Origin of the sequence: Aquimarina sp. TRL1, assembly GCF_013365535.1 — a bacterium.
GTDB lineage: Bacteria > Bacteroidota > Bacteroidia > Flavobacteriales > Flavobacteriaceae > Aquimarina > Aquimarina hainanensis.
This window is the reverse complement of sequence record NZ_CP053590.1, coordinates 4,651,829-4,709,499: the sequence shown is the minus strand read 5'-3', so window position 1 is coordinate 4,709,499 and position 57,671 is coordinate 4,651,829. Positions and strand designations below refer to the sequence as shown.

The 57,671-nt window shown below is 33.9% G+C and carries 56 protein-coding genes and 1 pseudogene (2 of these 57 running past the window's edge); 40 read left to right on the top strand and 17 right to left on the bottom strand.

Annotated features, from left to right (window positions below; all coding sequences use genetic code 11):
- The 5 genes from HN014_RS19430 to HN014_RS19410 form a co-directional block, all read left to right on the top strand.
- Window positions 1-592, top strand: the 3' end of a protein-coding gene (locus HN014_RS19430; RefSeq protein WP_176030498.1) for a (Fe-S)-binding protein. The gene continues 752 nt to the left of window position 1, outside the view; only the last 592 of its 1,344 coding nucleotides appear in the window; the start codon falls outside the window, past its left edge; its stop codon occupies window positions 590-592.
- 78 nt (window positions 593-670) lie between these two features.
- The gene (locus HN014_RS19425; RefSeq protein WP_176030497.1) at window positions 671-1,117 is read left to right on the top strand and encodes a phosphoheptose isomerase; all 447 of its coding nucleotides are present in this window, start codon (window positions 671-673) and stop codon (window positions 1,115-1,117) included.
- A gap of 66 nt (window positions 1,118-1,183) precedes the next feature.
- Complete coding sequence (locus tag HN014_RS19420) at window positions 1,184-1,975, top strand: (Fe-S)-binding protein (RefSeq protein ID WP_176030496.1); 792 nt, start codon at window positions 1,184-1,186, stop codon at window positions 1,973-1,975.
- A 108-nt stretch (window positions 1,976-2,083) separates the two neighbouring features.
- On the top strand, window positions 2,084-2,569 hold the full coding sequence (locus HN014_RS19415; RefSeq protein ID WP_176030495.1) for an ABC transporter ATPase: 486 nt from the start codon (window positions 2,084-2,086) through the stop codon (window positions 2,567-2,569).
- A gap of 15 nt (window positions 2,570-2,584) precedes the next feature.
- Window positions 2,585-5,500: a glycoside hydrolase family 3 N-terminal domain-containing protein gene (locus HN014_RS19410; protein WP_254884150.1), complete on the top strand. Its 2,916-nt coding sequence runs from the start codon at window positions 2,585-2,587 to the stop codon at window positions 5,498-5,500.
- A 59-nt stretch (window positions 5,501-5,559) separates the two neighbouring features.
- Here the strand turns inward: HN014_RS19410 and HN014_RS19405 are convergent, their stop codons facing one another.
- Together HN014_RS19405 and HN014_RS19400 are read right to left on the bottom strand one after the other, a co-directional pair.
- On the bottom strand, window positions 5,560-6,393 hold the full coding sequence (locus tag HN014_RS19405; protein WP_176030494.1) for a hypothetical protein: 834 nt from the start codon (window positions 6,391-6,393) through the stop codon (window positions 5,560-5,562).
- A 140-nt stretch (window positions 6,394-6,533) separates the two neighbouring features.
- Window positions 6,534-9,644 carry a CHAT domain-containing tetratricopeptide repeat protein gene (locus tag HN014_RS19400; protein ID WP_176030493.1) on the bottom strand — a complete coding sequence of 1,037 codons (3,111 nt, stop codon included), beginning with the start codon at window positions 9,642-9,644 and terminating at the stop codon, window positions 6,534-6,536.
- 156 nt (window positions 9,645-9,800) lie between these two features.
- Here HN014_RS19400 and HN014_RS19395 point away from each other — a divergent pair, with 156 nt between their 5' ends.
- Both HN014_RS19395 and HN014_RS19390 read left to right on the top strand, forming a co-directional pair.
- Window positions 9,801-10,385 carry an RNA polymerase sigma factor gene (locus tag HN014_RS19395; RefSeq protein WP_176030492.1) on the top strand — a complete coding sequence of 195 codons (585 nt, stop codon included), beginning with the start codon at window positions 9,801-9,803 and terminating at the stop codon, window positions 10,383-10,385.
- Between the two features lie 6 nt (window positions 10,386-10,391).
- On the top strand, window positions 10,392-11,138 hold the full coding sequence (locus HN014_RS19390) for a tol-pal system YbgF family protein (RefSeq protein WP_176030491.1): 747 nt from the start codon (window positions 10,392-10,394) through the stop codon (window positions 11,136-11,138).
- A 327-nt stretch (window positions 11,139-11,465) separates the two neighbouring features.
- On the opposite strand, the gene HN014_RS19385 is transcribed toward HN014_RS19390, so the two are convergent.
- Genes HN014_RS19385 through HN014_RS19375 form a run of 3 tightly spaced genes read right to left on the bottom strand, consistent with a single transcriptional unit; the run spans window position 11,466 to window position 13,460 of the window.
- Window positions 11,466-12,008, bottom strand: coding sequence for an RsmD family RNA methyltransferase (locus HN014_RS19385; RefSeq protein WP_176030490.1), 543 nt, complete (start codon window positions 12,006-12,008; stop codon window positions 11,466-11,468).
- Between the two features lie 2 nt (window positions 12,009-12,010).
- The gene (locus HN014_RS19380) at window positions 12,011-12,835 is read right to left on the bottom strand and encodes a DUF3822 family protein (protein ID WP_176030489.1); all 825 of its coding nucleotides are present in this window, start codon (window positions 12,833-12,835) and stop codon (window positions 12,011-12,013) included.
- Window positions 12,816-13,460: a hypothetical protein gene (locus tag HN014_RS19375; RefSeq protein ID WP_176030488.1), complete on the bottom strand. Its 645-nt coding sequence runs from the start codon at window positions 13,458-13,460 to the stop codon at window positions 12,816-12,818. Before HN014_RS19375 ends, HN014_RS19380 begins: the two co-directional genes overlap by 20 nt.
- A 138-nt stretch (window positions 13,461-13,598) precedes the next feature.
- On the opposite strand from HN014_RS19375, the gene HN014_RS19370 reads away from it, so the two are divergent.
- From HN014_RS19370 to HN014_RS19355, 5 genes and pseudogenes are all read left to right on the top strand, one after another.
- The gene (locus HN014_RS19370) at window positions 13,599-15,026 is read left to right on the top strand and encodes an ATP-dependent RecD-like DNA helicase (RefSeq protein WP_176030487.1); all 1,428 of its coding nucleotides are present in this window, start codon (window positions 13,599-13,601) and stop codon (window positions 15,024-15,026) included.
- A gap of 12 nt (window positions 15,027-15,038) precedes the next feature.
- Window positions 15,039-15,608, top strand: coding sequence for a DUF4126 domain-containing protein (locus HN014_RS19365; RefSeq protein ID WP_176030486.1), 570 nt, complete (start codon window positions 15,039-15,041; stop codon window positions 15,606-15,608).
- A 74-nt stretch (window positions 15,609-15,682) separates the two neighbouring features.
- Window positions 15,683-16,390: pseudogene (gene kdsB / locus HN014_RS22680) on the top strand (3-deoxy-manno-octulosonate cytidylyltransferase); the annotation flags it as partial.
- An 84-nt stretch (window positions 16,391-16,474) separates the two neighbouring features.
- Window positions 16,475-17,536 carry an iron-containing alcohol dehydrogenase family protein gene (locus HN014_RS22675; RefSeq protein ID WP_254884149.1) on the top strand — a complete coding sequence of 354 codons (1,062 nt, stop codon included), beginning with the start codon at window positions 16,475-16,477 and terminating at the stop codon, window positions 17,534-17,536.
- 29 nt (window positions 17,537-17,565) lie between these two features.
- Entirely contained in the window at window positions 17,566-18,120 is a 555-nt protein-coding gene (locus tag HN014_RS19355; RefSeq protein ID WP_176030485.1) for a 1-acyl-sn-glycerol-3-phosphate acyltransferase, read from the top strand.
- Here the strand turns inward: HN014_RS19355 and HN014_RS19350 are convergent.
- Window positions 18,107-18,607 carry a hypothetical protein gene (locus HN014_RS19350; protein WP_254884043.1) on the bottom strand — a complete coding sequence of 167 codons (501 nt, stop codon included), beginning with the start codon at window positions 18,605-18,607 and terminating at the stop codon, window positions 18,107-18,109. The two genes, HN014_RS19355 and HN014_RS19350, sit on opposite strands and share 14 nt — an antisense overlap.
- 712 nt (window positions 18,608-19,319) lie before the next feature.
- Between HN014_RS19350 and HN014_RS19345 the strand changes: the two genes are divergently transcribed.
- The 7 genes from HN014_RS19345 (at window position 19,320) to HN014_RS19315 (ending at window position 27,184) form a co-directional block, all read left to right on the top strand.
- Complete coding sequence (locus HN014_RS19345; RefSeq protein ID WP_176030484.1) at window positions 19,320-19,865, top strand: DUF4440 domain-containing protein; 546 nt, start codon at window positions 19,320-19,322, stop codon at window positions 19,863-19,865.
- 406 nt (window positions 19,866-20,271) lie between these two features.
- Window positions 20,272-21,543, top strand: a complete 1,272-nt coding sequence (gene lysA / locus HN014_RS19340) for a diaminopimelate decarboxylase (protein ID WP_176030483.1) — start codon at window positions 20,272-20,274, stop codon at window positions 21,541-21,543.
- Between the two features lie 117 nt (window positions 21,544-21,660).
- Window positions 21,661-21,924, top strand: coding sequence for an acyl carrier protein (locus tag HN014_RS19335; RefSeq protein ID WP_176030482.1), 264 nt, complete (start codon window positions 21,661-21,663; stop codon window positions 21,922-21,924).
- Window positions 21,925-22,224: 300 nt separating this feature from the next.
- The gene (locus HN014_RS19330) at window positions 22,225-23,799 is read left to right on the top strand and encodes a class I adenylate-forming enzyme family protein (protein WP_176030481.1); all 1,575 of its coding nucleotides are present in this window, start codon (window positions 22,225-22,227) and stop codon (window positions 23,797-23,799) included.
- 2 nt (window positions 23,800-23,801) lie between these two features.
- Window positions 23,802-24,698: an alpha/beta hydrolase gene (locus HN014_RS19325; RefSeq protein WP_176030480.1), complete on the top strand. Its 897-nt coding sequence runs from the start codon at window positions 23,802-23,804 to the stop codon at window positions 24,696-24,698.
- A 3-nt stretch (window positions 24,699-24,701) separates the two neighbouring features.
- Window positions 24,702-25,424 (top strand): DUF6733 family protein, encoded by a 723-nt coding sequence (locus HN014_RS19320; protein ID WP_176030479.1) that lies wholly within the window; start codon window positions 24,702-24,704, stop codon window positions 25,422-25,424.
- Window positions 25,425-25,714: 290 nt separating this feature from the next.
- Window positions 25,715-27,184, top strand: a complete 1,470-nt coding sequence (locus HN014_RS19315; protein WP_217704348.1) for a CoA-acylating methylmalonate-semialdehyde dehydrogenase — start codon at window positions 25,715-25,717, stop codon at window positions 27,182-27,184.
- Between the two features lie 330 nt (window positions 27,185-27,514).
- Here the strand turns inward: HN014_RS19315 and HN014_RS19310 are convergent, their stop codons facing one another.
- The 8 genes from HN014_RS19310 to rlmH form a co-directional block, all read right to left on the bottom strand.
- Complete coding sequence (locus HN014_RS19310; RefSeq protein WP_176030478.1) at window positions 27,515-27,772, bottom strand: hypothetical protein; 258 nt, start codon at window positions 27,770-27,772, stop codon at window positions 27,515-27,517.
- Between the two features lie 311 nt (window positions 27,773-28,083).
- Entirely contained in the window at window positions 28,084-28,755 is a 672-nt protein-coding gene (locus HN014_RS19305; protein WP_176030477.1) for an acyloxyacyl hydrolase, read from the bottom strand.
- Window positions 28,756-29,571: 816 nt separating this feature from the next.
- Window positions 29,572-30,294 carry a YebC/PmpR family DNA-binding transcriptional regulator gene (locus HN014_RS19300; RefSeq protein WP_176030476.1) on the bottom strand — a complete coding sequence of 241 codons (723 nt, stop codon included), beginning with the start codon at window positions 30,292-30,294 and terminating at the stop codon, window positions 29,572-29,574.
- A 72-nt stretch (window positions 30,295-30,366) separates the two neighbouring features.
- Complete coding sequence (locus HN014_RS19295; RefSeq protein ID WP_176031170.1) at window positions 30,367-30,657, bottom strand: 4a-hydroxytetrahydrobiopterin dehydratase; 291 nt, start codon at window positions 30,655-30,657, stop codon at window positions 30,367-30,369.
- A 42-nt stretch (window positions 30,658-30,699) separates the two neighbouring features.
- Window positions 30,700-31,656, bottom strand: a complete 957-nt coding sequence (locus HN014_RS19290; RefSeq protein WP_176030475.1) for a septum formation inhibitor Maf — start codon at window positions 31,654-31,656, stop codon at window positions 30,700-30,702.
- Between the two features lie 39 nt (window positions 31,657-31,695).
- Window positions 31,696-32,283, bottom strand: a complete 588-nt coding sequence (locus tag HN014_RS19285; RefSeq protein ID WP_176030474.1) for a Maf-like protein — start codon at window positions 32,281-32,283, stop codon at window positions 31,696-31,698.
- A 6-nt stretch (window positions 32,284-32,289) separates the two neighbouring features.
- Entirely contained in the window at window positions 32,290-33,183 is an 894-nt protein-coding gene (locus HN014_RS19280) for a geranylgeranylglycerol-phosphate geranylgeranyltransferase (protein ID WP_176030473.1), read from the bottom strand.
- Window positions 33,184-33,314: 131 nt separating this feature from the next.
- Window positions 33,315-33,788: a 23S rRNA (pseudouridine(1915)-N(3))-methyltransferase RlmH gene (gene rlmH, locus HN014_RS19275; protein ID WP_176030472.1), complete on the bottom strand. Its 474-nt coding sequence runs from the start codon at window positions 33,786-33,788 to the stop codon at window positions 33,315-33,317.
- Between the two features lie 51 nt (window positions 33,789-33,839).
- On the opposite strand from rlmH, the gene nadC reads away from it, so the two are divergent.
- The 5 genes from nadC to HN014_RS19250 all read left to right on the top strand — a co-directional run bounded on the left by nadC (window position 33,840) and on the right by HN014_RS19250 (window position 37,714).
- The gene (gene nadC / locus HN014_RS19270) at window positions 33,840-34,697 is read left to right on the top strand and encodes a carboxylating nicotinate-nucleotide diphosphorylase (protein WP_176030471.1); all 858 of its coding nucleotides are present in this window, start codon (window positions 33,840-33,842) and stop codon (window positions 34,695-34,697) included.
- A 4-nt stretch (window positions 34,698-34,701) separates the two neighbouring features.
- Window positions 34,702-35,625 (top strand): YihY/virulence factor BrkB family protein, encoded by a 924-nt coding sequence (locus HN014_RS19265; protein WP_176030470.1) that lies wholly within the window; start codon window positions 34,702-34,704, stop codon window positions 35,623-35,625.
- Between the two features lie 27 nt (window positions 35,626-35,652).
- Window positions 35,653-36,213 (top strand): chalcone isomerase family protein, encoded by a 561-nt coding sequence (locus tag HN014_RS19260; RefSeq protein WP_176030469.1) that lies wholly within the window; start codon window positions 35,653-35,655, stop codon window positions 36,211-36,213.
- A 140-nt stretch (window positions 36,214-36,353) separates the two neighbouring features.
- Window positions 36,354-36,914, top strand: a complete 561-nt coding sequence (locus HN014_RS19255; protein ID WP_176030468.1) for a chalcone isomerase family protein — start codon at window positions 36,354-36,356, stop codon at window positions 36,912-36,914.
- Between the two features lie 230 nt (window positions 36,915-37,144).
- Window positions 37,145-37,714, top strand: a complete 570-nt coding sequence (locus HN014_RS19250; RefSeq protein WP_176030467.1) for a chalcone isomerase family protein — start codon at window positions 37,145-37,147, stop codon at window positions 37,712-37,714.
- A gap of 97 nt (window positions 37,715-37,811) precedes the next feature.
- Here the strand turns inward: HN014_RS19250 and HN014_RS19245 are convergent, their stop codons facing one another.
- A complete protein-coding gene (locus tag HN014_RS19245) occupies window positions 37,812-39,341 on the bottom strand; it encodes a DUF3472 domain-containing protein (RefSeq protein WP_176030466.1) in 1,530 nt (509 codons plus the stop codon).
- 259 nt (window positions 39,342-39,600) lie between these two features.
- Here HN014_RS19245 and priA point away from each other — a divergent pair, with 259 nt between their 5' ends.
- A complete protein-coding gene (gene priA, locus HN014_RS19240) occupies window positions 39,601-42,054 on the top strand; it encodes a primosomal protein N' (RefSeq protein ID WP_176030465.1) in 2,454 nt (817 codons plus the stop codon).
- Between the two features lie 18 nt (window positions 42,055-42,072).
- Here the strand turns inward: priA and HN014_RS19235 are convergent, their stop codons facing one another.
- Complete coding sequence (locus HN014_RS19235; protein WP_176030464.1) at window positions 42,073-42,792, bottom strand: LytTR family DNA-binding domain-containing protein; 720 nt, start codon at window positions 42,790-42,792, stop codon at window positions 42,073-42,075.
- A 171-nt stretch (window positions 42,793-42,963) separates the two neighbouring features.
- Between HN014_RS19235 and rpsF the strand changes: the two genes are divergently transcribed.
- From rpsF to HN014_RS19210, 5 genes are all read left to right on the top strand, one after another.
- Window positions 42,964-43,302 (top strand): 30S ribosomal protein S6, encoded by a 339-nt coding sequence (gene rpsF / locus HN014_RS19230; RefSeq protein ID WP_176030463.1) that lies wholly within the window; start codon window positions 42,964-42,966, stop codon window positions 43,300-43,302.
- On the top strand, window positions 43,302-43,601 hold the full coding sequence (gene rpsR / locus HN014_RS19225; protein ID WP_176031169.1) for a 30S ribosomal protein S18: 300 nt from the start codon (window positions 43,302-43,304) through the stop codon (window positions 43,599-43,601). Before rpsF ends, rpsR begins: the two co-directional genes overlap by 1 nt.
- Window positions 43,602-43,617: 16 nt before the next feature.
- Window positions 43,618-44,067: a 50S ribosomal protein L9 gene (rplI, locus tag HN014_RS19220; RefSeq protein ID WP_176030462.1), complete on the top strand. Its 450-nt coding sequence runs from the start codon at window positions 43,618-43,620 to the stop codon at window positions 44,065-44,067.
- A gap of 112 nt (window positions 44,068-44,179) precedes the next feature.
- Window positions 44,180-47,395 carry a carboxypeptidase regulatory-like domain-containing protein gene (locus tag HN014_RS19215; RefSeq protein WP_176030461.1) on the top strand — a complete coding sequence of 1,072 codons (3,216 nt, stop codon included), beginning with the start codon at window positions 44,180-44,182 and terminating at the stop codon, window positions 47,393-47,395.
- Window positions 47,396-47,482: 87 nt separating this feature from the next.
- On the top strand, window positions 47,483-47,962 hold the full coding sequence (locus HN014_RS19210) for a DUF6495 family protein (protein WP_176031168.1): 480 nt from the start codon (window positions 47,483-47,485) through the stop codon (window positions 47,960-47,962).
- A gap of 10 nt (window positions 47,963-47,972) precedes the next feature.
- Here the strand turns inward: HN014_RS19210 and HN014_RS19205 are convergent, their stop codons facing one another.
- Window positions 47,973-49,208, bottom strand: coding sequence for an ABC transporter permease (locus tag HN014_RS19205; protein WP_176030460.1), 1,236 nt, complete (start codon window positions 49,206-49,208; stop codon window positions 47,973-47,975).
- Window positions 49,209-49,362: 154 nt separating this feature from the next.
- On the opposite strand from HN014_RS19205, the gene hisS reads away from it, so the two are divergent.
- From hisS to HN014_RS19150, 10 genes are all read left to right on the top strand, one after another.
- Complete coding sequence (hisS, locus tag HN014_RS19200; RefSeq protein WP_176030459.1) at window positions 49,363-50,742, top strand: histidine--tRNA ligase; 1,380 nt, start codon at window positions 49,363-49,365, stop codon at window positions 50,740-50,742.
- A gap of 97 nt (window positions 50,743-50,839) precedes the next feature.
- Window positions 50,840-51,322, top strand: a complete 483-nt coding sequence (locus HN014_RS19195) for a hypothetical protein (protein WP_176030458.1) — start codon at window positions 50,840-50,842, stop codon at window positions 51,320-51,322.
- 263 nt (window positions 51,323-51,585) lie between these two features.
- Window positions 51,586-53,490 (top strand): sensor histidine kinase, encoded by a 1,905-nt coding sequence (locus HN014_RS19190; protein ID WP_176030457.1) that lies wholly within the window; start codon window positions 51,586-51,588, stop codon window positions 53,488-53,490.
- Window positions 53,491-53,589: 99 nt separating this feature from the next.
- Window positions 53,590-54,219: a hypothetical protein gene (locus HN014_RS19185; RefSeq protein WP_176030456.1), complete on the top strand. Its 630-nt coding sequence runs from the start codon at window positions 53,590-53,592 to the stop codon at window positions 54,217-54,219.
- A gap of 398 nt (window positions 54,220-54,617) precedes the next feature.
- On the top strand, window positions 54,618-55,478 hold the full coding sequence (locus HN014_RS19180) for an AraC family transcriptional regulator (RefSeq protein ID WP_176030455.1): 861 nt from the start codon (window positions 54,618-54,620) through the stop codon (window positions 55,476-55,478).
- Between the two features lie 251 nt (window positions 55,479-55,729).
- On the top strand, window positions 55,730-56,218 hold the full coding sequence (locus HN014_RS19175; protein ID WP_176030454.1) for a peroxiredoxin: 489 nt from the start codon (window positions 55,730-55,732) through the stop codon (window positions 56,216-56,218).
- Complete coding sequence (locus HN014_RS22670; RefSeq protein ID WP_254884042.1) at window positions 56,215-56,730, top strand: N-acetyltransferase; 516 nt, start codon at window positions 56,215-56,217, stop codon at window positions 56,728-56,730. The genes HN014_RS19175 and HN014_RS22670 overlap by 4 nt, the downstream gene beginning before the upstream one ends.
- Window positions 56,731-56,768: 38 nt before the next feature.
- Entirely contained in the window at window positions 56,769-57,026 is a 258-nt protein-coding gene (locus HN014_RS19160) for a peptide methionine sulfoxide reductase (RefSeq protein WP_176030453.1), read from the top strand.
- A complete protein-coding gene (locus tag HN014_RS19155; protein WP_176030452.1) occupies window positions 57,023-57,490 on the top strand; it encodes a carboxymuconolactone decarboxylase family protein in 468 nt (155 codons plus the stop codon). The genes HN014_RS19160 and HN014_RS19155 overlap by 4 nt, the downstream gene beginning before the upstream one ends.
- Window position 57,491: 1 nt before the next feature.
- On the top strand, window positions 57,492-57,671 hold the 5' end (the start) of the coding sequence (locus tag HN014_RS19150) for an aldo/keto reductase (protein WP_176030451.1). The gene runs 765 nt beyond the window's last position; the window shows 180 of its 945 coding nt (coding positions 1-180); its start codon is at window positions 57,492-57,494; its stop codon lies off the right edge, out of view.

Below are 57,671 nucleotides of genomic sequence, written 5' to 3'. Positions count from 1 at the left end.
TCCCAAGGGACAATTAGATAATTTAAAAGCGGTAACAGATGAAGTAATGCTGATGATGGACCCTAATGCAGATCCGTTTGCAGCACCGGCAGAAAATGAGGGAGAAGAAGGAGAAGAGGCTGTTCCCGAAAAATTTGGAGCCTCTGATGTTGCAGATTTAAACTGGGTACAATTATTAAACTCGTATACATGTACGGAATGTGGACGTTGTACAAGTGAATGCCCTGCCAATCAAACAGGAAAAAAATTATCTCCTCGTAAGATTATGATGGATACCAGAGATCGATTAAAAGAAGTAGGAGATAATATTGATAAAAATGGAGGAACTTTTGTAGATGATGGAAAGCAGTTGTTAAATGATTATATCTCTACAGAAGAATTATGGGCATGTACAAGTTGTAATGCCTGTGTAGAAGCTTGCCCAATAGGAATAAGTCCCTTGTCAATTATTATCGATATGAGACGATATCTGGTGATGGAACAGAGTGCAGCACCTTCAGATCTTAATAATATGATGTCTAATATAGAGAATAACGGAGCTCCATGGCCATTTAACCAGATGGATAGATTAAATTGGAGTGAGGAATCTTAAAAAATAACCAGTAACTTGCTAACCATAAGTTATAAATATAGTTAACCGACAATTTTTAAAAAAAGAAAACTAAAAGTTATGAAAAAAGAAGAAGTAGAGAAGCTCTTACACGATAAGATAGAAGAAGGACAGCATATCAGTCCTGTATTGCCGGAAGGTATTAAAAACTATTTAATCGATATCGATGGAACTATTACAGAAGATGTTCCTAATGAAGAGCCAGAACGAATGGGAACTTGTAAACCCTTTCCGGATGCCCTGGCGACTTTAAACAAATGGTATGATGAAGGTCATATAATTTGCTTTTTTACTTCCAGAACAGAAGAACATAGAGAAGTGACCGAAAACTGGCTGAAAGAGCATGGATTTAAATATCACAGTATGTTAATGGGGAAGCCAAGAGGAGGAAACTATCATTGGATAGATAATCATTTAGTCAAAGCGACGCGATATACCGGTAAATTTACAGAACTGGTAGAAAGAGTGGTGACGATAGAGGTATTCGATGACGGAAAACACGATTAATAAAATGATGTACTCATCCTAATCTTTCTCCAGGATGAGTACTTCTTTAAGAAATAAAATAAAAGTATGAGTGAAGCAGTAAAAGTGTCAACAATGGCAGAGTATATGGCAGCAGGAAAAATGCCAGAGGTATTGTTTTGGGTTGGATGTGCTGGAAGTTTTGATGATCGAGCCAAAAAAATAACAAAAGCCTTTGTCAAACTCCTACATAATGCTCAGGTTGATTATGCTGTTTTAGGAACAGAAGAAAGTTGCACCGGAGATCCTGCCAAAAGAGCAGGGAATGAATTTTTGTTTCAGATGCAGGCAGTTACGAATATAGAAGTAATGAATGCATATGAGATAAAGAAAGTGGTAACAACCTGTCCTCATTGCTTTAATACATTAAAAAATGAATATCCGGCATTGGGAGGAAACTATGAAGTAATGCATCATACGGAATTCTTAAAGTCACTTTTGGAAGAAGGTAGATTAAAAGTAGAAGGAGGAAAGTTTAAAGGAAAGAGAATTACATTTCACGATCCTTGCTACTTAGGAAGAGCTAATAACGTCTATGAAGCGCCAAGAGATTTACTTCGTAAGTTAGAGGTGGAATTGATAGAAATGAAACGATGTAAACGAAATGGTTTATGCTGTGGAGCTGGAGGTGCACAAATGTTTAAAGAACCCGAACCAGGAAATAAAGATGTTAATGTAGAGCGAACAGAAGATGCTTTGCAGACTAAACCTGATATTATCGCAGCAGGCTGTCCGTTTTGTAATACCATGATGACAGACGGAGTAAAAAGTAAAGAGAAAGAAGATAGCATTGATGTATTAGATATAGCAGAACTAATAGCTTCTGCACAGGATTTATAGTAGGTGATTCCTGCATTAGAGCTGTTAAAAAGATATATTATATTAACATTTTATTATGATATATATTAGGAATAGTTTTTGTTACTTTCCATTATAAAAAGTTAGCTGATGATAGTAGATTTTAAAGAACTACCTGATGAGTCCAGAATATGGATATATCAGGCTAATAGATCATTTTCCGCAGAAGAATTAGAAGAAATAAATAAAAAAGCAAACTCTTTCCTGGAACAATGGACTGCTCATGGTGCAGACCTAAAAGCTGGATTCGAAATAAAATACAAACGATTTATCGTAATAGGGCTGGATCAAAAAGTAAATCAAGCTACAGGGTGTTCTATTGATGCTTCCGTACGTTTTATTCAAGATTTAGAAGCAGATTATAATGTGGATCTTATGGATAAGATGAATGTTTCCTTTAAACAAGGGGAGTTCGTAGCGTATAAGCCATTAGTAGATTTTAAGAAAATGGCTAAAAACAAATCTGTTTCACCTAATACGATTGTTTTTAATAACCTGGTAACGAATATAGCAGAGTATAAAACTAGTTGGGAAGTTCCGGCAAAAGACAGCTGGCACAATCGATTCATTAAATAAAGTCCTGTGAAAAATATAATTGTCCCTACTCTATATTGCATAGCTTTTCTGCTACCATATGCTATTTTTTCTCAGGAAGTAAACCCTTTATATACTGCAGATAGAGAAGCTCAGGAAAATTGGGTGAATACGATCTATAACACCATGACCCTACAAGAGAAAGTTGGGCAGTTGTTTATGGTGGATGTATTTTCTTCCAAATCCAAAAAAGAAACTGATAAAATCAAAACTCTTATAAAAGAATATCACATAGGTGGTATTATTTTCTCTAAGGGAGGACCACAAAGACAAGCCAAGTTGAGTAATGAGTATCAGGAAATTTCCAAAATTCCGCTCATGATGGCTATGGATGCAGAATGGGGATTATCAATGCGTTTGGATTCAACACATGCATTTCCCTGGAATATGACCTTGGGAGCAATAAAAGACACTTTGCTGATAGAGGAAACAGGAAAGGCAATAGGGAGGCATTGTAAGCGCCTAGGGGTGCATATGAATTTTGCACCAGTGGTCGATATTAATACCAATCCTAAAAATCCTATTATAGGGAATCGATCCTTCGGGGAAGAAAAAGAAAATGTAACTCAAAAGGCAGCAGCTTTTATGAGGGGAATGCAGCAGGCAGGAGTTTTGGCCAGTGCGAAACACTTTCCTGGGCATGGTGATACAGATCAGGATTCTCATAAAACATTGCCGACTGTAGAGTTTGATGCAAAACGGATTGATAGCATAGAATTATATCCGTATAGAAAGCTAATAAAAGAAGGAGTAGCAAGTGTTATGGTAGCACACCTTAATATTCCTAGTCTGGAAACACGATCTAATTACCCTTCTTCTATTTCAGAAAAAATAGTGACAGGGTTGCTTAAGGATAGTTTAGGGTATAAAGGACTTATTTTTACCGATGCGCTGAATATGAAAGGAGCTTCTAATTTTAGTGAACCAGGCGATATTGATTTAGCAGCTTTTAAAGCAGGAAATGATATACTACTTATTTCTGAAGATGTGCCAAAGGCGACTCAGAAAATTATAGCCTCATATTATGCAGGAGAGATAACAGAAGAACGTTTGTCTCATTCTGTAAAAAAGATTTTACTGGCTAAATATAAGGCAGGATTACATCAGTATAAACCAATTGATACAACAAATTTATACGAGGATCTCAATGACTTAAAGACACAATTATTGCAGCATAAACTGGTAGAGAATTCCCTGACGGTTGTAAAAAATGACAGAGCTGTTCTGCCGGTAAAGAATCTGGATATCAAAAATGTAGCCTATGTGTCATTAGGAGATGATGACGGAACTCCATTTTATCAAACATTACAAAAATATACCAAAGTAGACTGGGTAAAAGCTGATAATCTGGCGGATATGATAGAAAAGCTAAAACAATATAATTATGTGATTGTAGGTTTTCATAAATCAAATGCGCATCCGTGGAAAGGCTATAAATTCAAAGATAAAGAATTGGTTTGGTTGTATGAGATTGCTCGTTTGAATACTACAATTTTAAATGTTTTTGCCAGACCTTATGCGATGCTAGATCTCAAAACAACAACCAATTTGGATGGGATTATTATGGCGTACCAGAATAGTGAGGTAGCTCAGGAGAAAACTGCTCAATTATTATTCGGAGCAATAGAAGCAAAAGGAACATTACCGGTGAGTATTGGAGAGGAATTTCCAGTTAATACGGGGATTAAAATGCGATCATTACACAGGTTGTCATATGGTATTCCAGAGAGTGTAGGAGTGAATTCAGAAAAACTGAAGAAAATTGATTCAGTAGTAGCTGTTACATTACGAGAAAAAATGGCACCAGGTTTACAGTTGATTGTAGCCAGAAAAGGAAAGGTCATTTTTGATAAAAACTACGGATACCATACTTATGCTAAAAAACAAGAAGTAAAAGGGACTGATATCTATGATTTGGCATCATTGACTAAAATTTTGTCAACACTGCCTTTGACAATGGAACTTAAAGATAAAGGATTGGTTTCTTTGCAAACAACTGTTGGAGAGATGCTTCCGGATTTTAAAGGTTCAAATAAAGAAAACACTTCTATAAAATCAATGCTTTCTCATTATGCGAGGTTTAGATCGTGGATTCCATTTTACCTAAAAACATTGGATACAGTAACAGGTAAACCTGATACAAAGTATTATAGAAAAAAGAAATCAGATGAATTTTCGATTCAGGTAGCTAATAATTTATATCTGAGAAGTGATATGAAAGATTCATTATTGCTGAGAATCAAAGAAAGTCCTTTGAGAAATCGCTTGCGATATAAGTATAGTGATCTGCCTTATTATTTATTGAAAACCTATTTAGAGAATCATTATGGGAGTTCGTTGGATGAGCTGACACAACAACATTTTTATAAATCATTGGGAGCGAATAATACCGGCTATCTTCCGATACATAAGTTTGGTAAAAAGAGAATTATACCAACAGAAAATGACCAGGCATTTCGGGGACAGGTGATTCATGGATATGTACATGATCAGGGAGCTGCAATGTTTGGAGGTATAGGTGGTCATGCGGGGTTGTTTTCCAATGCCAATGATGTAGCCAAAATAATGCAAATGTATCTCAACGGGGGAACGTACGGAGGAAAGAAATATATTACTTCAGAAACCTTGGCGGAATTTAATAAATGTCATTTTTGTCATAAAGACGTACGTAGAGGTGTAGGATTTGATAAACCACAATTAGGAGAAGTGGGACCTACCTGCGGGTGTATTTCTATGACTAGTTTTGGACATAGTGGTTTTACCGGGACATTCACCTGGGCAGACCCTAAAGAGGAAATTGTATATGTATTCCTTAGTAACAGAACATTTCCGGATGCTGCTAATAGAAAATTAATTTCTAATGATATTCGATCTGAGATTCAACGAATTATTTATGAGGCAATTAAAAAATAAATTTTTATAAAAAATCAAAGAAGCGTCATCAAATTTTTGGTGACGCTTTTTATTTGCAATTATAGTTTTAATTCTAATCCCAGATGAATTCCTGGCATATTATGAGAACCAATTTCATAATAGTTAAAACCGGTACTGATGGCAGTGTTTTTTAAGTAATATTTTAGGTGGAGTTTATATTCGTCAATACTACTGTGATTAATAAAGCTTTGTTTCCAGGATGTAAATAAACTAATTGGTTTTATGGGGAAAATTTCTACCCCCAGTTGATAGGCAAAACCAAAATGATGTACTTCATTAGCTACATAACTAGCACCAACTCCCCACCAGGCAGATATATGTTTTTCTCGTACTCTGTGATAGTTGATAAGCAAGCTGGAAATATCCAGGTTTTCATTGGCAATAACATCTCGTTCAAAAAAGTGAAGATGACTTCCTTCAACACTAATTAACGGATGGAATTTATACTGAAGTTGAAGAGCAGTAGCACTGGTAGACTGGTCATTAGCAAAAAAAGAACCCTTTATATGAAGGTTGTACGAAGCACCAGTTGCTGTGCTATCGAACAGATAATGACCATAGCTGTGTTCTCTGTATGGGTAGTGATTCATAGTTCTGGGAGCCCCTTCACCGATTAAAGTTCCATATGTAACCATACCCGCTACATAAGCAATGCCTAAAAAAATACCTTCTGCAATAGAATTAGCTATATAGCTATCAAAACTATCATCATAGGAAGTGTAGGTTTCATAAGCTTGGTCTGTGTTGCCAGATCGGCTACCGGACTGCTTTTCTTTTCTTAATTCATTTTTTGCTTTAGAAAGTTTTCCTTGAGCCAATCCATTTGAATATCCCAATAATAGGGATATAAAGATTAGAAATACTTTTTTCATTCGTTAGGTTTATTGTATTATATGAATATGTCGAATAAAAAGTACACTTCCCCTATATAGAGAAGCTATTTTTGTTTTTTTAAAAACAAGAGTTAATGGTGTTTAAGAAATAAGATAATGCCTTAATAGTTCGGATTGTGTTAGCTGTTTTTCTTTCTTCTGTATATATATAGACCTGCTAGTCCTAGTAATAGAACTGTTGCCAATAAATACCAGGTGTTAATAGGATGGTCAAAAGGGATGGGGGTACTATCACCTACCAGATAAAAACCTCCCCAGTAAAAAGGATGAATACTGTGAATATCTGAGGTTTTTAGATAAGCTAATTTGGCTTTTTGGAGTGCTTTAGCTTTGTTCATACCAGAAGATAGGTTTTTGTAAAATTGCTGCATGATAAAAGGAGAAGCCTTATCAGAAACCTCCCAGTAACTTAGCAATAAACTTTTAGTTCCTGCATATTGAAAAGCATTTCCAAGACTCATGACTCCTTCTCCTTTAGCTATTTTTCCGGTTCCGGTATTACATGCGCTTAGAACTGTTAGTTTTGATGGAATGTTCATGGCGAACAGTTCATGACTGTATAAGATATTGTCTTCTATAGAGTCTTTGTTTTTTGTAAATAATAATCTGGAGTTTTCTGGATTGTTGTTGTCGACTTCTCCGTGTAATGCGAGATGCAAAATAGCATAGGTATTTGCATTTTTTTTGAAGTTTTTTTCATTGGCATCTTTCCCATAAAAATAATTTCCTCCAATAATATTAGAAATGGCTTTAATTTCTTTTCTCGTACCAGGTAAATCATCTCCTGAATCTCTTAAAGTAGCCAGTTTTATAGTAGTAGGATTCTCCGAGATACTAGTCGTGTCAGAAAAAGAAAAAGCAAGGCATTCTTGTTTTATATCAGGAGTTGTTTTTTTTGTAGAATTAGTAAATAACATACTTGCAGCATTTGCATAAGAAATGGCATACTCCTCCAGAAGATAAGGGAAATCCTTTTGGTTATTTGATTCGGGAACCATTGTTAATAACAGCTCGAAAGGAACATGCCACAAATATTCATCAGGGATAATAATTAATTGGTCTCCGGTTAGTTGGTTTTTTATAGGAGCAATTAGCTGTGTATACAATGAATGTGCTAGTGATATGTAGGTAGTGTGTTCTTTATTTGATATCGCATGTTGTAATTGTGCAATTTGTTCTTTAAGAGAGGATATGTTTAACTGTTGTGCATAAACCTGTTTTTTATTGATTGTAAATGCATATAAAATACTATCGTTGGTAAAATATTCCAATAAAGTGGTTCGAGAATCTAATCGTTGTTGAATTTCTTCAATACTACTAGTGGTTGTATTGTATTTTAACTGATGGTATTGAGGATATTTTTTCTCAATGACAGTAGTTAAAGAGTCCTGTATTTTTGTAATATCAAGTAAAGAACTTTCCAATGACATGATTTGTAGAGAATCCTCCTTTTTTTTGCTGTCAAGTTTTTCAATTTTAGAAGTGTATTCGGCATATTTCTTCTTGTAATGCTCCTCAGCAGAAGTGATTGTTTCCGGTAACTCTAAAAATTGCTTGGCATTACTGATACTTAGTAGTTCCCTGAGTGTGTTGTATTTGGATTTTTCAGAAATGTAAAAAGCATTATGTATAGCACTATTGTCATGAGGGTTCTGAAGAGAACTAAGAATTGATTTGGTATAGATACTTTTTACTCTTTTAGAAAAAACTATCTTATCTTTATAAGAAGTCAGTAATTGCCTGCAATCTGTAATCAGGTCACCTACTTGTTGATGATAGAGGTTACTTTCTTCTAATAATGATGCATTTTTAGTAGTGATATATTGTTGGTATTTTATATCTGCCATCCCTTCTAAAGAGATAAGTAGTTGGTTGGGATTAAAATAGAGCGTAGGAGAGAAGCTGGTTGTTTGAACCGCTTTATTGTGTTCTAATGCAATATGAAAATGTTTCGAAGCTGTTTTGAAATCCTTCATTTTCAGATAGATCAATGCCAGGTCATTATGAGCTTCTATAAAATCAATCAGACGTTCATTCATATGGGAAGTAAAAATCTCCCGTACCTTATGTTGATATTCCAGAGCTAGGGTATAATTTTGTTGTTGTAATGCTATTTTTGATAGATTTTTATAGGTATATGCATAACTGGGATGGGATGTATCTGTAAATATTTTATGTAATATATCTAAAGATTTAGTACAGTTTTTTATAGCATTATCTATTTGTTTTTTTTTGAAATATGCATATCCGATATTGTTATAAAAAGTGGCGTAATCAGGCTTATCTTTCATACCTCCATCTTTTTTAATCATATAATGAATAGCTTTGTTATAATAAGATATCGCTTTATCATATTCACCCATTTCCTTATAAAGTGTTCCAATGGAATTACTAATAACAGGGACATATTGTTCTGATTTTTCACTTAAGATATCCAGTGTTTTATTGAAGGAGAGTAAGGCCTTATCATATTGCCCCATTCTTTTTAGAAGAATTCCTATATCGTGATATTGATAAGCAACTTGATGATGATCTTTACCCAGCACCTTTTTTTTAATTTCTAAAGATTTTTCCTGTAAGTCAAGAGCCTTACTATATTCTCCCTGAAGCTGGTATGTAAGCCCTATGTTAGCATATACATATGCGATACTGATGGGTTCAGTGTCTTTATGGGATAAATACATTTTAAGCGAAGATCTGAAATAGTTACTGGATTTCTCATAAGAAGCCATATTTCGGCATGTAATTCCCATATTATTATATAAACTTGCTATTTTTAAAGCGTTTTTCTCAGGATCATTCTTTACTACTTCTAATGCTTTGTCAAAGTAATCAAGCGCTGTAGGATAATCGTATAATACTTCATCATAATAAAAAGCGAGATTGAGGTATGTAGAATATCGTTCAATATGATTAGGTAAATACGTTTGTAATATAGCCAGTGCTTTGTTTGCATGCAGTAATGAAAGATCCCCCTTTTCTAAATAGGAATAGTTTTCGGATAAAAGATTATGGCATTTGGCAATTTTTTCCCAGTGGTTGATTTTTTGATAGATAGCTAAAGCCTTTTGAGTATAGTCAACTGAGGGAGCGCATTGATATTTATTAATTAGTGAATCTGCTTTTTTGAGATATATGTTAGCACTAATAGTGTCTTGCTGGGCATAAGTAAAAGTTGTAAAACAAATAAAAATTAAAAAAGTATTTATAATTTTTAAAAAATAGTTCATTTATACTGTCAATTTGATATTAGTAGTTAGAGAAGGTTTCCTTTTTTTTAATAGAAGAAAAGAATACCTGAGTGTTTAAAAATACTATTTTTGTAAATATTGACATATACTCCCTATATTAAAAAGTAACATTTGGCTTAGTTGTAACATTAATCTATGATAGAAACCGAAGATAAGAAGATTTTGACAGGTATTATTGCGGGAGATGAAACCGTTATTAAATCCTTCTACAAGAATAATATCCCGTACATTAAGGGGTATGTGCTAAAAAATTCTGGGAATGAACAGGATGTAGAAGATGTTTTTCAAGATGCAATTGTATTTGTCTATCAAAAATTTAAAACGGACCCCTTAGATATTCGATATTCTTTGAAAACTTATTTTTATGCAGTTTGCAAGAATATATGGAGAAATCGATTGAGAAAAAATAAGCGGTTACAATTTAAAGAAGAACCATTGATGATATCTGAAATAACTGAGCAATCAATTCAAGAAGAATTAGAAAAGAAGGAGCAGGAAAGTCTATATAGAAAGTACTTTTTGCAATTAGGGGATCGTTGCCTTGAAGTTTTAAATCTCGTTTTTGAAGGAAAAAGTATGCGAGAAATTTCAACGATTACAGGATATTCAGAAGGGTATGCCAGAAAAAAGAAATTCGAATGTAAAAAACGATTATTGGAGATGATAGAAAATGACCCAATGTATGATGAATTAAGATATAGTAATACGGAAAGGAGTTAGAAGATAATGGAAAGGACACAAGAACTTTTTGAAAGAATTGAAGCATATCTGGAGCATGATATGTCAGATCAGGAAAAAATACAGTTTGAACATGAGATGACGAATGATCAGGCATTGCAAATTGAAGTAGAGAAACATCGTTATTTACATACAGTATTAAAAGACAGGGATACAATAGATTATACGAGAAAAATAAAAAAAATAATTTCTGAGTCAGAAGAAAGTCATGCGGATACAAATAAGAAGACACTCTTTTCGGAAAAGAAATGGTTTTTCTTGAAGATAGCTGCTTCTGTTCTTTTGGTTATCGGATTAGGAGTTGCTAGTTGGAATATCTTTGGAAAACAAGAGACGCCGGAGGAAATATTTGCTTCTGTATATGTACCCTATCCGGTAGAAAGTGTAACAAGAGGAGAGGAGCACGATAAAGAATTACATCGACTATATCAGTATTATGCTCACGAGAATTATGGTCAGGTAGTTTCATCTGTTACAGATAGAATTCCCCGTACAGCTTTATTGTATATGTATATGGGAAATAGTTATTTGAATACCGGAGAGATACAAAAAGCAATAGAGCAGTTTTCTGCTATAAAAAAGAAAGACTCTTTATACGAAGCAGCTTTATGGTATCTGTCATTAAGCTATATAAAAGATCGTAAGCTTTCGTTGTCTAAAGAAACGTTGGAGAAACTAATCAAATATGACGGAGTTTATAAAGAAAAAGCAAAATATTTACTAAGAAGATTATAGAAAGAAGGCTTCTTTTTCTTAATCTAAAAACGAATAAAAATGCAGGAAATAAAATTTTCTGCATTTTTTATTGAAAATTAGGGTAACAAATCGGTGATTAATGTCATTAATAGATATAAGGGTATCCAATGTGTAATGCTATATTACATAATTGATACGATACGTAAACCTAAGCTACAGTGCGCGTGGGGTACGCTGTGGCTGGGTTTATTTATAATAATAAAAAACCTCAGGCGGTAATAACTACGCTGAAGTAAGTACGAAACATATGATAAAAGGGGACCTGAAATGAGTACTTCTTTTCTAAAAGTGACACAGGAATTCTATTTAACTTGTTTTTTCGAAGAAACTAAATACAGAACCTCCATATCCTCTGGCATAAGAAAAGTGAGGAGTAGTTTCTAATGATGTATGTTTGGAGTGCTCTATAATTAAAACACCATCATCCTCTAGTAATTCATGTGTAAATACTAATGAAGCAATCGTTTCAAATTGTTCTTGCGTAAAATCATATGGAGGATCAGCAAAAATAATATCAGCCGTTTTTTTAACTTTCTCTAGATAGGAGTATACATCACTTTTGATGGTATCAATAGAAAAATCCAGCGATTGAGCAGTGTTTTTTATAAATCCTACACATCCGTAATGAGCGTCAACAGCTGTAATATGCTCAGTTCCTCGAGATGCAAACTCAAAACTGATATTACCTGTACCAGCAAATAAATCAATAACGTTGATTTCTGTAAAAGAATACTGGTTATTCAATATATTGAATAAGGATTCTTTTGCCATATCAGTTGTTGGACGAACGGGGAGCTTTTTTGGAGCTTGTAATCGTTTTCCTTTATGAGATCCCGAAATAATACGCATATCTAGAAATGATTTAGTAAAGTATAATGTTGATGTGGTTCAAATGTAGGGAACATTCCAGGGTTCTTTAAGCGAATGTTACTTTCTCCAAAGCGAATATTCCGAATGTAAGTATAGGCAATGTTGTATAGTTCACTGTCTTTAGTAATGGCTCCTAGAAACACCAGTTCAAATTCTTCAGGGTTTAACTGTAGTTGTTCTGCCGTAAAAAGAAGGTAATACAAAAAATCTTCTTTAGTTTGATATACATATGTATTTCCTAAAACAAACTTCCCTTTGTTGATAACGATGATTTCAAATGTTTTTTTCGAAACATGTACAAACATTTTTACGGTTTCACTATGTTTTTCCTGTGTGAGTAACCGGTCAGCTAATACAGTGCTTATATGTTTGTAAGTAAAAGATCCATAGGTGTCAAAAAAGAAATTATTGATATTGGCATATGGTACATATACAGTGATGAGCTCGTGTTGTTCTAAAGCATCATATGTAATAAAATCCGTAGCCAGTATTTTTACGTTATAACGCAGGTATTCTTTTAATAAAACTTCTGAAAATAAGGCTTTAGGAACAAAAGTATATAAGTCATTAGCATAGAGAACTTCTACGGTAGAACACGCCTTATGTAATACCGTTTGTGTGTTAAAAGTATCTTTTATGACTTTTAAGGTTTGTTCGGGCGATAAGTATGTCCCAAAATCTTTTTCGTATAAATACAAGATTTCATTATCCTCATTTGCCGTACAAAAAGAAAGTCCATTCAAGCTTACTTGAATGGACAGTCGATGTATTGTATTATCTGTAGTATTACTGATCGTTTGATCCATAAGATTTTGGCCAGTTACCAGAAGTGTTTACTTCAGTCATTGATCCTACGGAAAGGTGAGTACCATTAACACCATCTACAGAACGTACTTCTTTTTCCTGTGCTAATAAATCAGAATCTTGATCATGTAATAAGATGTCTTTAGCAACTTTTGCTTCAAAAACAGCAATCTTAAGATCGTTTTTCTCTATGAAACCAGAATTCAGTTCAAAATTAGCATCTTTTCCTTCCACAGGAACTTTAAACATATTTTTATAATTATCATTTTTGAATAAAGAATCTTTTACAGATGCATATCCAAGAGTATCTATAACAACTGTATCTCTTGGCTCATCAATTTTAAGAATTTTATTAAAACGAATAAAACTAGAATCTCTTCTCTGTGTAAGTGTAAACTTAGCAGTGTCTATAAACGCAATTAATTTCGCCGGATCTTTTTCGAATTTCCCTGTCACTGTTTTATAAGCTAATTCAGCCTTTCTGATATCCTTTAAGTTTTCAATAGCTTTAGCATAACGTACTTTCTTAACCTGATTGAATTTAACGGGACCGTTGATAGAATTGAATACTAGGTAACCTAGAAAAGCGATAACTACCCACAGAACTAATTGAAGAACAATTTTCATTTTATAATTTAGCTTTTAAACATTAGTGTATACGCAAATCTACAATTTTTTTTTAATCGTAAAAGTTTATTCACAAAAAATCATTATTATCTTTGATTTATTAACAACATATATGTACAAAAAGATTAATATTTTTTTATGAGGGAAACAGAATTTTACACACTATTAAAAAATGATTTTCCCTTCCAACCTACTATAAAACAGGATGTCGTTCTGCAAAAAATAGCACAATTTGTGTTGTCAGATGATAAAGATGGTCTTTTTTTGCTAAAAGGATATGCAGGAACAGGAAAAACGACATTGATAGGAACCTTGGTCAAGAATTTGTGGAAAGCAAAATTAAGTCCGGTATTATTAGCACCTACAGGTAGAGCTGCTAAGGTGATCAGTAATTACTCGGGAAAACAAGCACAAACAATTCACAGAAATATCTATTACCCCAAAAAAAACGGATCAGGAGGCATGGCTTTTCAGCTAAAACAAAATAAAAAAAGAAATGCCATTTTTATTGTGGATGAAGCCTCCATGATATCTGACGCGCCAAGTGAAAGTAAATTATTTGAGAATGGATCCTTATTGGATGACCTGATGATGCACGTGTATTCTGGTCATAGATGTAAGATTCTTTTTATAGGGGATACTGCTCAGTTGCCACCAGTAAAATTAGAAGTAAGCCCTGCATTAGAAGTAGATACTTTATCATTAGGCTTTAATAAAGAAGTGACAGCAATAGAACTAGATGAAGTAGTACGACAAGCAGAAGATAGTGGGATTCTAATGAATGCTACCCGACTAAGAGAATTGCTTAATGAAGGGTTTTATGATCATTTTCAGTTTGACATACAAGGATATCCGGATGTGATTCGACTTATAGATGGACATGAGATTATGGATGCTTTAAATGATTCATATGCCAATGCCGGACATGAAGAATCCGTAATTGTAGTTCGCTCCAATAAAAGAGCTAATATTTATAATAAACAGATTAGATCCAGAATTTTATTTCAGGAAGAAGAGTTATCCGCAGGAGATTACTTAATGGTCGTAAAAAATAACTATTATTGGTTGGATACCAAGAGTGAAGCAGGTTTTATAGCTAATGGAGATACGATTAAAGTATTAGAAATTTATGGAATAAAAGAGTTGTATGGTTTTCGTTTTGCAGAAGTGAAGATCAGTATGGTTGATTACCCGAATCAAAAACCATTTGACACAGTATTGGTATTAGATACTTTAGAAGCAGAAACTCCCTCATTGACATATGAAGACTCCAATCGGTTATATCAGGAAGTGATGAAGGATTATGAAAATGAAACTTCTAAATATAAAAAGTTTATGAAGGTTAAAAACAATAAGTATTTCAATGCACTACAGGTCAAGTTTTCTTATGCGATTACATGTCATAAATCTCAGGGAGGACAATGGGATACGATCTTTATAGAGCAACCCTATCTGCCAGATGGAATATCAAAAGATTACCTAAGATGGTTGTATACAGCTGTAACAAGAGCGAAAGAGAAGTTATACCTCATAGGGTTTAAAGATGATTTTTTTATAGAGAATTAGTATTTTTAGAAAATGCAAGAAACAATTATAAGTATCTGTCTGGGAATAGGATTGGCAGTTTCTGTTGGGTTCAGGGTGTTTTTACCCTTATTAGCAGTAAGTTTAGCTGGTTATTTTCAGATTATACCATTAAACGAAGAATGGCAGTGGGTAGGGAGTAATGCTGCTATTATTACATTATCAGTAGCTACTGTCGTAGAGATCTTCGCCTATTACATTCCCTGGTTTGATAATTTATTAGATTCCATTGCGATCCCATTAGCAGCAATTGCAGGAACCGCTGTAATGGTATCTACAGTAGCAAATTTGGATCCCTTTCTTACATGGTCGCTTGCTATTATCGCAGGAGGGGGGACTGCAGCTTCTGTGAAGAGTACGATGGGAGCCTCCCGCTTAACATCGACGGCAACCACAGGAGGATTGGCAAACCCTGTAGTTGCGACCGTAGAAACAGGAACTGCGACTGTTATGTCAGTAGCTTCTGTATTTGCACCTCTTATTGCTATCGTATTGGTTATCGGATTATTTTTTCTCTTTAGAAAGATGTACAAAAAACTATTTAAAGGTTCAAAAGAAAAATAATGATAAAAAAAAGTATTTTTGACGCTGAGAAAAAGCAAACCATTTTGAATAAAGTTAAGTTGAGGACCATTGCTATGATTCCGGCGCGCTACGCTGCATCCCGTTTTCCTGGAAAGTTAATGCAAGATCTGGAAGGAAAAACAGTGATTAGAAGAACCTATGAAGCAGCCGTAGAAACAAAGTTGTTTGATGATGTATTTGTAGTGACTGATAGTGATATTATTTATACAGAAATTACATCGCATGGAGGAAAAGCAATCATGAGTAAAGAAGAACATGATTGTGGAAGTGATCGGATTGCAGAAGCCGTAAAAGATATGGACATCGATATTGTAGTGAATGTCCAGGGAGATGAGCCCTTTACAGAACGAGAAAGTTTAGAGAAAGTACTGGATGTTTTTTACGGAGAAGATGCAGCACGTATTGACTTGGCTAGTCTGATGATCCCAATGAATGATTGGGATGAGATCGTAAATCCGAATAGCGTCAAAGTAATAGTTGATAAAAATGACTATGCATTATACTTCTCCAGAGCACCTATTCCATATCCAAGAGACAAAGAAATAAACCACACCTATTATAAGCATAAAGGAATTTATGCCTTTCGAAAAGAAGCTATTTTAAATTTTTATCAGTTGCCTATGAGGACACTAGAGGCATCAGAAAAGATAGAGTGTATTCGCTATCTGGAATACGGTAAGAATATAAAAATGGTAGTGACGCACCAAGAAGGTGTAGAAATTGATACCCCTGAAGATTTAGAAAAAGCAAAAAAACTACTTAACAAAAAGAATCTTTTGAGTACTGAAGCTAACACTATTGAAAAAAAAGAAGTATCGAATACTTCCGGGTATAAAAATTTTCCGATGGTCCCCAGAGTGATATTTGGGGCAGGATCTTTTAATCAGTTACATGAGATTATAAGACCGGAAAGAAAAGAAGGAGCACCATTTATTTATTTAATAGATGATGTTTTCGAAAATAAACCATCCGTTATAGCAGAACGATTGCCTATAGAAGGTCAGGATACAATTATTTATATATCCACTAAAGAAGAACCAAAAACAAGTCAGGTAGATGCTTTAGTAGAAAAATTAAAAGTCGACTACCCATATATTCCCAGCGGTATTATTGGAATAGGAGGTGGATCTGTATTGGATTTAGCCAAAGCTGTATCAATTATGTTGACGAATCATGGGAAAGCTTCTGATTATCAAGGCTGGGACCTGGTTACAAATAAAGCGGTGTACCATATGGGAATCCCGACTATTTCAGGAACAGGAGCAGAGGTGTCCAGAACGACTGTGCTTACAGGACCGGAAAGAAAATTGGGAATAAATTCTGATTATACTCCTTTTGATCAGGTCGTATTAGATCCGGAATTATTATCAGGAGTTCCGGCAGATCAATGGTTTTATACCGGAATGGATTGTTATATCCATTGTGTAGAATCATTAAATGGAACCTATTTAAACGCTTTTAGTCAAAGTTATGGAGAAAAAGCATTGGATTTGTGTAAGGAAGTTTTTCTGAAAAATGAGCTGACTACAGAAGAAATGAACGCCAAATTGATGATGGCATCTTGGCACGGAGGAATGAGTATTGCGTATTCTCAGGTAGGAGTTGCACATGCTATGAGTTATGGATTGGCGTATGTACTGGGTACAAAACATGGATTAGGTAATTGTCTGGTTTTTGATAAACTAGAAGCCTATTACCCGGAAGGAGTCGCTTTGTTTAAAAAAATGAAAGAAGCACACCGTATTACATTGCCAACAGGGATCTGCAAAGATGTTACAGAAGCACAATTGGATACAATGGCCTCTATTGCATTGGGATTAGTACCTTTATGGGAAAATGCTTTGGGAAAAGATTGGAAAGAAAAGATTAATGCGGATAAGCTCAAAGAGATCTACAGAAGCTTATAAAGCACAACTACGTACTTATTGAAAAAAATATGAAAACCCTATCATCTTTTATTTACTATCGTTTGATGAAATGGAAAATGATAGGTTCTTTTAAGGAAGATACGATCAAAAAATGTATAATAATTGTTGTGCCACATACTAGTTGGCATGACTTTTATATCGGTTTGTTAGTTCGAAAAATAGCAGGAATCAAAATTAGTTTTATAGGAAAAAAAGAACTATTTAGATGGCCTTTTGGATGGTATTTTAAGAAAGTAGGAGGGATTCCTATTGATCGAACCCGTGGACAGAATAAGGTAGAACTCATTGCAGAGGAGTTTGCAAAGAGAAAAGAACTTAGAATCGCATTAGCCCCAGAAGGAACCAGAAAAAAAGTGTCTTCATGGAAAACGGGTTTCTATTACATCGCTCAGAAGGCTCAGATACCGATTATCATGGTTACTTTTGATTTTGGAAAAAAACAAAATGTAATATCAGCACCTTTTTATCCAACTGATGATATAGAAAGTGATTTAGCGTATATGTATCAATTTTTTGATGGTGTCAAGGGGAAAGTTCCTGAATATAGTTTTACAATCGATTGATGTGTGGCTGCTTTTGAGATGGAGCATTTTTTTTAAGAATACTTTTTCCTCCGAATAAAAAGCGAGTGCTGGAAAATGTAGTCCCAAAAGTCACAGCTGCCTGATAGACCTGATCTATAGCACTTACTAAAAGTTGTGTATTGGTTTCTCTTAATGGATGAATGTATATAGACCATACAATTCCATTCGAAATAGCATATCTGACATCCAGCGCAGAATGAAAATTTGCAGTCATGGCATCTAATAATAACTCTTTATTTAGTTGAGATGACTCAGTAATAGGACTCATAAAACGCAAACGATTGCTATTAATATCCGTAATACATATCATCATTACATTCTGATATTTGAATTGCCAATTTCCCGTAGATCCATGAACCGTATCCGTATGTGCTTTTATAATTTCCAGTAATTTTTCATTGGTCATGTCTTGCGAATGAACAGTAAGTAACATAAGAGAAAGAAATAAAAACAACAGATTTTTCATAAGCACTTTGGTTTTATCCATTAGTCGCTATATAGAAACAAACATAACAACTGTAGCTTAGGTAAATTATCTATGTTTAAGAGTAGAAGATAATTCTACAGAAAATAAAGGCTATTTCCTATTGGTATATAGTGTAGATGCCAAAAAGAAGTTTTATGAAAACATTATAAAAAAAGCAATTAATAGTTAAAATATAGATAAATTTTATTCTATTAGATTATAAAACAAATAAAATATGGAATAACCACACTATTAAATATAGTTATTAAGTAATTTTTTTGCGGAGTAAATATCAAAACCTCTTATTTATACAAAAAAATAACAATATAATCTGTTAGATCCCTTAAAGTGAAGCTGATGATAGTGAATTAATATTGTACCAACCATATCACACAAATTTATTAATTAAAAAACTCAGCAAATATGAAATTTACTCATTTAACCTATTTCTTACTGTGATTTCGATCAGAAATTAAAAAACCACCAATTTTTTATCAATAATAACCACAGGAGAAACTTCAAATGAAGTATTCTTTCTGGATCAACTATACAATACTGTTCTCATTGCACCTTCAATTAAGAACAGGAGCATTAGTAGAGTATCTATATAATCTAGTAGCATATTATATAAGGTAGCCATACATCTATTAATGACACTCAGCATTGTTGAGATCCATCATCTAAAATGTTTAACTAAAATTATAATCAAGTTATGAAAACAGTAAATTTTAAACTTGTAATGGCAGTAGCGATCGTTCTGATAGCCGTTACAACTGTAGTTTCTTTTACTACATATGAAAAATCAAAAACAATAAAGATAGAGTATAAGAGCTCTGTAGTCAGCTATTTTGGAACAAAAACAGTCAGTAAAGCAGATCTATTAAAAAATGCAAAGCTTATTGATATAGCAGATCGTCGTTTCGAAACGAAATGGAAAAATAAAGATCCAAAAGGAATTTCTGAAGAATATACCGTAGAAGGATCTGTTTTTATGAAACCAGGAGTGAAGCCTAGACTGGGAAGAGCTGAAATAGAAAGAGAATTTACAGAAAGTGTAAAGGGAGTTGATAGAGTAGAATTTTTTCAGGATGAGTTAGAATTTTATGGAGAAATGGATGTAGCATTTCAGCGCTGCCATATGCTTGGATATGTAAATAGTAAAAAAGAGCACATTTTTGAAGGTTCTTACATTATTTTATGGAAAAAAGTAAATGGAAACTGGCTTATTCAATACGATATGTTTAATGCCGATAAATAAGATCAAAACACTCACTCAAATAAATAATCATAATTGAAAGTTCATAAAGTATTGTTAATGAATAGGTTTTTAACTAAAAACTAACGTTTTCGAATATAATAGTTGTCCATGTATGTTTTACCTTTGAATAACTTCTTATAAAATTCCTTCGAAGTGAAAACCATCATCTATTAAGAAGAATACCCCATATACATAATTAACATGAAGTGTTTTATTTATCCGGTTTTAAATAACTAGGATAGGGTATACTATGGAGTATTCACAGAAAACAATTCAATAAATACCATCATTAAAATAATAACATTTATGAACCTGCTTCTTTATGAAAAGACAGCTGATATACTCTGTATGGCGAGTATTCATCTGGTCATAAAGAAATGAAAAAGAAAAATTAAAAAACAAAATCATGCAAACACACAAATCAAAAATTTTAAAAGCTGTAGAAGCTCATGGAACCCCTTCTTATGTATATGATGGAGAGCAGCTAGTACATAACTATCATAATTTAGTCAATGCACTTCCAGACTGCGTCGATGTTTTTTATGCGCTAAAAGTAAACCCAAATGTGTCTTTAGTCAAGTTGTTGAGATCAGAAGGAGCCTGTACAGAAGTATGCTCGGTAACTGAGATGGAAATAGCATTAAAAGCAGGATCAACTCCTCAGGATATTGTATATCTGGGACCTTGTAAAAAGGATTATGAGTTGAAACGAGCAATTGAACTAGGAGTTTTTGCGATCGTTATAGAATCGGAAACTGAATTATATAGAGTTTCTAAGTTTGCAGAAGCAGCAGGGAAAGTGGTAGAGGTAGCAATTCGAATAAACCCTGATTTTTCAGCAAAAGGTTCTCCGTGGAAAATGGGAGGAAGACCTACTCAATTTGGGATAGACGAAAAACATGCAGTAAAAAATTTCGGATCGTATCTAAAAGTTCCTCATGTTCATATAAAAGGAATCCATGTTTACAACGGTACTAATATCCTGGATGCCCAGTCAGTATATGAAAATTCAAAATACATTTTAGGATTATACGAACAAATAAGTGAAAAATACCAGGTAACGTTTTCTATGGTAGATGTTGGAGGAGGAATGGGAATCCCTTATTTCCCGAATCAGGTAGCATTAGATATAGATGAATTCAGAAGTTTGATGGTTCCTTTATTTAGTGATTTTCATAAAAAATATCCAAATACCAGAATCATTATGGAGTCTGGGAGATTTATCATAGGTACTGCAGGCTATTTTGGAGTTACAGTGAACAATATTAAAGTAAATCACGGAAAAACATTTGTAGTAACAGATGGAGGGACGAATTGTCATTCTGCCTCTGCAGGAGCAGGAAGAGTGGTGAAAAGAAATTTCCCAATGGAAAATATTAGTTCAGACAGCGAAAAAACAAAGGAATATCAAGTAGCGGGACCACTTTGTAGCCCTGATGATATTATCGGTAGAAATATGATGCTAAAAGAAACCAGAGAAGGAGATGTATTGGTCATATCAGGTTCTGGAGCATATGGACCAAGTTCTTCCCCAGGGCTTTTCCATAGCCACGGATTTCCGGCAGAAGTATTAGTGTATCAGGATAAGGTACACCTGATAAGAAAAAGAGATACTTCTGCAAGTATTATAAGTCAACAAGTGGAAGTAGATTTTTCAAAAGAAGTAGTATTACAGTAAACTACCTCGGGGTAACCCCATGAGGCATTAGCCGGGAAAAAATAAATTTCAAGGCAAGCCTCAGGGTATTACGTCCTTTAGAGGTGCCAAAACATAAAAAATAAAAAAGAAAAAGACATGAAAACAGCAATTTTAGAAACGATAAAAGACGGATTAGTAGATAGTATTGCGAATCTTACAAAAGAACAAATCCAATTAGAATCTCATTTAAAAAATGATTTAGGGATAGATTCCCTTTCTTCTATGTTTTTTCTAACCTATTTAGAAGATAATATAGAAGGTTTTGAAGTCAATGCAGATACAATAGAAGCCAGACATTTTAATACATTACAGAGTATATATGACTATGTACAGTCTGAGTTAGGTGTATTAGCTTCATAAAAAATCTAAACATAGCAAATTTTACGAATTTTATGTTTTCTGTTCATAAAAGATATTGATCAATAGAAATTTGCTGAGAGTTTGAGAAGGCGTCAATAGCTACGTTGATGCCTCTCAAATAATCAATTGACCGGGAAGCTTTCTTTCGGTCTCTATTCCCTAAAAAAAACAGAGCTCTTCATTTACTTTTTTAGACGATAACAGGCAATTATCCAGATAAACTGCCCAGCGTACCTATGCATAAAAAATCGTAAAAAAAGAAGAGGAAAATCATTTAATAATTACATAAAAAATAAAAAAATGAGACCATTACTTCATAATTTTCTAAAAGAAAACGCGCAGAGTCATCCGGCTAAAGTAGCTGTGACAATGGCAAAAAAAGAATATACATTTAACGATATTAATACACAGTCTGATCAGATAGCAGCTTACCTGCAGAAAGCAGGTGTTAAAAGAGGAGATAGAGTCGTGATTTTATTAGGAAATACAGTGTATACTGTAACCTCTTTCTGGGCAATACTAAAAGCAGGAGCTGTGGTTATTCCGGTAGGAATGGAGTTAAAGCCCGAGAAAATAGAATACATTTTACAAGATTCGGGGGCTACAGTTTTAATAACCAATAAAGAAGTGGTAGCTCAAAACAAAGAGATGTTAGAAAGCACTCCATTATTTAAGGTGATTATGGTAGATGAGACAAAAACTTATAAAGAAAATCTCTATGCTAATATGGAGACTGTTCTGGCAGATAAAGAATATGAGCTTTCTCCTGTAGATACGATAAGTATTGACCTGTCTGCAATCATTTATACATCAGGATCAACAGGAGAACCCAAAGGAGTAATGCTTACCCATGAAAATATGGTAACAGCAACAAATTCTCTCAATGCATATTTGGGATACACGGTAGAAGATAAAGTGCTATGTGCGTTGCCTTTATCATTTGATTACGGACTGTATCAGATGATTATGTGTATTTCTACAGGAGCGACATTAGTGTTAGAAAAAGAATTCACTTGGCCTATTTTCTTATTGAAGAGTATAATAGCACATCAGGTAACAATTTTACCCGCAGTACCAACGATGGTTATGTTATTACATGAACAAAACAAAAAGTCAAAATTAGATCTGTCCAGTGTCAGAGCCGTAACCAATACAGGAGCAGCATTAACAGAGACGAATATCGGAATGGTTAAAAACTTATTTTCCCAAGCAAAAATATTCTCAATGTATGGACTTACAGAATGTAAACGATGCACCTATCTCCCACCTGAGGATATCGATAAAAAACCAAATAGTGTAGGAATTGCAATCCCTAATACAGAGTTATGGTTAGTCGATGACGATGGGTTCGTTATTAAAGAACCAAACCAAATAGGTCAGTTGGTTATCCGTGGAGCTACAGTCATGAGAGGATATTGGAATAAACCTGAAAAAACAGCAGAAAAACTGAAAGAAGGGCTTTTCCCAGGAGAAAAGGTGTTGTATACAGGTGACTATTGTTCATTAGATGAAGACGGATATCTTTATTTCAAGGGGAGAATGGATCATATGATTAAATCCAGAGGAATAAAAGTAAGTCCAAAAGAAGTAGAAGACTACATAAGTAATATTCCTGAAATAAATTCGGTATTAGTTACAGGAGTACCTGATGAAGATTATGGAGAAGTATTGTTTGCTTTTGTTGTATTAGAAGAAGGAAAACAACTTTCTAAGGAAACCATTATAGCATTGTGCAAACAAGATCTGGAAGCTTATAAAGTCCCTGAGTATGTCAGCATTATCACTTCGATGCCTAAGACTCCAAATGGAAAATTTGATGTTATAAAATTAAAAAATCAAGCATTAGAAGACGTGAAAAATAATGTAAAAGCTTGATTATGGAAGTAGCAGATTGTATCGAAAAAAAGATCCGGATAGGAACATTTTCAATAGCTGCCAAAATCTGGGGAAATGAAAACGGAATCCCCGTATTAGCACTGCATGGGTGGTTAGACAATGCGAATACTTTTGATAAGATAGCCCCAGAATTAGCTTCGGATTTGTATATCGTAGCCATTGATTTGGCAGGTCACGGTTTATCTGATCACAGAAGTGATGATAGCGCCTATTATCTGTGGGATTATGCTATGGATGTATTAAAGGTAGTAGATCAGCTAGGCTGGAAAAAATATAACATTATTGCACATTCAATGGGAACAGGAGTTGCCTCAATTATTGCAGGAGCTATGCCTAAAACGATTGATAAATTAGTGTTTATAGATGGGCTTGGAGCTCCTTTTGTAATCAAAGAAGAAGATATTGTTTCAGGATTTCGGAAATCAGTTCAGCAATTAAAAATGGCTAAAAAAACCAAATTGTTTGGTTTTTCTGAAGAAACAGTGCCTTATTTCAAAACTAAAGAAGCAGCTGTAAAGGATAGAGTAGATAATGTTATAGGTCCTATTTCTGAAGCTGCAGCATCTATATTAGTAGAAAGATCTCTAAAAACAATACCAGGAGGTTTTCGTTGGATGTATGATCCTAGAATTGTCCTTCCCGAAGGCTATAGAATGACAGAGTCACAAGCACAGTTGTTTATAAAAAAAATAAGTAGTAAGACTCTGATATTATTAGGAAAACAAGGGTTGTTTGGTACAGGAATGTACGAAGGACGATTGGCGTCATTTCATTCGGCAGATATACACTGGCTCCCGGGAGGGCATCACTTACATCTGGAAACGGCAAGTGAAAAAATAACAAAACTTATACATCAATTTTTTAAGAATTCACATTAAATCATGAAAAAAATCATTCTAACGATAGGGGTTGTATTGCTCGCTTTTGGCAGTGTACAATCACAAGAAAAAAAGGAAAAGAAAGCAACTTTTGCAACACAAATATTGCATAACAGTGTAGCCGGATTTTATCCTATATTTTTCGGAAACTTTGAAACAAATAAAAACTATGATATTACCATCTATAGTATTTTTTGGACAAATCCGTCTTTTGGGAATTTAGCATCAGGAAGTGATTTGTTATTAGAAACCGGAGTTGGTTTGGGGTTTAAGTTATTAGATAAAAGCCTGTATGTAAATCCTTCATTAGGAATTTCTCATGGAAAGTTTTCTTCCGATAGTAAAGGAACGAAAATAGGAGAAGGATTAGTCCCTAATCTATTTGTAGCCTATAATAAAGGATTGTTTGATTTTGAAGGATATATAGCGTATTACAAGTCGCTAAGAGAAGATGATGATATCAAAACAAAAGACTTTTTGCTCAACTGGGCAGCACCTGGGATTAATGTAAGCAAACGAGTAGTGTTAGGAGCATATTATGAGTCTTTTGGTATCACCAGACAAGAATCAGGAGACCCGCTACTTATTTATAGATGGTTGGGAGGCTCGCTAAAATTACGCTTTGATAAAGGAATTTCTTTTAGGGTATCAGCAGGAGCAACCTTAAAAACAGAAGCAGGAACTGCAGATGACTTCTATAAAGTAGCTGCATTTATCCCTTTGTAATATGAATTACCTAGTAAAATATGCCTCTACAAGGTATTTGTATTTTGAAACTACCTGCCCATTGTAATTTGTAAAAGGAGTTTCAGAATAAAAAGTAACCAGAAGAATTCCCGGAGAATGAATTACCATGATAACCTATTTTGTTAAATTCATGCTGGGGTAGGGATTTCATTATAAATGAAATCCCTTATTTCTTTTATATACTAGAATTGAATAAATAGTGTTATCAAAAAAAGCGGAAGGGAAAAAAATTGTAATGGACACTAAACGAATAGCGAAAAAAAATATAAATGATGAATGTATTACAAGAACAACTGGAAGTTAAAAACTTTATAGGCGGAGTATTTCATAATGAATCTTCCGAATTTTTAAGTGTTATTAGTCCGTTGGATGGAAAAGAAATAGGAAAAGTTCCTATGTCTGATGGCAAGATATTGGATAAAGCTGTGAATGCAGCAAAAAAAGCCTTTGTTTCCTGGTCAGCAAAAACAATAAAAGAACGAGTACAGGTTTTTTTTAGATATAGAAGTCTACTAGAAGCCCATATAGAAGAATTATCAGATCTGGTACGATTAGAAGGAGGTAAAACCTATCAAGAAGCAAAAGCAGAAGTAGAAAAAGCTATTGAACTGTGTGAATTTGCGGTTTCATTGCCACAGATTGTACAACATGAAATTCAGGAAGTAAGTAGGGGAGTAGAGTGTAGGGTAGAAAAGAAACCTCTCGGAGTGGTGGCTTCAATTTCTCCTTTCAATTTTCCGAGTATGGTACCCCATTGGACGATTCCTAACGCAATCGTTTTGGGAAATACAATGATTATGAAACCCTCAGAAAAAGTTCCTCTGAGTTTAATGAGAGTGGCTGAATTATTAAAGGAAGCAGGATTGCCAGATGGGGTCTTTAATGTTGTTAATGGAGGAAAAGAAATCGTAGAGGAAATTTGCGATCATCCAGCTATAGAAGCAGTTTCTTTTGTAGGGTCTACTACTGTGGCAAAAATAGTCTATCAAAGAGCCACAAATTCACTAAAGCGCTGTTTGGCATTAGGAGGGGCTAAAAACCACCTTATAGTACTTCCAGACGCAGATGTAGAAATGACAGCTTCCAATGTAGTGGCGTCAATGTCAGGATGTGCCGGGCAAAGATGTATGGCAGCATCAGTTATGGTAGGAGTAGATCAGGTAGATCATATTATAAATAAAATGGTAGCAGTAGCCCGTGATATCATTCCGGGAGATGGAGTAGGAGCAGTTATAAGTGAAGAGGCAAAGAAAAGAATTGAAACATATATAACAAATGCAGAAAAAAATGGAGCGAAAATTTTACTAGATGGGAGGAATACAATTGTAAAAGGAAAAGAAAAAGGGTTTTATGTAGGTCCCACTATTATTGATTATGTGACTCCTGATATGGAAATTGCTAAGGAAGAAATCTTTGGTCCGGTAATTAGTATTATAAGAACTAATGATCTGCAAGAAGCAATTAAAGTAGAGAATACATCTAATTATGGGAATGCAGCAGCAGTTTTTACACAGAGTGGCGCTTTGGCAAAGGAGGTAATGGAACAAGCGAGTGCCGGGATGATCGGAGTCAATATTGGAGTGCCTGTACCGAGAGAGCCTTTTCCCTTTGGAGGATGGAATGAATCCAAATTCGGAGTAGGTGATATAACAGGAAGAAGTTCAATTGAGTTCTGGACAAAAAATAAAAAGACAACCACGAAGTGGCACAAACAAGCACAGGTAAATTGGATGAGCTAATGTTTATTAACAGTTATACCTTTTGATACCCAAATCAAAAAAACAAATGCGGATATAATTTATAGAAATAATAAAACCAATAATAGACGTAAAAAATACGCGGTTATTCCACTAATGTATTTTAAAACAATGTATTAACTTAGTATTGGATGATTTTGAACAATATCCGTTTTTCTTTAAATGATTTATTTATTAACCACAGAAAAAGACAATCGTACTGATTGTCTTTTTTTATATAAAATTAGGGAGGTGAAATTTATAAAGTAATTTATATTAATAAAGTGTTTAGATTATTGCGCAGAAGTACTTTGCTATACGTAAGAAATTTTGCTACGATGCACGTTCAATCCATCTGGAACCTTCCCGGACGAATCTTTTGTTATCTAGATGTAATACTCTGGTAAGTTTAAACGCTTCCAGAAAAATAGTCTCGATACTATCGATAGTTTTAGGTTGTTTACAACCATTAAAGGTAAAAATTCCGTTGTCTAAAACGATATTATTACCCCTGTGGTCTTTAATCTTTAGAAAGCCATTTTGAGCCGCTTTCTTTATAAATTCTTTTATTAGACATTTATCAATCTTCATACGGCTAAGTTAAAAAATGTTGTAAAAAATAAAAAAGTGTTTCTACGCTAAGTTTTTATGCTAAAACCTTTAATAATACTAGGAAAAACCAAAAAGGATCTCATTTTACACGATGAGATCCTTTTTACACACACAAACAAAAAATTCAATGAATATATTTACTACTAATTTTTAAAACTTTTCCTTAATTCTTATACTCAAAGGTACTATTATTACCTCCTGATTATAGGGTTTTTAGATAAGTAAAAGGATTGTATAGGTGAATAGCAGTATTCATACGTTGAGCAGTATTTTTTGTGTTGTGTCGTATTTTATAATGCAAACATTAGTCCTCCACTAATAAAAAAATCGTTGACACCTCCATTAGGATACTTTAATCCGGCATTACTGATATGCCTAAATCCAGGACGGATATCAATGTATGCATCTTTAAGAATTTTGATAGTAAGCCCAGCTACAAAATTATCAGAAAATATAAACCCATCAGATTGTCTGGCAGGAGTTCCCTTTACATAATGAGGACCAGAGCTAATAAGCGCATAGAAACTCAGCAGATCATTTATAAAGTTTTTTCGAATTAAAATTCCGACGTTTAATCCTACTTCGTATCCATCAATTGTTGCTACCGCTTTATCCAGATGCTTGTACTTTGTCAAGTTGTATTGTGGTTGTGAAAGTAAATCTATCCCCCAGGAACTTTTACGTAGTAATGAATAATAGTATTGTGCCTGAAAATAAGTAACTTCATAACTATACGTTACATCTAAACCAGCTTCGTCTGGCTTGATTTTATTTTTAATCAGGAACTCCTTAATAGAATTCGCATCTTTTTCGTTGATGTTGGATAATAACTGATTGAGATGTTGTGCCCCGTACCCAACAATAAAACCTAGTTTATGTTTTTTTCCTTTGAAAATTAAATCTTCTTGCGAAAAAGAAAATTGTACCACAATAAACAGGGTAATAATACTTAATTTTTTCATAGCTTTTTTTGTTTAAGGGCGGCAAAATTAGCAGATGAAATAAAGGAGATGTGACTAAAAAATGGTAAAATAAAACTATTGTTTTGTTAAAGTAACTCCCAACTCGAATGATAAGATGGAAAAAGCTTATTAAAGAGGACCTATTTATATCATAAGCAGGAAATAGAAGAAGGGGACAATGATTTTTCGGAGCAAACCAAAGAGCATTTACATCTTATTTATTGGACAAAAAAAGAAAGGAGAAATAAGTTTTTGAATCAAATTTTCTGATTATACAAATATGATTAATAAAAAGTTATCATTAATTTTATCCCGAAAAATAGTTTCCAACACTATTAGCAACTCTTAAGTAGCCTAAAAAACCTTTGTAACTCAATTACTGTTTAATTTTTACAAATAAGAAGACTGCATAAGAAGCTTATCTGCCCAAAAGGTAGCAGGCATAAAAAAAGCTGATAGTTGGCGCTATCAGCTTGATAAGTTTCTATGTTCAACAAGAATGTGCTACCGCCAAGATGAAATGAGCCTGGAAAACTTAATTTCATTAGCTAGTCTTGTACTAGCAGCTGTAGGAGTAGTCATAAAATGGCTGAACTACAGAAAAAAATAATATGTTATTTTCCACCTCTTTATAGGGGTGGTTTTTTTATTATCTTATAATTCTTATACAAAGATAATTAGATTTATCTGTATTACGGTCGAATTTACTTAAAATATTTATTTCCAGTATGGGAATATGTTTCATTTATGCCCAAAAAAAAGTAAAAGCTACTAAATATATAGCAGCTTTTTATTTAAAAAAAAGGGATTTCTAATTTATTCGGCGTTCGATTCTTCCATGGTATGGTATACATTTTGAACATCATCATCTTCCTCTATTTTTTCTAATAACTTCTCTACATCAGCAGCTTGTTCAGGAGTTAGTTTTTTGGTTACCTGAGGAATACGCTCAAAACCGGAGGATAAAATTTCGATATTTCTGTTTTCCAATTCTTTTTGGATTGTACCAAAGCTACCAAAAGGAGCATAGATTAAGATACCATCCTCATCAAGGAAAACTTCTTCTGCACCAAAATCAATAAATTCCAGTTCTAGTTCTTCATGATCAATACCTTCAGAATTAATTCTGAAATTACAAGTGTGATCAAACATAAATTCTACAGAACCCGAAGTTCCTAAGTTCCCATCACATTTATTAAAATAAGAACGAATATTCGCTACGGTACGATTGTTATTATCAGTAGCAGTCTCTACCAGGATAGCAATACCATGAGGAGCATACCCTTCAAACAAAACTTCTTTATAGTCCCCAAGATTTTTGTCGCTGGCCCTTTTAATGGCTCTTTCGATATTGTCTTTAGGCATATTTGCAGATTTCGCATTTTGGATAACAGCACGTAATCTGGAGTTAGAGTCAGGATCCGGTCCTCCTTCTTTTACAGCCATTACAATATCTTTACCAATACGAGTAAATGCTTTAGCCATTGCTGACCAACGTTTCATTTTTCGTGCTTTTCTAAATTCAAAAGCTCTTCCCATGTTCTAGTTTTAAAAAATCGTTATACAAACATAAGTAGAATGCAAATTTTTCGCAAACTCTCTTTGTGGAATTTATTCATCTCCTTGTATGATAGATTCTATTGTAGTTGCAAGTAAAAAATCTTTATCAGTTACTCCTCCTGCATCATGAGTAGATAAAGAGATATTCAGTGTATTATAAATATTAGTCCAATCAGGGTGATGATTCTGGATTTCTGCTTCAAAAGCAATGCGCGTCATGACAGAAAAAGCGTCTTTAAAATCTTTGAATTCAAAAGAAGTGTGAATTGCATTGTCGTTATATTCCCATCCATCTAGCTTATGGAGACGTGTTGTAATTTCGTTTTCAGTAAGTTTTGTCATATTGTTGTTCGTAATAGAAATAATTTTATTCATTCGGGTTATTTAATTATAGTTATAAGAACGTAACCTCAAACTATCTCTTAGAAACACGTCTTTGTTTGTGTTTTTTGACCAATAGTCAGAAGTAATTGTCTTTATTTTCTTTGCGGTAGTGGTTAGTGGTGTCGCATTGCTGCCAAATCCACTTAAGGTTGTTTCTGACCACTGCTCAATTGTATGTGGAAAAGAAGTAGTAAACGTAATATTTACTTCCCTTCGTAAATCAGGATACGATAATGTATAGGTAGTAGTAGTAGCATTTTTTTGCAATGATGCAGTAACGGGATATGCTTTTATTTCTTTGTGTCTAAGTCTGCAAAATTCTAATGAAGGGATCATAGTAAGGTTCCCGGTTGGCAATTCGGTAGGACGAATTCTGATTTTTGTCCAGATTTCATTTTCCAAAATATCTTTATCCAGAGAGAACTGTTGATCCGCTTCTCCCTGGAAATAAGAGTGAGAAGTAATGTCGAATTGCTTTCTGTTATTGATTTGTGCATATACATGACCACACCATTCCTGCATAGAACTGGAAATCTTCAGAGCGTGCTGGTGGTCTCCAACAGGGTAAAAAACACTTTGCATAATGGAGTACGGGTAAATCCCTGTGACAAACTTTTTTGTACTGTTTAGTTTAAGCACGGGAATATTATCTGGATGCTGTTGGTCTGCTTTGACCTGTTCTCTGGGTAAAAAATCTTCCGTTACATAAATTAATGCGGCGGTTCCTTTTCTGAGTTCTCCGTATCGTGCTTGTGCTAACTCATAAGAAGATATCTCTGCTTTCCCGGCATACCAGTAATTTTTAAAATCTTTAGTAAGTTCCTTGGGAGGTTCACTCTTGGGCTGTAGTTGGGCAATAGTGTCCGCTGAAATATCAGCGGTGTTTTTCACTTGCGTATTGCAGGCTATAATAATTGCAATAAGCAGAATAGGAAAGGAATACCATATTTTTTTCATGAGAATATTTTTTTACTCCTATCACAAAGTACAATAAAGCTATGAATTAACCATACTCATTAACGTTTCATAAACAAGATGAGTAGGTAGTCCCATCACTGTAAAAAAACTTCCTTCAATATGAGTGATTCCAATAAAACCAATCCATTCCTGTATCCCATATGCTCCAGCTTTATCCATTGGCTGATACGTTTTTACATAATGTGTAATTTCTGCTATGGATAAATCTTTAAATGTTACTCGTGTTGTGTGATTAATAGTTGTAGAAGCCGTTGTTGTTTTGAAGCAAACAGAAGTGATTACTTCATGTTGCTTTCCAGAAAGAGATTGAATCATTTTTATTGCTTCCTCTTCGTTTTTGGGCTTTCCTAATGCTTTGTGATTATGCCACACAATAGTGTCACTGGTAATTAATATGTCATTAGGTTCAAGCTGCTCAAAAGCAGCAGATTTTAATTCACATAAAAAATCAGAAATGGCAGCTCCCTGTAAGTGGTCAGGATAAACTTCATCCACTTCTTTGACATCGATGTGAACATCAATACCCATATCCTTGAAAAACTGTTGCCTTCTGGGAGAACCCGATGCGAGAACAATACGGTGGTTTTTTAAGAGTTCATTTATCATAATCGATTATTGAAAAATAAGTGTTTTATATAAGGCAAATGAAATAGCGGCTATTACCATTACAATTTTGATCAAGATACTTAATAATTTAAAGTCCTTTATTGTTTCTGCGGTCCAGCTCTTAAAAGAAATAATTAGCAGGGGAGCGATTAACCCTAGGAGTACAAAAAGAGTAGCCTTTGTATTTGCAAAAAGATAGGTATAAGTATAGTAAAATAATAATGCACTAATCAGAAGTGATAAAGCCATTATGAGTTTAGCTGTTCTCGATTTTCCCAGTGCTATAGGAATTGTTTTTATTCCGTGATTATAGTCGGTGTCTAAGGAGTAACAATCCTTTGCAATTTCCCGTACAAAAGTTAATAAAAAAGCGAGGATAGCATAATCTTTTACGATAGAAAATATAAAAGAAACAGCTTCTCTGTTTAGAGGAGTAATTGTAGGAACCAGATCAAAAATAGCAATAGCCAAAATACTTACCGAAACCAAAATAGCCATGGTTATATTTTTGACAACCAATATTTCCTTAAGATATGTGGCGTATATATAATATATAGCAGAAGTAAGGATGAAAATAGTGACAAAACCGGGTTTTCCAATAATATTAGACAAGTAAAAACCAATAAGTACCCCAATTGTACTAAGAATAATAAAAAGTGTATTAGCTGTTTTTTCTCTAATTTTTGAAGGAATTATAGCAGAAGCAGCAGCATGTGTTTCCAAAATAATGTTTCCTGCAGCACCAATACAAAAGGTAGCAATAATAAGTAATAAAATCCCCAGATCACTAAGAAGGAGATCTATATCTAATGAGTTGAGAAGACCGTATCTAAGACATAATTGAGCCAGGATAATAAAGAGTAGATTTTCGATTTTTATAAGTTTAAAAAAAGAAAGCATAGGGTATTTTTAGTTAGAGATAATAATTGGTGGTAAATGTACTAATTAAGGATTGAACTCATCTTGACTTTTTCTATTTCCTAAAAAATGACCGAAAAGAGATGATATGCTGTTCTGTTCTGTTCTGTGGTTTATCTATGGTGATAAGGTTCGTTTTTTAAAATTGTAAATCCTCTATACAATTGTTCGACAAAAAACAGACGTATCATTTGATGTGAAAAAGTCATTTTGGACAAGGACAATTTGCCATTACTACGTTGGTAAACTTCCTCAGAAAACCCATAGGGACCCCCAATAACAAAAATCAGTTGTTTGATACCGCTATTCATGTGTTTTTGGAGGAGTTCTGAAAAGGAGACAGAATCGTACTGTTTTCCGTTTTCATCTAATAAGATCAATGTGTCAGAAGTAGCAACTTTGGAAAGAATTAGTTGTCCTTCCCGCTCTTTTTGTTGAGAAGTTCGTAAGTTTTTGGCATTCTTAATATCAGGGATGATTTCTATAGAGAATTTGATATAATGCCCCAATCTTTTAATGTATTGCTCGATAAGATGTGCTAATTGCTTGTCATCTGTTTTTCCTATTGCCAGTAATTTTATTGTCATTTTTTACAATTCGCATTTACTTTGCTACATTAGCAAAAATAACGATTCAATATGATTAGTGAAGCGCAATTTAATAAAGAAATTGATTTAATTATAGCCAATGCAATTCGGGAAGATGTGGGAGATGGAGACCATAGTTCATTGGCCTGTATTCCTGCAGAAGTAACCGGAAAAGCAAAACTGTTGGTAAAAGACGAAGGAGTTTTGGCAGGAGTAGAGTTCGCCAAAAAAGTTTTTGCTTATGTAGACCCAGAAATGAAAGTAGAAACTCTGTTAGAAGATGGGGCTAGTGTAAAATATGGAGATATTGCTTTTTATGTAGAGGGCGCATCTCAATCAATCCTAAAAGCAGAACGCCTGGTATTAAATGCAATGCAGCGAATGAGTGCGATTGCAACAAAGACTAAGAAGTTTGTTTCTTTATTAGAAGGTACAGGGACAAAGATATTAGATACCAGAAAAACGACTCCTGGGATTAGAGCTTTAGAGAAATGGGCAGTAAAGATCGGAGGAGGAGAGAACCACCGTTTTGCACTATACGATATGGTCATGCTAAAAGACAATCATATTGATTTTGCAGGAGGGATTACTAAAGCAATCGAAAAGACAAAAAAATATTTAGATACCAATAATTTGGATCTGAAAATTATTGTTGAAGCCAGAAATCTACAGGAAATCGAAGAAATTTTAAAAACCCCGGGAGTTTATAGGATATTAATTGATAACTTTAATTATGAAGATACAAAAAAGGCAGTAACCTTAATCGGAGATACATGTCTTACAGAATCTAGTGGGGGAATTAATGAAAAAACCGTACGAAAATATGCAGAATGTGGGGTTGATTATATTAGTAGCGGAGCATTAACACATTCGGTTTATAACTTGGATTTAAGTTTGAAAGCAGTGTAGATATATGTCAAAGGCAATAGAAGATAAACTGGATAAAATTCCTGTCATTAACATATTAGTTCGTGTAGGGAAAAAAATCATTTTACCAGGGTTTGAAGGTTTATCACTCTATGATCTCATAGAAATCTATACAATTGGGATTATTAAAGGAACTTTTTCGGCAAGAGCCAGCGCCATTTCTTGGAGTTTTTTTCTATCGTTATTTCCATTTTTATTATTTCTGTTGAATCTGATTCCTTATGTGCCAATAGAGAATTTTCAAGTCAATTTTTTTGAATTTATCAGTGAATTATTACCCAAACAATCCTCTGGTTTTTTTAAAGAGATTTTTGATGATATTGCATCTAATCCCAGAGGAGGATTATTGTCTACAGTATTTGTGCTTTCCATTGTTTTAATGACCAATGGAGTAAATGCGGTTTTTTCCGGATTTGAATATTCGTATCATGTGACTCTAAATAGAAACTTTATAAAACAATATATTGTAGCATTAGGAGTGTCTATTATTGTGGCATCTTTATTGTTATTAACCGTAATAGTAACTCTGTATTTTAATTACCTTGTATCAGAATTAAATACAATAGGAGTAGTAGACGATACTGTTTTTTGGTTAACTGTTGGAAAATATGGGATTTTTGTTTTAATGATTTTTTTGATAATTGCCATTCTTTTCTATTTTGGGACTACAGAAGGAAAAATGAATCGTTTTTTCTCTCCTGGAGCAGTTATGACAACCTTGTTGTTTATCGTAACCACATATTTATTTGGAATTTATATTGATAATTTTTCAAATTATAATAAATTGTATGGGTCGATTGGAGCAATGCTTATTTTAATGTTGTACATATGGCTTAATGCAAACCTATTACTATTAGGATTTGAGCTGAATGCTTCATTAAATCAATTGAGAAGAAAAAGTAATAATTAAAAAGAGTAAATCAAATTAATTAAGGGTATGAAAAAAATGTTTTTTTTATTTGTGGTAGTAAGTGTAATGACCTCAGGAATTGCACAAACAAAAGTTGGAGATGCAGTATTGCCTAATGAAGTAACTTTTAATAGTGAAAGTCTGGAATTAAATGGAGCTGGAATTCGAGAAAAGTTCTTTTTTGATATATATGCCGGAGGATTGTATTTAAAAAGTAAAAGTACTAATGCAGCTCAAATAGCAGCAGCAAATGAAACGATGGCAATTAAGCTACATATATTATCAGGAATGATGTCCAGAAATAAAATGGCGAATGCATTAAGGGATGGATTTAAAAAAGCAACCAATGGTAATATAAAACCGCTACAGGATCGTATTGAAAAGTTTATCGGATTTATCAATAACGAAATTGAAGTAGGGCAAGTTTATGACATTGTATACGAAAAAGGAAAAGGGAGTGTAATTTATAAAGACGGAAAAGAAAAAGGGTTTGTAACTGGAATGGATTTTAAAAAAGCACTATTTAATATATGGCTGGGAAAACAACCAGCTGATAAAGGATTAAAGTCCGAATTATTAGGAAAATAACGTTCACACAATTTATCGGTCTTTTCTAAAATTAAATAGTTGTTTGTTAAAAAAATTAACAAAAAAACTGTGCGTGCATAATATTTTTATATTTTTGCGCGGATGATCAAAGTTAGAGTATAAACCTATTTAATTACAAAATGAATAAATTATTGCTAATAATTGCTTTCTTATCTTTTGCAACCTCTACCGCTCAGATAAGGATTGGTAAAGCTATATTACCCTATGAAGAGACAATAGATGGGATCGATTTAACGATGAATGGAGCTGGAATGCGATCTGTATTGTGGATTGATATGTATGCAGGAGCTTTGTATCTGCAGAAAAAAAGTAAAGATCCGAAAGAAATATTAGATTCTAATCAGTCGATGTCAATCAAGTTGGATATTGTATCCGGATTTGTAACCCAGCAGAAAATGATAAAAGCCGTTAAAGAAGGTTTTGAGAAAGCCACTTTCGGAAACACTAAAATGTTAGACGAACGAATTAATAAGTTTATAGGATTCTTTTCAGAGCCTATTGTCAAAAATGATGTATATGATCTGGTGTATGTAAAGGATGTAGGAGTAAAGGCTTTTAAAAACGGGAAAGAACTAGGAATGATCAAAGGATTGGATTTTAAATACGCTCTTTTCAAGATATGGTTAGGAGAAGAACCCGCTAGTGAGAGTGTTAAAAAAGGTATGTTAGGCTTGCAGTAACATTCACATTCATATAACAAACAACAAGTGTATAAGGTCTGGAAACATTGTGTTTCCAGACTTTTTTTGTTTTCAAAAAAAACAATAAATATATAAGTGTCTGATTGTCTATTATTCCCATGCCTTTTTATTCAAAAATAAATTTTTAACAAAATTTAACGATAGGTTTTAGATGTATTACTGACTAACCCTCAGAAAGCATTATAAAGAACAATAAACTATTATAACATATGAATAAGATAATTACACTAGTATTTACGGCAGTTTTGATAAGTACGGCAGCAATCGCCCAAGTTCGGGTTGGTGATATAGTACTACCTTATAAGGTGAATTTTGACGGAGAAGATTTGACATTAAATGGAGCAGGGATTAGAAGTGTTTTAGGGTTCAAAACCTATTCGGGAGGTTTGTATACCAAACAAAAGTACAGTGATCCTAAAATAGTTCTGGAATCAGATGAAAGCATGTCGATTCGACTTAATATCATATCAAAAAAAGTTACCAATACGCGAATGATCAAAGTATTCAGAAAAGGTTTTGACGATGCAATGTTTGGGAATACCGAAAGTATTCAGGATAGAATTGAAGACTTTCTAAAATTATTCGCTTCTCCTACACAAATCAATGACTTTTATGAAATGGTGTATATTAAAGGAAAAGGTGTAAAAACCTATAAAAACGGAGAAGAAATCGGTTTTATCAAAGGAAGAGATTTTAAATATGCATTGTTTAAGATCTGGTTAGGAAATGAGCCGGCCTGTGAATTAATCAAAGGAGGGATGCTGGGACTAAGTAAATAAAAGTAATAATTACCCTAGGAAAAGAAGCTGAACTCTGGATTAACCTCAGTAGAATTCAGCTTCTTTATTTTTTAAAATTTGGATATTAAAAACAGGATTATTCTAGTGTAGAAAAATCAATTTTTGGAATATTATTACCTGTACTGTTTCGCTCTAGCGTTGTGTTTTTTGAGATGTTACCATTAAAAAAACCACAGTTTTTTAAGAAAAACCCTGAGCCATGTACTCCACCAGAGTAGTCAAAACGAAATTCATTTTCTGCTGTTGCATCATATGTAAATTTAGCTTGTGTAATTTCATGCCAGGTATTGTTGGTATCATATACCCACTGGTTATAAAAAGCACCACTTCTTTCAATAGCTCCGGTGCTAGTATTAAAGTTCTCCAGAAAAGAATACTGATTAGTAATATATGAATTTGTTTTAGGTCTTCTAAAACTAGCAATCAAATCCCATGTTCCTATAGTAGGATCCATAAAGTAAGCTGTAAAATCCGTGTGATTATTTCCTGCTGGTTTTCCTACTAATAAAAACTTATATCGCACACCAGCGTTCCAGTTATATACCTTATAACTTTGACCTCCGGATCCTTCACCTCCAAACTGCTGAGTGATAACATTTGCACCTTTTTTTAGTAATTTTATTCTGTATTCTTCAGGAATACTTCCGGGATTATCCGTGGAATATGGACTCCACACAGAAAATAGGATTCTTCTTTCGGTATTTGAGTTGACCTGAATACCAAAATAACCATGCTGAAAGCCATTAACCATATAAAAAGAACCAACGGCATCCTGACCTGGTTGTACTTCAACTTCGTTATAAAATGCTTGTGTAGCACCAGAAGTAGGAATAACATATCCTAAATGTACCGACGGACCTCTTCTTCCAAAATGAATGTCATTTTTTACAAACTTAATATTTCGATCGGTAGCATTCCCACCCAACATTACAGCTTTAACATCAGCATAACTGTAAGATGTTTTTGTAATTCCTTTTAGGTCGAGATAATAATATCCTTTTGTGAGTACTTCAAGTTCTCCGATATATATGTCTTTAAAAGTTGTATTGTTAAGTGTTATTGTTTTTGATTGATTACCAAAAGAAGCTTCTATTTGAGAAGTGCCAGATTGTACTCTCGCGTTAATTCCTATTGCATAAGTACCTGGTTCTTTAATATAGAAATATGTTCTTGCTGTAGTATTTTTATTATTCCAGTTTGTAATTCCATTAGAACCTACAATTCTAAGTGTTTCAGTTGGATTATTAACTACCCATGTATTTCCTTGAGTTGCTACAGAAATAGTAAAATTTATATCCGGGTTTACTGGATTTTCAGAACACTTTCCGAGATTAGTCCAGCTTAATGTTGTCTTTTGATATACGTTATATGGTATGGAACTGTTTTGGCGATATTTTACTATATCACCAACTACATAATGATTAAATCTGTCATATATATCGATCAGGTTGCAATCACCTGTGTACTCTTTGGGGTTTTTGCTAAGAGATGAATTAGGAGCTGTTTGCTCTTCATTGTTAATAGGATCATTATCATTTGAACATGATACGGCAAGCATATAGCAGGTAAGTGCTATAATAGCAAAGTTGAGTTTTAAGAATTTCATTTGTTTATATTTTAATTTGAGAGCAGAACTTCTTTTTTGATCAAAAATTATGGGTGCAATGTTAATTTTTTGATAATAAAAAATAGGGTTCATGATATGATCGCACAGCCTTTTTTAATTGAAAAAACAAGAGTTTTTGATTCTTTGTATATTACACTTTTTACTGTAAGATATTCTTGTATTTTTGTTTACTTGTTTATATTGCATAATGATATAGCCATATTTAACTAACTTATAGATCACTAGATACCTGCTGTTAATGTCGTATTTTATAGATGTAATTCTTCCAATTCCTCTTCAAAAATCGTTTACGTATCAAATTAATAAAGAAGAAGCAGTTTTTTTGCAACCAGGAATGCGTGTTGCTGTGCAGTTTGGAAAAACAAAAGTGTATGCAGCCTTGGTGGAAAGGGTTCATAGAGAAGCACCAGTGGTATATGAAGCAAAAGATATCGAACATATCCTGGATGAAGAACCGATTGTTACAACTGAGCAATTAGCATTATGGGATTGGATTGCTGCGTATTATATGTGTGCTAAGGGAGAAGTAATGAGAGCTGCATTGCCAAGCGCCTTTTTGTTGGAAAGTGAAACAATAGTTCATAAAAAAGAAAATTCTGAAATCATAGAAACTACACTAAAGGATGATGAGTTTTTAGTATTTGAAGCCCTGCAATACCAAAGTGTTTTAAGAATTCATGAAATAGCTAAGATCGTAGGAAAGAAAACAGTTTTGCCACTTATAAAGCGACTGCTAGAGAAAGAGGTTATAACTGTAGAAGAAGAAATTTACGAACAATACAAACCAAAAATAGTACGTTGTGTTTCGATTCATGAGCAGTATCAAGAAGAAACTGCATTACAAGAATTATTAACCTCACTCACCAGAGCTCCCAAGCAAAAGGAGGTATTAATGCATGTTTTCATGCTACAGTCAAAATCCCAAAAAGAAATTAGAGTTTCTGATTTGATCAAAATTTCAGGAACCAGTACTGCAGTTGTAAACTCTTTAATAGCTAAAGAGATCTTAGTAGTATATGAGTTGCAATCCGATCGGATACAGTATAATGGAGGAGAGGCAGCAACAAGTAAAAAACTAAATGAATTTCAAGAAAAAGCGTTGGCAGAAATAAAATATGTTTTTGAAGAAAAAGATGTTTGTCTGCTTCATGGGGTAACATCTTCAGGAAAAACAGAGATTTATGTAAAATTAATAGAAGCAACGCTTGCACAAAACAAACAAGTGCTGTACTTGCTACCGGAGATTGCACTGACGACACAGTTGATTGTCAGATTGCAAGCCTATTTTGGGGAGCGGTTAACAGTCTATCATTCTAAGTATTCTGTTAATGAACGGGTGGAAGCCTGGAATAATGTAAAAGCAAATAAGGAGAAAGCTCAAATCGTTATAGGAGCACGGTCCTCAATTTTTCTTCCGTTTACAGATTTAGGGTTGGTCATTGTAGATGAAGAACACGAAGGAAGTTTTAAGCAGTATGACCCTGCACCCAGATATCATGCTAGAGATACTGCTATTGTATTGTCTAAATTGTTCAGAGGGAAAGTCTTGTTAGGATCTGCGACCCCTGCAATAGAAAGCTATTTCAATGCCCGTAATGGGAAATATGGTTTGGTAGAGCTAATGAGAAGACATGGGAATGTATTGATGCCGGAAATTAATTTGGTGGATTTAAAAACAAAATACAAAAGAAAAGAAGTAACAGGTCATTTTAGTGATACCTTATTGCAAAGCATACGCGAAGCTTTGAAGGAAGAAGAACAGGTAATTTTATTTCAGAACAGAAGAGGGTACTCTCCTGTGGTAGAATGTAATACATGTGGGCATGCTCCTCAGTGTACAAACTGCGATGTGAGTTTGACATATCACGAAAGAAAAAACCAATTGAGATGCCATTATTGTGGATATGCTATAGCTATGTTGCATAAGTGTATGGCATGCGGAAGTACAGAATTGTCAACCAAGGGGTTTGGAACTGAGCAAATAGAAAAGGAATTAAAAGAACTCTTTCCGGATAAAAATATCGGACGGATGGATCAGGATACAACCCGGGGTAAACACGGGTATGAAAAAATTATTACCAAGTTCGAGAATGGTGATATTGATATTCTGGTAGGAACCCAAATGTTATCCAAGGGATTAGACTTTAGAAATGTTACACTGGTAGGTGTGATGAATGCAGATAATCTGTTGAATTTTCCAGACTTTAGAGCGCATGAACGCAGTTATCAATTAATTCAGCAAGTTGCTGGGAGGGCTGGTAGAACGCAGAAACGAGGAAAAGTACTGATACAAACGTATAATCCATATCATCAGATATTGCAACAAGTTACTGTAAATGATTATTTAGCAATGTTTAAAGATCAGATAGAAGAAAGAAAACAGTATAAATACCCTCCTTTCTATAGATTGATTAAATTTACAGGAAAGCACAAGGATTATAATAGAGTTGATGAGGCTGTAAACTGGCTGGCTACATCATTTCGCAATGTTTTTAAGCAGCATGTGTTGGGACCAGAATTCCCTCCGGTATCAAGAATAAGAAACCAATATCATAAAAACATATTGATTAAAATACCTCAGGGACAATCGCTTGATAAAACTAAAGAAGTATTAGGTAAAATATTGACCTCTTTTAGTAGTATAAAAGAATTCTCAGGGGTTAGAATTCTCATTAATGTAGATAATTATTAAAATTATCGTTTCCGTTAATTAGTTGCTGCTATTGTTGTTGTCCAGCGCTTCGATAAGCGAATGTTTTTTATGTCTGCTCAATGGTATTTTCTCATCCTCTATCTCAATATTTCTACTGTTATATCGGTCTACCTTATCTAGATTGACAATATAAGACTTATGAATTCTCAGAAAACGATCACTAGGTAATTCAGCCTCAAAAGATTTCATAGTTGCTAATACAACAATCGGATCTCCTTCCGCCATAATTAACTTTACATAATCTCCTAAAGCCTCCACGTATTTTAAGTTGCTTAGATAGATTTTTCGCTTTTTAAGATTACTTTTCACAAAAATATAATCATCGTCTTCTACGCCATGCTCAGAGGTTAATCTAGACATGCTTAGCGCTTTGTCTACTGCAGCATTAAAACGTTCTCTTTTCAATGGTTTTCTTAAGTAATCTATAGCGTCATAATCGAATGCCTTAAAAGCATATTTCGTTTTTCCGGTAACGAAAATAATATGCGGCTTGTTTTCCAGATCATCCAGTAGGTCAAATCCAGTGAGTATCGGCATTTCTATATCTAAGAACAAAAGATCAACAGGAGTATCCAGTAAACCATTTTTAGTCTCAATAGCATTATTCCACTCCGCCACTAGCTCCAATGACGGGTGTTCATCTATCAATTTTACAATTGCTAGTCTCTGAAGGCGGGAGTCATCTACTACCGCACATTTTAATTGAAATTGTTCCACTATAGAATATTAATATATAAAGTACAATATTAAGGAATATATCTTTCTTTAACAAATGAAATGGTTCTTGATCGATAAAAAAAGGTGTTTCATCGAGGTATTCAAAAGAGGTTGTGAAATTGAAAAAAAAGAACTAATTTTGCAGCCAATTTTAAATTAAAAATAGATTTTATGAATCATTATGAAACTGTTTTCATCTTGAATCCCGTTTTATCTGAAGATCAGATAAAGGAAACAGTTAAGAAATACGAAGACATTCTTGTTTCTAACGGTGCCAAGATGATTGCTAAAGAAGACTGGGGTCTTAAGAAGTTAGCGTACGAAATCCAACACAAGAAAAGCGGATTTTATCATTTATTCGAATACACAGTGCCAGGAGAGGCTATCAACGCTTTAGAGTTGGAATTCAGAAGAGATGAGCGCGTGATGAGATATCTTACCGTTCGTTTAGATAAGCATGCAATTGCTTGGGCTGAAAAAAGAAGAAATAGAAACAAACAAAAAGCTTAATTATGTCATCGATAGAACAACAAGCTAAAGGAAAAAAAGACGGAGAGATCAGATATCTTACTCCGCTTAATATAGATACTACTAAGAATAAAAAGTATTGTCGTTTCAAAAAATCTGGTATCAAGTATATCGATTATAAAGATCCTGACTTTTTATTGTCTTTTGTAAACGAGCAAGGAAAATTATTACCACGTCGTCTTACAGGAACATCATTAAAATACCAAAGAAAAGTAAGTGTAGCTGTAAAAAGAGCACGTCACCTGGCACTAATGCCATATGTAGGTGATTTATTAAAATAAAATTCGTCATAACATTATGGAACTTATATTAAAGAAAGACGTTGAGAATCTAGGATTCGCAGACGATATAGTGGAAGTGAAAAATGGGTATGGACGTAACTATTTAATTCCTCAGGGATATGCAGTATTGGCAACACCTTCTGCAAAGAAAGTATTATCTGTAACTTTAGAGCAGCGTGCTTTTAAAGAAAAGAAAATAGTTGAGGAAGCACAAAAACTATCTACTAAAGTTACCGCTTTAGAAATCAAAATACCAGCAAAAGCTGGGGTAGCTGATAAGTTATTCGGTTCTGTATCTAATGCAGATTTAGCTGAAGCAATTAGCAAAGAAGGTATCGAAATGGACAAAAAGTTTATTACAATACCAGGAGGAACAATCAAGCGTCTTGGACAGTACGAAGCAAAAGTACGTTTCCATAGAGAAGTGATAACTCCAGTTTCTTTTGAAGTAATCGCTCAGGCGTAGCTAAAAGATATCAGTTAGTTAATAACTGACATATAAAAATGTAAAAAACCGCTCATTTGAGCGGTTTTTTTTGTGTACCTTAATAATAAGTAATTAACACAAAGCATTTTATATGAGAAAAACTATCTTACTGATAATGTTACTGGGAGTGTTTAGTATAACCAAAGCTCAGGTAACCACCTCTAATATATCAGGAATTGTATATGATGGAGCAAATGTGCCTCTTATGGGGGCAAATATTAAAGCAGTTCATGGACCTACTGGTACTACTTATGGAGGAGTCACTAATTTTGATGGACGTTTTAATTTGATAAACCTGAGAATTGGAGGTCCCTATAGAGTGATGATAAGCTATGTAGGATTTAAGAAAAAAATATTTGATAATGTCTATCTGCAATTAGGACAAACCCACAATATCAGTGCTGTTCTAGTAGAAGATAGTAGTGAATTAGAAGAAGTAATTATTACTACTTCTAACAGTGCTACATTTAGCAGGGAGCGAACAGGCGCAGAAACCAGTATTGGGAATAGAGAGTTAAAAACTTTACCGACGATTACAAGATCAGCGGCAGATTTTTATCGCTTAGAACCTACTGCTTCTAGTAATGGTTCTTTTGGTGGGCGAAATGATCAATTTAATAATTTTAGCCTGGATGGCTCTATATTTAATAACCCATTTGGACTGGATGCAGCCACACCAGGAGGACAAACAAATGCGCAACCTATTTCATTAGATGCTATTGAGCAAATTCAGGTATCCACAGCTCCTTATGATGTAACACAAGCTGGTTTTACCGGGGCTTCTGTCAATGCTGTTACCAAAAGTGGAACCAATAACTGGAAAGGAACTGTATATGGTTTTTATAGGAATCAGGATATGACGGGAGATAAGGTAGGAGGAGATGATATTATTGTCCCAGATTTATCACAGGCGCAATATGGAGTTAGTATCGGAGGACCAATTATAAAGAATACGCTTTTTATTTTTGGAAATTTTGAAAAAGATGATAGGGAAGACCTGGGGTCTAATTTTTTAGCCTCCAGAGCAGGTCTTACAGGTGCTAATGTGTCGAGAGTCACCGCAGAAGATTTGGATTTTGTGTCAGAACAATTGGCACAATTAGGCTATGATACAGGAGGATATGAAGGATATACGCATGATACAGAATCAGTAAAAGGGATTCTAAAACTAGATTGGAATATCAATGATAATCACAGGCTTGCTTTTATTTATAATTTCCTGGATGCTTCCAGAGATTTACCAGCACATCCAGAAGCAGGAGGAAGAAGAGGACCGGATTTGACAACCCTACAATTTAGAAATTCTGGATATAGAATTAATAACAAAATAAGCTCTGCCTTATTAGAACTTAACTCTGATTTTTCGCAAAAAGTGTCTAATAAGTTTCAAGTTGGGTATACATTTTTTGACGATTCAAGAGATCCGTTTTCAGTACCCGCACCTCCTATAAATATATTAAAAGATGGAGTTCGTTATATTGTGGCAGGTCATGAGCCTTTTTCTATTCACAATCGCCTGGAGCAAAAGGTAATTCAGTTAACGAATAATTTGAATTTGGTAGCAGGAGATCACACGCTGACTTTTGGAGGAAGTCTGGAGAAATTCGAATTTGATAACTCATTTAATTTGGGGTTGTATTCTTATTTTGGAGCCAATGGAGGTGTTGGTTTTTTTGCTCCGGACTTTAACAGAGTACGAATTGATCCAACTGACCCGAATGACAATAGTTTCGAACGAGCAATTACCAATGGAACAATAGCGGCTGCCCTGGCAAGTGCCCGTACTGTTTTTGATACCAATAATAATGCCGGTAGTTGGGCTTTGGCAGAAACCAATGTCGGACAATTAGCTTTTTATGCTCAGGATAAATGGAAAGTTGATGATCAATTGACACTGACTTATGGAATCAGGATTGATAAACCATTATTTTTTGATACCAAAGAAAAAATAGAAGAAAATATAGAAAGAGCAGCAGGAGGAACCTTTCCTGATGGAAATTATCAACCCAATATTACTTATTTTGATGAAAATGGAGATCCTGTAAAATTAAACAGTTTAGACTTACCGTCAGAAGATATTTTGTTTTCCCCACGTTTTGGGTTTAATTACGATGTTAGAAGTGATAAAACTATTCAATTACGAGGAGGAACAGGAATTTTTACAGGAAGATTGCCTTTTGTATGGATAGGAAATCAGGTGGCTAACCCGAATTTTTTCTTTTATACTACCTCTCATCCGGATTTTAAATTTCCTCAGGTATGGAGAAGTAATTTTGGAGTGGATTATAAAATGGAGAATGGAATTGTCGCTTCAACTGATTTTATTTACACCAAAGACATTAATGCACAAATGGTTCGTAATTATGGATTGTCAACACCCAAAGGAACCTTGAGTGGAGCAGATAACAGACCGATCTATCTGAATTCGGATCGCGCCGTTAATGAATTTGGAGATGAGACAAATGCGTATGTTTTTACGAATACAGATGTAGGATATTCATTTAATTGGTCGCTAAAGTTACAGAAGCGTTTTGAGAATGGGATTTTTGCCAGTATCGCCTACAATTTTTTAGAAGCGGAAGATGCCAGTTCGTTAGAAGCAGAGATATCCAGTGATGCATATAATAGAAATCCTGCTTTAGGGCATGTTAATGAAGCAATCAGTTCAGCTTCGAGATACGGAGATAAACACCGGATCGTGGGGCAGATAAATAAAGTTTTTCATTATGGAGGGAAAAAACAATGGAGAACTTCTATTGGAGCCTTTTATGAATACGCAAAAGGTGGGCGGTATTCATACACGTATTCCGGAGATATAAATAACGATGGATCTGATTTGAATGATTTGTTGTATATCCCTACAGCAAATGAGTTAACATCGTATCGTTTTAGCGGAGCAACCACAGCAGAACAAGAAGCACAGCGACAAGCTTTAGAACTATTTATTCAACAAGATGAATACCTGAGAGATAGGAGAGGGCGATACGCAGGGAAATATGCGATAGTAAGCCCCTGGAGAAGCAGATGGGATGTGAAATTTTTACAAGATTATGACCTTACTGTAGGAAAGAATCAAACAAATACAATTCAGTTAAGTCTTGATATTTTGAATTTTGGAAACTTGATTAGCTCCGATTGGGGTGTTATTGAATTACCGGTTAACCAACAACCTGTAGGGGTAGTTGTAGACGAGGCAACTCGTATTCCTACATATACTTTTGATACTACGCAAACTAAAACATATGGAAATGATTTTAGTTTGAATTCTAGATGGCAAGCTCAAATCGGTCTCAGGTACATATTTTAATATTTTATATATAAATAATAGAAAACTGTTCTCATCATGAGAACAGTTTTTTATTTATTACTATTTTTGCCACCAATTTTACAGAAAATGAAATATATCAGGCTTACGAAAGAGCAATTGGAAGAAATGCATCAGGAGTTTATTAACTTTTTGGCAACTCAGTCTATTACAGCAGAAGAGTGGGAAAAAATCAAAAAGGAAACCCCCGAAGTAGCAGAAGAAGAGATTGATATTTTTAGTGATATGATCTGGGAGGGTGTGTTGAATAATGTTCAGTATTTAGAGCACTTTTCTAAAGATCAGATTCATTTATTTCACACGGCAGAGGATCAGATGTATTTAATCGCCATAAAAGTAGATATTCCTATTGTTGATTTAACTACACGAGAAGGGTATGATTGGTTGCGGGAGAACTTGTTAAATGATAAGGTAACATTCTACGACGCATCTAAACCATACAGTGCAGATCAGAATCTGGATAAGTTCAAGTTGATTTCCGAAGGAGCTCAGATAACCAAGGGAGCGCTTTTCAGGTATTTTGATAAATTAATTCATTCCAGAGCGTAAGATCATTCTCCTATTCGTACCTCAAAGATTCGATAGGATCTTGCTTTGCTGCCTTTATTGCTGGATATAGACCGGATATTACTGCAATAATAAACGATATGGTTGCAGCAGATATAATAGCGATCCAGGGAGTAGAGAAGGTAAAACTGGCAAGCATGGCAATCCCTCCGCCAATAGCAATACCCAGAATAATACCAATTACTCCTCCAAGCTGACCGATAATAATAGTTTCCATAAAAAATTGCTCAGCGATAGTGCTTTTCTTGGCGCCTAATGCTTTTCTAACCCCAATTTCGCGAGTTCGTTCTGTTACAGAAACCAACATAATATTCATCAGTGCTATCGAAGACCCAAAAATGGTAATAATACTAATAATCCAGGCAGCGTAATACAGATAAGACGTGATACTTGCAATTCTATTGATAAGATCATCACTTCTTTCGAGACCAAAATTATTTTCTTCTACAGGACTTAACCCTCTGATATTTCTAAAAGTAAGAATAGCATGGTCTTGAGCTCCTTCCATAAATTGTTTATCATCAACTTTGATATTGAGGTTGTAGTTGATATTGGGAAGTGTAAAAATAGAACGTCCTACTTGTAGCGGAATCAATACTCGCAGATCCTGATTATTTCGAAAGGTAGCTCCTTTGCTTTCCAGAATACCAATAACTTTAAACTTCACTCCCCGGATACTAATAGTTTTTCCGATAGGACTTACATTTTTAAAGAGCTCTTTCTTAAAATCAGAACCAATGATACAAACATGATTATTGTTGTTGATATCAAAAATGGTAAAATTCCTTCCTTTGTCTATTTTGGTTCCGGTATTTTCTAAATAATTCTCATTAACTCCGAGTACAGCAACTTCCGGATCTGTTTTTTTACTTTCATATTTTACTTCAGCTTTTCGGGTTCCTGTAAAAGCGATCGATGTTTTGGAAAAAGGAAAACTAAATGTCTCATTAAATTCCTTTACATTTCTGTAGCTGATAATTGGATTTATTTTTTCCCTTTGACCATTATTAACTGTAGAAAATTCATACTGCCTGATACTAAAAGTGTTGGATCCCATAGAAGCAAAATCTCCAGAAATTGTATTTTCCAAAGCACCAACCAGGGTCAAAATACCTACCAGGGCAGTAATTCCTATCGCTATGATTAATATGGTAAGAATGGTACGTAATAATTGACCTTTTATAGAATCTAAAGCAATACGGATATTCTCTCTGAATAATGTAAACATATACCTGGTAAATTAACTTCTGTATGATAAGACTACAAAATGACTATAAAGTTACTTAAATGTGTAAAAAATATTTAATTCTCTTAGAATCTCTTTTATATTTTATTCGGTATGATCCTCTATTTTTTTCATATTTGCAGTATTAATTTAGATTATGGCACAAAAACCAACAATACCAAAAGGAACCAGAGATTTTACTCCTATAGAAGTTGCAAAAAGAGAGTATGTTATAGAAACGATCCGGCAACAGTTTAAACGTTATGGTTTTAATCCTATTCAGACACCTAGTTTTGAGAATAGTGAGACCTTGATGGGTAAGTATGGAGAAGAAGGAGATCGCCTTATTTTCAAAATCCTCAATAGTGGAGATTATCTAAATCCTAAAAAAGGTGCGGTTAGCGAAGAAGATTATACTAAAAGAGATAGTACTGTATTGACTAAGTACATTTCAGAAAAAGCATTGCGCTATGATCTGACAGTACCTTTTGCACGGTATGTGGTGCAACATAGAAATGAGATAGAATTCCCTTTCAAAAGATATCAGATACAACCTGTATGGAGAGCTGATAGACCACAAAAAGGTCGTTTCAGAGAGTTTTATCAATGTGATGCAGATGTTGTGGGAAGTGATTCGTTATGGCAGGAAGTAAATTTTATTAAGCTTTATGATGCGGCTTTTACAGCTTTGAATTTACAGGGAGTCACTATAAAAATAAACAACCGTAAGATATTATCAGGTATTGCAGAAGTTATAGGAGCCAGTGATAAGTTAATCGATTTTACGGTAGCATTGGATAAGTTGGATAAAATAGGAGAAGATGGAGTAAAAGAAGAAATGCTGAGCAAAGGAATAACTCCAGAAGCCATTGAGAAAATCACACCATTGTTTAGCTTACAAGGAGATGCTTCTGATAAAATAACAAAACTAAGAGAATTACTAGCTACCTCCGAAGAAGGAATTAAGGGAGTAGAAGAATTAGAGTTTATGCTGGAGGCAATCAAAGAACTGCCATTAGAAACAAGCTTGTTAGATCTGGATGTGACATTAGCAAGAGGACTTAATTATTATACAGGAGCTATTTTCGAAGTGGCAGCACCGGATACCGTAAAGATGGGATCTATTGGAGGAGGAGGTAGATATGATGATCTGACAGGAATTTTTGGATTAAAAGGTGTTAGTGGAGTAGGAATCTCTTTTGGTCTTGATAGGATTTATTTGGTATTAGAAGAATTAGGGTTGTTTCCTGATACAGTAGTATCTACTTCTACTGTATTGTTTATTAATTTTGGAGATAAAGAAGCTTTGTATTGTTTAAAAGCAGTTACCGCATTAAGAAAAAAAGGAGTAATCGCAGAACTATATCCGGATAATGCCAAGATGAAAAAGCAAATGACCTATGCTAATCGACGAGAAATCCCTTATGTAGTATTAGCAGGAACAGCGGAAATGGAAAGCAATACTTTTAAAATTAAAAATATGGAGGAAGGTACTCAAAATGAGATCAGTTTTGATGAATTAACAGAATTTTTCTAGAAAAGTTTTTAGCAAATACAACAATTTCTATTTAAAAATGTTAATTTGGTACTTTATTGAGTAATTAAAACCGTATAACTACCCTAAATTTATTTATATGAAAACTAGTATTTCAAGTATTGCTTTATGTTTAATCTTATTAGTAGCTTTTTCTTGTAAAAAAGACCCTAAAACAGATAAGGTAGAGCAAATAGAAACTACTCAAGACACTACAGCGGTTGCGGAGGAAGAAGTTGTTGAAAAAAAGAAAACCCCAAAACCTAGAAAGGTCACAAAAAAGAAAAAGGCAGTTAAAAAAGAAGAAAAAGAAGAAGTAAAAATAGCAGGAGTTCCTACATTTACGGATAGTCAGGCAAAAAAATATGTACGAGATTATGAAGCGTATATTGCCAATTACAAAAAAGCAGTAGAAGCACACGATATGGACTCCTTTCTAAAGCTAAATGAAGCAAGTAGCAATCTTTCAAGACAGTATAGTCAGTTAATAACAAAACTTTCCGGAGAGGATATAGAAAAACTAAGCAGATATGTTCAGGCAAAATCTGCTCAGGTAGCAAAACTGGCAGAAAAAATGAACTAAAATTTCATTAAAATATTCGTACAAACCACCTTACTAGTTTTAGTAAGGTGGTTTTTTATTGGAATAAATTATCCCGGGGCTAGTCCACGAGGCATTTAAAGAGAACCCTCGAGATAGTATATCCTTTAGTGATGTCATAATAAAATAAGAAAAATATTGGGCTTTGTTTAACATTATAAAGCCTTGGATTTCTTGTGATTGTTTAAAATTAAAGTATTTTTACACCCCTCTTTTGATGAATCCAATTACAGTTTTGTTTATAGATGAGAATTGCATTGTCTTTTAGAATTTTACTAGTCTCCATATACGTATTGTCTTTTATGCAATTAAGAGGGCAGACAATAGGGTTTAAAGCTTTCGGAAAACTTCCTAACCAAATAGATGCTAAGCTGTATAAGAAGTTGAAAAAGAGCAATAATAAAGAAGAAACCTTAGAAGTATTGTTTCAAATTGCCGAGGGACATATTCGATTTGGACAACCTGATTCTACTGTTTATTATGGCAATCTGGCAAAACAGGAAATCAAAGAATGGGAGATAGATACAGTAAAGCGTAATGTATTTTTAGCAAAAGCATATAATTTTATAGGAATAGGGAATTTAGAAAAAGGAATGCATGAAGAGGGGATGAAATTTCATTTAGAAGGAATCAGCCTGTCTCCGGTCGCTACCATGAATACAATGCACTATACTCATAAAATGGGATTAGGACGTATTTATATGCATAAGGAACAATATGAAAAAGCCCTGTTTCTGTTTGAAGAATGCCTGAAAAATGCAAAAGATAAAAAAGTAAAAATCCATTCAGAAAAATACAAAGCAGATGTAGCCTTTCTTACCAATAAGTTTGATGAAGCCAAATTTCTGTACTACAGTGTTTTGGACAAAATAGAAAATAATCCATCATTTGATAAATTAGAGCTCGAATTAAAATTTAACCTGGCTAAAATAGATGTACTAAACGGTCACCTGGAAAAACTGTTGTTGTATCTGAATGAAATAAAAGAGGTTTCTCATCAAAAAGGTTTTTTTGATATCTATATAGAAGCTGTTTTAGAGATTGGGAATTATTATTATTATCACAAAGAATACGAAGCAGCAGCTTTGATTTTGAACACAGCATATGTTAATGCAGTCCAATGGAATCGTCTGGAGTTACAGCAAAAACTAATAAATAGATTGCGGTCGATATATGTGTTGCAGGGAGATTTTAAGAATGCACACAATTTAATGACGCAGTATGTCAAAAACTCAAAAATAATCTTAAAGAAGCAGAATAAAGAGCTTATTAAGGAATTAGAAGTTAAGTACGAAACCCTTCAAAAAGAAAAGGAAATTTTCGAGTTAAAAGAAGAGCAGCTACTAAAAGAAACAGAAATTCAACGACAGCGAACCATTAAAAATGCATTTCTCATCGGTTTCTTTATCATTCTGATTCCAATTATTATATCATTGATAGCATATTATCAAAAATTACAAACGCAAATTGAACTCAATAAATCACAGGAAGAGGTCAGCAAACAGAAACTAAATGGATTGATCAAAGATCAGGAACTAAAATTAATCAAAGCATCCATAGAAGGTCAGGATAAAGAAAGACAACGATTAGCCAGAGAACTTCATGATGGCATTGGAGGAAATTTAGCAAGTATAAAACTGCAATTGTCCAATGTCACAGAAAAAGGAAGTCGTTATGAGGGAATTGTCAAGCAAATAGACGAAACATATCATCAGGTACGGGATTTTTCGCATAATTTAATCCCTAAAAAATTCTTGCGTAACTCATTAATCGTTTTAATAGAAGAATACATAAAGAATGTAACCGCAGGAGTGGCTATAAATATAGAGTTTAATCCGTATCCCGAAGAATTGATTAATAAGATAGACGGAACGTTAAAAGAGGAATTGTTCAAGATTATTCAGGAGCTTTTGACCAATTGTCTAAAACACGCCAAGGCATCCAATATTTATATCTATCTTAATCAATACGAAGATTCAGTAAAATTGCTTTTTGAAGATGATGGGGTTGGTTTTGATACAGAAGGCATGAAAAAAGGAATTGGGTTTAAAAATATACAAAACCGTCTGTCTGATTTATCCGGTACCATTTTTATTGATTCTACGCCGGGCAGAGGTACCGTGATCGATATAGAACTTCCGGTAAAATAGACTTAGATAAACAACTGATAATCAGCGAATAATCCGTTCGTAGCTTATTTTTTTGGATAGGGGTGTAATGTTATGCAACATCGACCTACTAAGATATTAATGGAAATTGTAATTTATTTGGGAATAGGAATAGTAGTCACAATCCTTGGTGCTATCCCATTGGGAACTGTAAACCTGTCAGTTATACATACAACTATTGAAAAAGGAAAAAAAGAAGCGTTCAAAATTATTATAGCAGCAGGTGTTGCCGAACTATTATTAGCCTTCTATGCCATTTATTGTAATATAACGATTGATCGGTTTATTCATCAGAATAGATGGATACATTACCTGTTGGTATTTGTTTTCTTAGTTGTAGGTCTTTTGTTTATGACAAAAAAAACGAAACAGCATACCAAAAGAAGGAATCTCTCTTTTACTAAAAACAAGTATTTAATAGGTTTTCTTTTAGGGGTATTTAACCCTCCCGTTTTATTTTTCTGGATACTTACTATTAGCTCTATGAAGACATTTTCTATCGAATTGAATAAGATGACTGCAAGTTTACTGTTGTTATTTTTTGGTCTTGGAGTATATATAGGAAAAACAGGAACACTTTATATGTATAGTAAAATGGCCTTGTACTTTGGAGAAAGAATTTCTTTCTCCCAACACTTGAATAAAGTAATAGGAATTCTGTTGTTATTTATAGCATTTTTTCAGGGAAGTAAGATTTTTTTGTTTGATTAAAAGATAAATAGCTTTTTTTTTCTTAAAAAATTGATGTTTTTTTAATCCTTAAAAACAAGCATTTGGAATACTTATGTTATAGATTTTTAGTTTGTTATAAAAAAAACAAGCCTTTTTATTGAACGTAACAGTAAAAGAATCAAGGTTTAACCGCATCCGAGTTAGGTAAAGAAAGAGCTATCTTAGCCCATGGATAGAGGGGTTTATCCATTTTTCATAAAATAACTTAATGTTTGAACTAGTAGAAGTTCAAAAGAAGGCTGCAACTTAGCAGCCTTTTTTTATGAGTTGTTTTTTATAAAAGAGAGTTGTAAAAAAAGAACTATTTTTAGAAAGCTATTGCGGAAGCCCCCCGATGCCTTTAGCGACTCCAAACCAACAGGGAAAGACGTATAAAAATGAATTATACATACACAAATTTTTTTGATAAAGGAAGATTCACAATCACTGATTTTAATTGCGGAACCTTAGAAGAGCGTCTGGATAAAGAAGCTTATTATAAAATCATATGGGCTAGAGAAGGAGAAGTAAATATGATGATTGATGGTTATATGATGACCATTAAAAAAAATCAAATCATGTTTTGTACGCCTCTTAATAAGATTACAATAGAACCATATACCAAAGGCGTTATTGTTTATGTATTTAACAGAGAGTTTTATTGTATTCGTGATCATGATCAGGAAGTCTCATGTAATGGTTTTTTATTTTTTGGTTCTTCTTTGCCCTTGATCGTATCACTGGATAAAAAAGAAGAAAAAAGCTTTCAGGCATTGCAGGTAATTCTGGAAGAAGAATTCGAGACAAAAGATCATATTCAGGGAGAAATGCTTTTGGTATTATTAAAACGATTGCTAATTAAGGCGACCAGGTTAGCTCGAAAAACAATGATGGCTCCGGCATTAAAACAAGAAAAACTGGATACTATTCGAGCTTTTAATATCTTGGTAGAAAAGCACTTTAGAGAAAAACATAAAGTATCGGAATATGCTTCTTTAATGAATAAATCTCCCAAATCACTCTCTAATTTGTTTCTCAAGTATAATGATAAGTCTCCTCTAAAAGTGATTAGTGAGCGAATCTGCCTCGAAGCACAGCGATTACTTATGTATTCAGACAAAACACTTTCTGTTATTGCAGAAGAACTGGGATTTATAGATGTATCCCATTTTTCTAAGTTCTTTAAAAAACATACAGGAGTCTCTCCTTTAAAATATAAGAAAGAATACAAGAAGTTTATCACTGCGCAAAGAACTTGATGTTTTATCGCATAAGCGAACGGTGGATGGAAAAATATACCATAAGTAGTGAAATATGTCCATTGTATTAAGAGAGCTAAGTAGGTATTTTTGTGTAGTAACTATCTCGATCTAAAACTACCAGAGATATTAAGTAGAAAATGAATTTGTAATATCCAGGGGTCCCTCGAAGTATTTATACTCGTTTATCGAAGATGATAATGAGTGTTAATAAACCTTCATCTTCCCCTAATAAAAAATAGATGTGTACTATGAATAATACATATGGTATTGCAGGAAAGACAGCACCGGGATTACATGCTACCCGCTGGGTTGATGCCAATGGAAAACCTATAGATAAACTGGATGCCAATGCATTTAAAAACCGGTTTATAGTCCTGTATTGTTTCCAAAGCTGGTGTCCGGGGTGTCATAGTAGTGGATTGCCAGCATTACAGAAAATGACAAATGCTTTAAAAGAGAATGATAACATAGCTTTTATTGCCATTCAAACTGTTTTTGAAGGGTTTGAAGAGAATACTTATGAAAAAATGCTGGAGGTAAAAGAGCAGTATAAATTATCCATCCCATTTGGGCATGATGCAGGGGCAGATGGGCATTCCACGTCTGATATGATGCGGGCATATAAGATAGGAGGAACTCCCTGGTTTATTTTTATAGATCAACAAAACAAAGTAGTGTTTAATGACTTTCATTTAAATGTAGATGCAGCCATTAGTTTTCTAAAAACCATACAATGAAAGCCATACCTCTAATAAAATTATTTGGGGCGGCTCACTGCCATAAAACACATTATTATAAATTAATATTAGAAGAATTAAAACTACCTTATCTGTTCCTGGATGTAGAGGAAGATGAACATGCCGCTAAGGAACTCAGGCTACTATATGAAAATAAAAAACTTAATTATCCGACAATTACAATTGGAAGTAAAAAATTACGAAACCCATATAAAGACGAATTAATTAAATGGATTTATAAATTAATACCACAGTTGATTCCGATACAGCACGATCAGGAAAATGAGGAGTTTTTATTGCCTATTAATGAAGAAATAGCCAGGATAACGTATTACACTAAAGAGAATAAGCTGTATTTAACACATTCAGAAGTTCCGTATAACCTTAGAGGTCGTGGTATAGGTAGTGTTTTAGTAGAAAAAACACTTAAGAAAATAGAAGAGGAAGGTCTCTGTGCCATAGCAGTATGTCCTTTTATAAAAAAGATACAACGAGTTGTGATGAATAAGTAATTCCTGAGAATAGTAAAGTTTTAATAATGCGAATCCCTATGAATAATAGTATATTAGATAAAATTCAAGACATCCCGATAGGATACTCTGTCGGGATATATAAGAATCGTAAATACAGTATTATTCGTACAGATTTTAACGATGGAAGAAGTAGTAAAATATATGCGAGAGAATTAAAGGGGAATGATTTTATAAGTCTTAATTATTATCAAACAACGAAAAGAGACCTGATAAAACCCTGCGAAATGCCTTTGGAAAAAGTCCTTTTATTTCTAAAAAATATACAAATAGTATGAGTGAAATTTCATTTAAGAATATTCGTTTTGATCCGGATATCACTCCATTTCATGCATTAGCAAAAGAAATGGCAAAAGCAGTGGGATATACCGCTAACATAACCGTAGAAAAAAAACTGGCACAATTGCTTAGACTACGGGTAGCACAAAAAAATGAATGTGCATATTGTAGTATTTTACACGCCAAAACAGCCCGGTCTATTGGTATTTCAGAAGAGAAAACAGACCAAATCTCATCCTGGTGGAATAGTGAGTTATTTACAGAAAAAGAAAAAACAGCACTAAGGTATTGTGATGTATTAACTAAAGGAACAGCCGTTGACTTTCAAAAATATCACGATGCATTAACAGGGTATTTTAGTGAAGTAGAAATAGCAGAGATTGCTGCAATTGTGATTAATATGAATCTGTGGACACGACTAAAATTAGCGCAAGGAGCTGTCCCATATAGAAAAGCACAGTAGTATGGAAATCGGACTAGGTACAGCAGCGTTAGGAAGACCAGAGTACATAAATATACGACAAGAAGAAAAAGAGCACCTTACGCTTGGTCATTTAAAAAAAAACGCCTTTTCTGTTTTAGATGCTGCTTATAAAGAAGGCATACGTTATTTTGATACGGCTCCAGGATACGGTATGGCAGAA

What these genes read in the sequence shown, in the direction of transcription:
- HN014_RS19425 (WP_176030497.1), top strand. Translation starts at nt 671, where the DNA reads ATGAAAAAAGAAGAAGTAGAGAAGCTCTTACACGATAAGATAGAAGAA.
- HN014_RS19420 (WP_176030496.1), top strand. Translation starts at nt 1,184, where the DNA reads ATGAGTGAAGCAGTAAAAGTGTCAACAATGGCAGAGTATATGGCAGCA.
- HN014_RS19415 (WP_176030495.1), top strand. Translation starts at nt 2,084, where the DNA reads ATGATAGTAGATTTTAAAGAACTACCTGATGAGTCCAGAATATGGATA.
- HN014_RS19405 (WP_176030494.1), bottom strand. Translation starts at nt 6,393, where the DNA reads ATGAAAAAAGTATTTCTAATCTTTATATCCCTATTATTGGGATATTCA.
- HN014_RS19400 (WP_176030493.1), bottom strand. Translation starts at nt 9,644, where the DNA reads ATGAACTATTTTTTAAAAATTATAAATACTTTTTTAATTTTTATTTGT.
- HN014_RS19395 (WP_176030492.1), top strand. Translation starts at nt 9,801, where the DNA reads ATGATAGAAACCGAAGATAAGAAGATTTTGACAGGTATTATTGCGGGA.
- HN014_RS19390 (WP_176030491.1), top strand. Translation starts at nt 10,392, where the DNA reads ATGGAAAGGACACAAGAACTTTTTGAAAGAATTGAAGCATATCTGGAG.
- HN014_RS19385 (WP_176030490.1), bottom strand. Translation starts at nt 12,008, where the DNA reads ATGCGTATTATTTCGGGATCTCATAAAGGAAAACGATTACAAGCTCCA.
- HN014_RS19380 (WP_176030489.1), bottom strand. Translation starts at nt 12,835, where the DNA reads ATGGATCAAACGATCAGTAATACTACAGATAATACAATACATCGACTG.
- HN014_RS19375 (WP_176030488.1), bottom strand. Translation starts at nt 13,460, where the DNA reads ATGAAAATTGTTCTTCAATTAGTTCTGTGGGTAGTTATCGCTTTTCTA.
- HN014_RS19370 (WP_176030487.1), top strand. Translation starts at nt 13,599, where the DNA reads ATGAGGGAAACAGAATTTTACACACTATTAAAAAATGATTTTCCCTTC.
- HN014_RS19365 (WP_176030486.1), top strand. Translation starts at nt 15,039, where the DNA reads ATGCAAGAAACAATTATAAGTATCTGTCTGGGAATAGGATTGGCAGTT.
- HN014_RS22675 (WP_254884149.1), top strand. Translation starts at nt 16,475, where the DNA reads ATGGTCCCCAGAGTGATATTTGGGGCAGGATCTTTTAATCAGTTACAT.
- HN014_RS19355 (WP_176030485.1), top strand. Translation starts at nt 17,566, where the DNA reads ATGAAAACCCTATCATCTTTTATTTACTATCGTTTGATGAAATGGAAA.
- HN014_RS19350 (WP_254884043.1), bottom strand. Translation starts at nt 18,607, where the DNA reads ATGAAAAATCTGTTGTTTTTATTTCTTTCTCTTATGTTACTTACTGTT.
- HN014_RS19345 (WP_176030484.1), top strand. Translation starts at nt 19,320, where the DNA reads ATGAAAACAGTAAATTTTAAACTTGTAATGGCAGTAGCGATCGTTCTG.
- lysA (WP_176030483.1), top strand. Translation starts at nt 20,272, where the DNA reads ATGCAAACACACAAATCAAAAATTTTAAAAGCTGTAGAAGCTCATGGA.
- HN014_RS19335 (WP_176030482.1), top strand. Translation starts at nt 21,661, where the DNA reads ATGAAAACAGCAATTTTAGAAACGATAAAAGACGGATTAGTAGATAGT.
- HN014_RS19330 (WP_176030481.1), top strand. Translation starts at nt 22,225, where the DNA reads ATGAGACCATTACTTCATAATTTTCTAAAAGAAAACGCGCAGAGTCAT.
- HN014_RS19325 (WP_176030480.1), top strand. Translation starts at nt 23,802, where the DNA reads ATGGAAGTAGCAGATTGTATCGAAAAAAAGATCCGGATAGGAACATTT.
- HN014_RS19320 (WP_176030479.1), top strand. Translation starts at nt 24,702, where the DNA reads ATGAAAAAAATCATTCTAACGATAGGGGTTGTATTGCTCGCTTTTGGC.
- HN014_RS19315 (WP_217704348.1), top strand. Translation starts at nt 25,715, where the DNA reads ATGATGAATGTATTACAAGAACAACTGGAAGTTAAAAACTTTATAGGC.
- HN014_RS19310 (WP_176030478.1), bottom strand. Translation starts at nt 27,772, where the DNA reads ATGAAGATTGATAAATGTCTAATAAAAGAATTTATAAAGAAAGCGGCT.
- HN014_RS19305 (WP_176030477.1), bottom strand. Translation starts at nt 28,755, where the DNA reads ATGAAAAAATTAAGTATTATTACCCTGTTTATTGTGGTACAATTTTCT.
- HN014_RS19300 (WP_176030476.1), bottom strand. Translation starts at nt 30,294, where the DNA reads ATGGGAAGAGCTTTTGAATTTAGAAAAGCACGAAAAATGAAACGTTGG.
- HN014_RS19295 (WP_176031170.1), bottom strand. Translation starts at nt 30,657, where the DNA reads ATGACAAAACTTACTGAAAACGAAATTACAACACGTCTCCATAAGCTA.
- HN014_RS19290 (WP_176030475.1), bottom strand. Translation starts at nt 31,656, where the DNA reads ATGAAAAAAATATGGTATTCCTTTCCTATTCTGCTTATTGCAATTATT.
- HN014_RS19285 (WP_176030474.1), bottom strand. Translation starts at nt 32,283, where the DNA reads ATGATAAATGAACTCTTAAAAAACCACCGTATTGTTCTCGCATCGGGT.
- HN014_RS19280 (WP_176030473.1), bottom strand. Translation starts at nt 33,183, where the DNA reads ATGCTTTCTTTTTTTAAACTTATAAAAATCGAAAATCTACTCTTTATT.
- rlmH (WP_176030472.1), bottom strand. Translation starts at nt 33,788, where the DNA reads ATGACAATAAAATTACTGGCAATAGGAAAAACAGATGACAAGCAATTA.
- nadC (WP_176030471.1), top strand. Translation starts at nt 33,840, where the DNA reads ATGATTAGTGAAGCGCAATTTAATAAAGAAATTGATTTAATTATAGCC.
- HN014_RS19265 (WP_176030470.1), top strand. Translation starts at nt 34,702, where the DNA reads ATGTCAAAGGCAATAGAAGATAAACTGGATAAAATTCCTGTCATTAAC.
- HN014_RS19260 (WP_176030469.1), top strand. Translation starts at nt 35,653, where the DNA reads ATGAAAAAAATGTTTTTTTTATTTGTGGTAGTAAGTGTAATGACCTCA.
- HN014_RS19255 (WP_176030468.1), top strand. Translation starts at nt 36,354, where the DNA reads ATGAATAAATTATTGCTAATAATTGCTTTCTTATCTTTTGCAACCTCT.
- HN014_RS19250 (WP_176030467.1), top strand. Translation starts at nt 37,145, where the DNA reads ATGAATAAGATAATTACACTAGTATTTACGGCAGTTTTGATAAGTACG.
- HN014_RS19245 (WP_176030466.1), bottom strand. Translation starts at nt 39,341, where the DNA reads ATGAAATTCTTAAAACTCAACTTTGCTATTATAGCACTTACCTGCTAT.
- priA (WP_176030465.1), top strand. Translation starts at nt 39,601, where the DNA reads ATGTCGTATTTTATAGATGTAATTCTTCCAATTCCTCTTCAAAAATCG.
- rpsF (WP_176030463.1), top strand. Translation starts at nt 42,964, where the DNA reads ATGAATCATTATGAAACTGTTTTCATCTTGAATCCCGTTTTATCTGAA.
- rplI (WP_176030462.1), top strand. Translation starts at nt 43,618, where the DNA reads ATGGAACTTATATTAAAGAAAGACGTTGAGAATCTAGGATTCGCAGAC.
- HN014_RS19215 (WP_176030461.1), top strand. Translation starts at nt 44,180, where the DNA reads ATGAGAAAAACTATCTTACTGATAATGTTACTGGGAGTGTTTAGTATA.
- HN014_RS19210 (WP_176031168.1), top strand. Translation starts at nt 47,483, where the DNA reads ATGAAATATATCAGGCTTACGAAAGAGCAATTGGAAGAAATGCATCAG.
- HN014_RS19205 (WP_176030460.1), bottom strand. Translation starts at nt 49,208, where the DNA reads ATGTTTACATTATTCAGAGAGAATATCCGTATTGCTTTAGATTCTATA.
- hisS (WP_176030459.1), top strand. Translation starts at nt 49,363, where the DNA reads ATGGCACAAAAACCAACAATACCAAAAGGAACCAGAGATTTTACTCCT.
- HN014_RS19195 (WP_176030458.1), top strand. Translation starts at nt 50,840, where the DNA reads ATGAAAACTAGTATTTCAAGTATTGCTTTATGTTTAATCTTATTAGTA.
- HN014_RS19190 (WP_176030457.1), top strand. Translation starts at nt 51,586, where the DNA reads ATGAGAATTGCATTGTCTTTTAGAATTTTACTAGTCTCCATATACGTA.
- HN014_RS19185 (WP_176030456.1), top strand. Translation starts at nt 53,590, where the DNA reads ATGGAAATTGTAATTTATTTGGGAATAGGAATAGTAGTCACAATCCTT.
- HN014_RS19180 (WP_176030455.1), top strand. Translation starts at nt 54,618, where the DNA reads ATGAATTATACATACACAAATTTTTTTGATAAAGGAAGATTCACAATC.
- HN014_RS19175 (WP_176030454.1), top strand. Translation starts at nt 55,730, where the DNA reads ATGAATAATACATATGGTATTGCAGGAAAGACAGCACCGGGATTACAT.
- HN014_RS22670 (WP_254884042.1), top strand. Translation starts at nt 56,215, where the DNA reads ATGAAAGCCATACCTCTAATAAAATTATTTGGGGCGGCTCACTGCCAT.
- HN014_RS19160 (WP_176030453.1), top strand. Translation starts at nt 56,769, where the DNA reads ATGAATAATAGTATATTAGATAAAATTCAAGACATCCCGATAGGATAC.
- HN014_RS19155 (WP_176030452.1), top strand. Translation starts at nt 57,023, where the DNA reads ATGAGTGAAATTTCATTTAAGAATATTCGTTTTGATCCGGATATCACT.